The organism is Enterococcus avium ATCC 14025 (genome assembly GCF_000406965.1).
Classification (GTDB): Bacteria; Bacillota; Bacilli; order Lactobacillales; family Enterococcaceae; genus Enterococcus_A; species Enterococcus_A avium.
On sequence record NZ_KE136366.1, the window covers coordinates 5001 to 55124 of the forward strand.

Genomic DNA, 50124 nt, shown 5'->3' on the forward strand with positions numbered 1-50124 from the left:
CCCCTTGTGAGATTAGGACGTCGCCACGCATATTATTCCGGCATAGCTCAGTTGGTAGTAGCGCATGACTGTTAATCATGATGTCGTAGGTTCGAGTCCTACTGCCGGAGTTCTAGACAATCTCTTGTAGATTGTCTTTTTTTTTGTGCACTTGGCATGGGACGACAATTTAGGTGGTGAAAGTCCGATGTGGGGAAACAACACATCGTCCAGCAACTATAAAAGTGCAAATGCAAGAGGTATTTCTTCTCTAAAAGTACACACTGTTAATATAAATTGAATTACCCTATGCAGACTCGTATATATGGTGTTGTGAGAAGTGGAGCTGTGACAAAGTCTTGTCATAGCTTTTTTCCGAATAAACGGTGTTCCAGAAGTAGTTTTTTCGGAAATTCCTTCTTATTTCTTGAAGTTGACCACTTCTGTTACAACCTCATCTATTCGATTGTGAGCAAAGTATTTAGATGATTGGTAAAATCGTGCTATGCTCTAACTGAGGTGATGAGAATTATGTATATAAATATAGCGGATGATTTGGTAGAACGTCTTAAAAAGTATCAAGATAGTCGAATTGTTTTAGATTTGGATGACGGTGTGGGTCAGTATTCTAAATCTGGAAGTTGTGCATTGAATATTAGTTTTCGATTATTGATTTTGGATAAGGAACAGGATCATTCAGATTATAACTTAGACATTGAAAGTAATATTGGCAGTATTGCGATCAAAGAACATTCCAAGTTATACTTAGAAGATGAGATGACATTAACTTTCGATCCAAGGATGTCCTTAATCAAATTGAAGGGTCCTAGTGGTATGATTGATGGAAATGTACAAATGATTGATTTACGTGAAAATAAGGAGTGAGCTCATTGAGCTCACTCCTTATTTAGTTGGTCTTTCGAGGTCTAATGTACCCGCGATATGGCTGTATGTAGCGCCAGCTAGACGAGCAAGTGGATCAAAAGTCAATGGATCAATGTATTCGTTCTCTGGATCAAACAAGTTTTCTTCAAAGTGATAGTTTAAGACCTCTAGGATAAACAGGTCGCTAATAATAGTATCATTATGATCCTTAACAGGGATATGTTGGTGTAAACGAACTTCAAATCGAATCGGAGCATCTAAGATCGCCGGTACTGTGACTTCTTGACTATCCACTAAAGTGAGAGACGTTTTTGCCAACTCACTTTCGTCAGCAGGTAATGAAGCAGAGGTTTGATTCATTTCTGCTAAAACTTTGTCGTTTACCAGATGAATGACTCCTTCTTTTTGTTGAAGCAGATTACGCGCGGTGTCTTTGATCTTTTGATTATTACGGTTAATCGAAAGGCTGACTAACGGCAGATCTTTAGCGACAACATTGAAGTAGCTAAAAGGAGCAGCGTTCACGATGTTTGTTTCTTGATTGATTGTCGTGATCCATGCGATTGGACGGGGAATGATACTCCCTGTTAAAAATTTGTAATGTTGTTTGGTCGTCAGTTCTTTAGCTGAATAGAAGAGCATAGTATTCTCCTTATTGACGTTTTTTATTGGCATCAGATGTGTCGAATGGCCGAACGTACTCTTCGATTTCTTTTCGTTTTGACTGTAAATGAGGCGGTAAGGAAAGAATCTCCCCTGCGTGCTCATAGGTTTCATCCTGCAAGAAGCCTGGCCCATCCGTTGCTAACTCAAACAAAACATGCGGTGCTGCTAAGAAATATTCTGATTGGAAATAGAAACGATCGACAAAACCAGAATTTGGGAATTCTAAGGCGTTGATTTTCTCGATCCAATCCCGCAAAGCGTCATCATCAGCAACGCGTAAAGCTAAATGGTGTACATTGCCGTAGCCTTCTTGTGCTGGAATCATGTCTGGCTGGTCATCGACAATGATGGTTGCTCCATTGCCGCCTTCGCCTACCTCAAATTGATGCATGCTACCTTCAGCAGCTGTTTCCTTAAAGCCTAAAAGATTTTCTAAAACTAATTTTAAATGGTCAAATTTTGCCACAGTTACAATCGTAGGTCCTAATCCGAAAATTGCGTGTTCAGCAGGAACGTTTGAATTTTTCCATGGTGTTCCGCCAGCAACACCTTGATTCTTTTCATCGGACACTAATTGGAATAATTGATCATCGTAATCATGAAATTCAAGGTATTTTTTGCCAAAACGCTCCTTAATCTCTCCATGAGCGACAGCTAAATCTGTAAAGCGTTGTGCCCAATACTCCAATGAAGCATCGGTTGGAACACGAAAGCCCGTACGTGAAATGCTGTTGGTTCCTTTTGTTCCTTTGGGAATCCGTGGGAAGTCAAAGAATGTCATATCTGTTCCAGGAGCACCAGTGTCATCGGTAAAGTATAAATGATAGGTTTCAATATCGTCTTGATTGACGGTTTTTTTAATCATACGTAAGCCTAAAATATCCGTGAAGAAGCGATAATTTTTTTCGGCACTGGAAGTTATAGCTGTAACGTGGTGTAATCCGCGAATTTGTGTATCCATAATAAATTCCTCCTAATTCCTTACTAAAAGTAAGTATAAGTGTTGTCCATTTTTTTAGCAAGAATATTGCCTTAGGTTGATATTTGTCAGAGGAATCAGTAGGATGGAAGCAGGAGGTAGAGGATGAAAAAGATTGTATTGTTTGATTTAGATGGAACATTGACGGATTCAAGTGAAGGAATCATAAATAGTGTGTGTTATATGTTGAAAAAAAAGGGCTTAGCTATTCCTGATGAGGCGACGTTACATAGTTTTATCGGACCGCCTTTAACGGATACATTAAAACAGCTATATGATTTGAAGGAAGCAGAAGCAGATAAAGCGGTGCAGATTTATCGCGAATACTATGCAGAACAGGGAATCAAGCAATTATCTGTCTATGATGGTATCGAAGAGGTACTTGCTTCACTAGCTCCGGATTACTATTTAGCTATAGCGACATCAAAGCCGGAGTTTTATGCCGAGCAGATTATTGCAAATACTGGCTTATCTAAGTATTTTTCAGGAATTTTCGGCGCGGATCTAGCCGGTATACGGTCAAATAAAACGGATGTGATTGCCTATGCGTTAGCTCAATTGGAAGAAACTCCCGCTGTAATGATCGGTGACCGAAAATTTGATATCATTGGTGCCAAAGCCAATCAGATCAAGAGCATTGGCGTGCTCTATGGTTTTGGAGAGCGCAATGAAATGATTGAAGCACAAGCAGATCGAATTGTTGCAACCGTTGATGAATTATCTGTCGCCATAAGACAGAGCTTCTAAAAATAAAAAAAACCCTCATTTGAGGGTTTTTAAAGGCTCTTCTATCGACTTAGTACCAGCCGTTTGCTTGCCAGAATGCTTGAGCGCCTTCCCATGAACCATAGCGAGAAGTCACGTATTGGTCGGCTACACGTTCTTGGTTTGCTGCAGAGTAGTCACCATTTAAGTATGAAGCTGATAATTGGTAACGTCCAATGTATTGGCCGTTTGTCGCAGTGTATGAACCGCTAGATTCACGTTGTGCAATCCATTCTTTCGCTGCATTTGTGCTAGCTGGTGTTGAAGCTTCAGCAGCAGGAGCAGCGGCTTGTTGTACAGGAGCAGCTGTTTGTGTAGTTTCTTGAACGGGAGCTTGCGCTGTTTGAGCAGGAGCTGCTTGTTCTTGAACTGGTGTTACTGTTGTATTGCCTTTAGCGTCTGTATCGATCGTTAAGTTTTGACCTTCAAAAATCATGTCAATATTAGAAATTTTGTTTTCTTTAGCAATTGAATCAACCAAGCTGTTATCGCCAGCAAATTTGATTGAGATTTTTGATAAGGTATCACCAGCTTGAACTGTGTAGTTTTCTGCTGCATGTGCTTCGTTTGTCCCTAGTGCAAATACTGCGCCAGCTGTTAGTAAAGTCGTAAGTACAAGAGTTTTTCCAAATTTCATTATGTAAATTCCTCCAAAAAAGTTTTTAAATGTAAATCAGTCATTTCGATTACGAGTGATACTTTACCATCGTTTCAGATTGCGTGGGTTATAAACCAGTGACAATACGTTACAGTGTAATGTATTAATGTGACAATAAATAACCGAACGTGTGTTTTTGAAATACTTAATCTCTTTTAAGAATAATTAAAAACAGTGTACTGATAAGGTTTTTGGCAGGTTTTTTTCATGTCTTATTTTGAAAGCGCTGCTTAAAGTTGCAATGTTGAAATTTTGTTGTAAAAAATCAGAAAATTCTATACGAAAAAATCATGGAAATCGTCAGAAATTTTCTTAAGAAAAGGTAAACCAAGCTAGATTGAGGTGGAAAATGAAAATCACAATGAAAGAGGTGGCTCGCTTAGCAGGGGTTTCAGTGACGACAGTGTCTCAGATTCTCAATCAAAAGGGCGGCCGCTTTAGCGAAGCGACGAGACAAAGGGTATTAAAGGTGATTGCAGAGCAAGACTATTCCCCAAATTATTTTGCTTCCAATATTATCGCGAAAAAATCGAAGACGATCGGCGTGATTGTTCCGGATTTTTCGGAACAGTTTGCTTCGGCGATTGTCCGAAAAATCAGAGAGCAATTGGAAAAGCAGGGCTATTATCTGATTATCTGTGAATCAGATAATGATTTTTTTAAGGAACAGGAATTATTGAATCAACTAGCAAGAATTGCAGTCGAAGGAATTTTTCTGTTCACGCCAAATGATTACCAGGGAAAGAAAATCATCGAACGTGGACGTTTTCAAGAGATTCCGGTCGTTTTTGCTGATCGCGGTTTGAATGAAGGGTTTTATGGGACCATCAAGCTGGATGAATATTCTGGTGTTTATCGTGCAATCGAATGGCTGATCACAGAAGGTCATGAAAAAATTGCTTTTATTATGGATAATGCTGAGCACTATCATCTGACAGAACGTTTTGATGCTTATTGCCAGGCGTTGAAGGATCATGATCTATTAATAGAAGAAAAATACATTAAGCAGATGCCTTTGACGATAGCTGGAGGGTATCAAGGAACGATTGATTTGTTAAAAGAGACGGACGTTCGTGCGATTTTTTGCTGTGACGATATGCTGGCGATCGGCTGTTACCAAGCGCTATATGATAGCGGGAAGAAGATGAATCAGGACATCACGATTATTAGCTTTGATGGCGGTGAAGTCACACAAATCCTTCGTCCTCAAATAAAAAGCGTTCGTCAGCCATACGAAGAATTAGGCAAGGCCTACGCCGAAAAAATCCAAATGGCGATTGACCAGCCCGATCGAAGGATGGACGATCGGCTTTTTCAGGTCACTTTCGAAACAACATAATAAGTTCGAAGTAGGAAGAAAAACTTATATCCCGCATGGTTTTCGGGATGTGAAATTATTTTAAAATTATTTCATAGCAAAAATTATATTGAAAATGTTCGCTAAAAATATTTTTAACTTAGTATATATGCTGCTTCATAAAAAAGTCATAATTTATCGGCCAAAAGCCATTATTTTTCTGATAAAATATGATGGTAATAAAGTTATAGTATTTCTTAGCCAGCAGGGGTAGTTGGCGTGAATGCATCAATTTTAAGCGAGAAAAGTGAGGGTATATTTTGAGAGGTATTAGGGAGGATTTTTTTCAAGAGAAAACGAAAAAAATCATTATTATCAGTTTGGTGGTTTTACTTGTAGTTGTTAGTTTTTATTCATTTAAGAGTGTTCATTATGCGGATCGGTTGTTACCGAAAACGAAGGTAAACAGTATCAATGTTGGCGGATTAACGCTTGAGCAGGCGAATAAAAAAATAAATGCTGAATTAACAGAGGCGCCCTTTGAAATTCACCTGGGCAGTACCATATGGAAGCAATTTAAACGAAGTGAATTGGGCTGGCAAACAGATCATCTGGAGGAGCTTAGCAAAATCAAGCAAAATCAAAAACCATTTGCTTGGGGAATTACCAGCTTGTTTGGCAGCCAATACGATTTGCCGAATATATACGATCAATCCAAAGTAGATCAATTGATAGATAGTTTGGGTACAGTGCTCCTTCAAACAAACGCTGCGCGTGTGCCGACAAAAAATGCTACGATTGAATGGCAAGAGGATCATTTTGTGATTGTCCCAGAAAAGCAAGGAGATACCTTTGATGTCGAAGCGGTCAAAACTGCTTTAAAGAAGTATCTGGAAAATGGTGAGGATTCACTAGATACGGAGGATTATTACGCCCAGCCAGTTCTGACTAAAGAAGATAGTACATTAAAAAAATTAAAGACTAAAATGAATCAATTAGCCAAGCTAAAGGCAGTCTATACGATTGGCGGAAAGCAGCTAACGATTCCTCCCCAAGAACTTAGCAGCTGGTTAACTACCAATGAAAAAGCGGAAGTGCTTTTGAAACAGGATCAGGTGACGGCTTTTGTGACGAAGTTGAATGAAGAAAACAATACGAAAGAAAATCCGACATCCTTTAACAGTACTTTACGAGGAACCGTTTCTGTTCCTGCAGGTCTTTATAACTGGACGATCGATATTCCTTCAGAGGTGAAGGAATTAAGTGCTCAGATTCTAAAAGGTGAGAACTTTAATCGTGTACCAAAAGTAGTAAGTGATGTAGAAAATATTCAGACAAGCATTGGCAATACTTATGTAGAGGTGGATCTGCAAAATCAGCACATGTGGTATTACAAAGAAGGAAAGCTGCAATTTGAAACGGATATCGTCAGTGGAAAACCGTCAACGCCGACTCCTCCTGGATTAAACTATGTTCGAAGCAAGTCAATGGATCAGGTGCTGAGAGGTTTGAATGACGACGGCTCTAAATATGCTAGTCCTGTCCGGTATTGGATGCCAATCGACGATACAGGTGTTGGTATCCATGATTCCGATTGGCAGTACGCCTATGGCGGAGATTTGTGGCTGTATCGCGGCTCTCATGGCTGTATCAATACGCCTCCGGCCAAAATGGCTGAGCTGTATCCTATGCTTGATGAGGGAACACCAGTCTTAGTTTTTTAAGAAAAAATCAGATATAAGTGAACGTGCTAACCTGCGGGTTGGCACGTTTTTTATGCTCTAATTGCGTCAACTGGTATTAGATTTTCATACCAATTATTGAAAAGTTTATTTGAATATAGTATGAAAGAAAAATTCTACTAGCATATTTTATCTTACGAAAACTTGATAAAACAGCATTTTAAGCCAACAGTAAAATTACTAAAAGATTTATTGTTGACAAAGGTAAAAAAACCACCTTACCATTGGGTTGTGGTTATAACCAGTTTAAAAGAAGGAGAAGCCCATGGAAAATTCTTTTAAAAACAAAGCTTTGTATCATCAACTTGTAGATTTATTGAAGAAGCGGATGGAAAGCGGCATGATTCCTCATGATAAGCTGCCATCTGAGCGGGAATTAACAGCTCAGTACGGAGTTAGTCGGACGACGGTTCGTTTAGCTTTGCAAGAGCTGGAAAACACGGGGTACATTTATCGGCGTCATGGAAAAGGGACATTTGTCTCTGATATCAAAACAGCTGCTGCAGATTTAGCTGGTGCCTACAGCTTTACCGAACAAATGAAAAGCCTCGGCAGACATCCTGAGACGCGAATTTTATCCTTTGAAAAAATGGAAGCCGATAAATTTATCGCACAACGACTCAATCTTCCTTTAGGAGAAGCAGTTTTCAAATTGAGTCGGCTGCGGATCGCGGATCGAGAGCCTTTAATGATTGAAGATAGCTATCTGCCTGTCAAATTCTTCTTGTCATTAGATGATCAGCTATTAAGAAGCAAGCCCTTGTACGATCTTTTTTCAGAAGATTTTAAGCAAACGGTCCGTTTAGCAGATGAAGAGCTTTATGCCAGCATCGCTTCAAAGGATGACGCGAAACAGCTGATGATCCCTGAAGGAGCACCAGTCCTGCATTTAGTCCGTCAGACCTACAATATGAAAAATGAAATCATTGAATTTACTTTGAGCGTTGCTCGCGCGGATCAATTTCATTATCAGATTCGTCATATTCGAAATAGTTAGGAGAATTAAAGCATGTTTACAATAGAAAAAGAAAAATTGGAACAAATGGGAGCGGAGATCACGACGCGTGAGATTCGCCAACAGCCGGAACTTTGGAAAGAAACGATTGACCTTTATCAGTCAGCCCAAGGGGAATTAGAAAATTTTCTTACAGAAGTCCAAAAACAAGCAAAGGGTCAGCGTACACGCGTAATTTTCACCGGTGCGGGAACCTCCCAATATGTAGGCGACACGCTGGTTCCTTATTTGCGCAAACACGGCGATCGTCAAGCCTTCAGCTTTGAAAGTATCGGAACCACTGACATCGTGGCGGAGCCTGAAGAATATTTAATCAAAGAGGAACCGACCTTACTGGTATCCTTTGCCAGAAGCGGAAACAGTCCTGAAAGCTTGGCAGCAGTTGAAATCGCAAATCAAGTCGTGGATACGATCCATCATTTATCAATCACCTGTGCAAAAGAGGGAAAATTGGCGCAAATCAGCCAAGCCGATTCCAAGAGCTTTTTATTCTTAATGCCTGTTCGTTCGAATGATGACGGTTTTGCCATGACTGGCAGCTTCTCCTGTATGACACTAGGCGCGTTGCTGACATTTGATCAAACAGCACTAGAGGAAAAGCAAAACTATGTAGAAACATTGAACGCTTTAGGAAACGAAGTGATCGCCCGTGAGCATGACATCGAAGAAATTGTCGCACTTGATTTTGAACGAATTGTTTATGTCGGTTCCGGCAGTTTAGCAGGCTTGACCAGAGAAGCACAATTAAAAATCCTAGAACTGACTGCTGGAAAAATCGCGACAGTCTTTGATTCATCGATGGGCTTCCGTCATGGTCCGAAATCATTTATCAATGAAAAGACCCTCATGTTCGGTTTTGTCAATAATGATCCATACACGCGGGATTACGATTTAGATATCTTAGAAGAAGTTCACGAAGATGAAATCGCTTCCGGTGTCTTTGCTATCACTCAACCCGGAAAACGGAATTTCTCTGGGGATACGTTCGAGTTTGCAACTGGGACTTCTTTACTTCCAGATGCCTATTTAGCACTAGGCTATGTCATGGTAGCACAAACTGTCGCGCTTTTAACATCGGTGAAAGTTGCGAATACACCTGACACGCCTTCACCAACGGGAACAGTCAATCGAGTGGTAAAAGGCGTAACGATTCATGACTATAAATAGGAATTAACTGGGAGGAAGAAACATGCTTACATTAACAACAGGTAAAAAAGCGGCGATGGACCGTTTATCAACAAAGGATGGCATTATCAGTGCCTTAGCAATTGATCAACGTGGGGCGTTAAAAAAAATGATGAAAGCGTTAAATGTCGAACCAACGGATAAGCATATTGAGCATTTTAAAGAATTGGTATCGAGCGAGCTGACACCATATGCGTCTTCGATCTTATTGGACCCTGAATACGGTCTGCCTGCAGCAAAAGTACGTCATGCAGATGCAGGTCTATTGCTGGCATATGAAAAAACAGGCTATGATGCAACCACACCAGGACGTTTACCTGATCTATTAGCGGATTGGTCGGTTTTACGACTAAAAGAACAAGGTGCCGATGCTATCAAGTTTTTACTTTATTATGATGTGGATGAAGATCCTGCGATCAATCATCAAAAGCATGTCTTTGTCGAACGGTTAGGCAGTGAATGTGCAGAAGAAGATTTGCCATTTTACTTAGAATTGGTTTCTTATGATGCGCAAATTTCAGATGCTGGTTCATTTGACTATGCCAAAGTGAAACCGCACAAGGTCAATGATATGATGAAGGAATTCTCAAAACCGCAATACAAAGTGGATGTTCTAAAAGTGGAGGTCCCAGTGAATATGAATTTCGTTGAAGGCTTTGGTACTGGTGAAATCGCTTATACAAAAGAAGAAGCGGCAAACTATTTCTTAGAACAAAGCCAAGCAACGGATTTACCATTTATTTTCTTAAGCGCAGGTGTTTCAACGGAGCTATTCCAACAAACATTGGTATTTGCTAAAGAAGCTGGCTCCACCTTCAATGGTGTGCTCTGTGGGCGTGCCACCTGGAAAAATGGTGTAAAGCCGTTTATTGAATCAGGTGAAGCTGCTGCTCGTGACTGGCTGCAAAGCGAAGGTCGTGAAAATATCGAAAGCTTGAACAACGTGTTAAAACAAACGGCAAGCTCATGGCATGACAAAGTTCAAGTCGTAGAAGAAGCAGCGGTGAACTAGGAGGCGAGCTCGTGATAGTAACAGTAACGATGAACCCGTCCATTGATATTTCTTATCCACTGGAGAAACTGAAGCTAGACACGGTCAATCGAACCGATCAGGTGAGTAAAACAGCTGGCGGAAAAGGACTTAATGTCACGCGTGTCATTCATGATTTGAAGGGCGATGTTTTAGCAACGGGTGTTTTAGGCGGTTTTCATGGCGCTTATATCTCGGAAGAATTAAAGAAAGCAGGTATCAAGCAGGCATTTACAGAAATCCAAGAGGAAAGTCGAGATTCAATTGCGATCTTGCATGAAGGAAATCAGACGGAAATATTAGAAGCTGGTCCGACAGTTTCAGAAGCGGAACAGCAGGCTTTTTTGGAAAATTTTCAGGAGTTGGTTAAAGAAGCCGAGATTGTCACCATTTCAGGCAGTCTGGCTAAAGGGCTCCCATTGAATTTTTATCAAAGGCTCGTTCAATTAGCGGAAGAACAAGTGGTAAAAGTCCTTGTGGATACCTCTGGTGAAAGCCTGAGGCAGGTGTTAACCGGTGAGCATAAACCCTTTCTGATTAAGCCAAACCTTGAAGAGCTAGAAGCTTTATTGGGTCAGCCGTTTTCAATTGATGATCTAGAAGCGCTTCAGCGTGCTTTAGCTCAGCCTTTATTTACTGGTGTTGAGTGGATTGTTGTGTCACTAGGCAAAGATGGGGCGCTTGCAAAATATCGTGATTCTTTCTATCGAGTAACGATTCCAACGATTAAAACAGTTAATCCAGTGGGGTCAGGTGATGCTACTATAGCTGGGTTTGCCTATGGCTTATCACAAAAAATGAGCGTAACAGAACTGCTGAAGCTTTGTATGGCAGCCGGTATGGCCAATGCTCAAGAAGTGCGAACAGGTCATGTCAATCTAGCGAATGTGGACATGCATTTTGAAGAGATCAACGTAAGAAAGGCTTCGCGAACTCGCTCAGCTTTTGAGCAATAAGACCAAAATATTTCTAAATTGCCAAGAAACACAGTGATCGAAGAGAACTGATGTTGATTGGTACCTACTTGGTGCTTCTCAAATTTCGAAATATTTTTGCTTATTGCCGAAAAAGCTAGTTCGTGAAGCCGGACATGGATATGCCTGCTGTAAAACGATTTATTCATGTGAAAATTTTATACTTTCTTCATAGTAAAAAGATCGAGCAATAAGCTCGATCTAGTCAGGATTAATTGTTTTTTGAGACCAGTTCAATTTTGTAAAAATTCCATTTTTTATAGGATTCAACATATTCCAGCATTTGCTGTGTATCCCTTCGTTTGGTCACACGGACTTGGAGAACAGTTGGTTCATCAGCAGAAATCTCCAGCAGCTTTGCTGCATCTGAAGGAGTCGGGAACTTGATTTCATTTGTTTCGGTAAAGTCTTCTTCGTTCATATGGATATTATAATCTAGCTTAAAGCGTTGATAGATGGAATTGTAATAGCTCAGTTCTTGATAATTAGGATTCACATATTGTTCCGGCAAGTAGGTCTGTTGATAGATATACGGAGTTTCTTCGGCTTTGCGCAAGCGTTTGATGCAGTAATAAAATGCTGTATCAGGCAATTCGAGCTTACTTAAATAAACGGGATCATTTCCTCGTGTGATTGATAAGACTTGTACTTGATCATTACTTATAGGAAACAACTCAATATCGGAAAATTCGACTATTTTTCCTTTACGGGCGCGCGAGACGAAAGAACCACGGCCTTGATGTCGAACAATGAATCCATCCTTGACTAAATCATTCAACGCGCGAATGACGGTGATTGAGCTGACACTGAACATTTCTGCCAACTCGGCTTCCGTATAAAATTTGTCGCCATTTTCGAATTTGCCAGAAATGATTTGCTGTTTTAGTTCATCTTTTATGATTTGGTATTTTGGGATGACCATAGGAACCTCCAAACAATGAATAGGAATTAAAAGTTTCATTAGAATTTTTTGATTTTGTGGTTATGGCTTGATTTTAACACATTCCACTAAAATAAGGAGAGTTGACTTTCAGTATCGGATAATTTAATATATTAATATATTAAAAACGCTTTCATTTAAGGAGGGAGCTTTTGAAAACATTTGAGATTAAAGAAGATTTTCTTTTAAACGGCGAGCCCTTTAAGATCATGTCAGGAGCAATACATTATTTTCGGATTGACCCAGCGGATTGGTATCACTCACTGTATAACCTGAAAGCTTTAGGCTTCAATACCGTTGAAACATATATACCATGGAATTTGCATGAACCAAAAAAAGGTGAGTTCCATTTTGATGGAATACTAGATTTGGAACGCTTTTTATCAATTGCAAAGGAACTCGAGTTATATGCGATCGTAAGACCATCACCATACATTTGTGCAGAATGGGAGTTTGGTGGATTCCCCGCTTGGCTACTAAACGAAGACACACGCATCCGAACAAATGAAATCGGTTATTTAAAACATGTGGCTGATTATTATGATGTCCTCATAAAGAAACTGGTTCCTCATCAGTTGTCAAATGGCGGAAATATTTTGATGATCCAAATCGAGAATGAATATGGTTCATATGGAGAAGAAAAAGACTATTTACGTTCGGTTCGAGATTTGATGATAAACAGAGGAATCACGGTTCCGTTTTTCACTTCAGATGGGCCTTGGCGTGCGACACTTAGAGCAGGCAGCATGATAGAAGAAGATATTTTAGTTACGGGCAATTTTGGTTCAAAGGCCGAAGAGAATTTTGCATCCATGCAGAGTTTCTTCGATGAACACGGAAAAAAGTGGCCCCTGATGTGCATGGAATTTTGGGATGGCTGGTTCAATCGCTGGAAGGAACCTGTTGTTCAACGAGATGCCGAGGAGTTGGCGGAAGCAGTTAAGGAAGTCTTAATTAGAGGCAGTATCAATCTATATATGTTTCATGGGGGAACGAATTTTGGTTTTATGAATGGCTGCTCCGCACGAGGAGTCATTGATTTGCCGCAAATTACTTCTTATGATTACGGGGCTCCGCTAAATGAGCAGGGCAATCCAACCGAAAAATATTTCGCAATTCAAAAAATGATTCATGATACGTTTCCTGAGATTCAACAAATGGAACCGTTGACAAAGAACACAATGGAAGTAAAAGGAATTCCTTTAAGAAATAAAGTCAGCTTGTTTTCAACTTTAGACACGATCAGTCAACCGGTGAAAACGACATATCCAGAGACGATGGAAATGCTAGGACAAAATACTGGCTACATTCTGTATCGCACATCGATTAAAAAGGACGCGGAAGAAGAAAGACTGAGAGTCATTGATGGTCGCGATCGTAGTCAGCTATTTCTAAATCAAAAATTACAAGCGACACAGTATCAGACGCAAATCGGCGAGGATATCATTGTTCCGATGACTGAAGAAACCAATCAATTAGACATTTTGATTGAAAATATGGGTCGGGTGAATTACGGACACAAATTATTTGCTGATACACAAAATAAGGGGATTCGAACAGGAGTCATGGCTGATCTGCATTTCCTCACTGATTGGTCGCAGTATTGCTTGCCGCTGGATTCTTGTGAGGCAGTTGATTATTCAAGAGAATGGCAGCCAGAGCAGCCAAGTTTTTATCGCTATGAAGTAGTGCTTGATGAAGTGGAAGACAGCTTTATCGATCTGTCGAATTTTGGAAAAGGTGTCGTTTTTGTCAACCAAGTAAATATCGGACGATTTTGGGAAGTTGGCCCAACACTATCGCTTTATATTCCTAAGGGATTACTTAAAGAAGGCAACAATGAAATCGTGATTTTTGAAACAGAAGGAACCTTTCAACCAGAGATTCAATTGGTAAAAAAACCATTATATAAAGAAATGAAAGAGGGATAACAATGAGTATTATTGGAGTAAGAATTGACGGACGTTTGATTCACGGACAGGTAGCAAACTTATGGACAACAAAACTGAATATTACGCGGATCATGGTGGTAGATGATGAAGTGGCACAAAATGATATTGAAAAAAGCGGACTGAAGCTGGCTACTCCAGCAGGCGTGAAGCTAAGCGTGCTGCCGATTGAAAAAGCCGCTAACAATATCTTAGCAGGGAAATATGATTCTCAACGTCTATTGATCATTGCCCGCAAACCCGATCGTTTATTGAAGCTAGTTGAGTTAGGTGTTCCAATTGAAGAAATCAATGTCGGAAATATGTCGCAAACAGATGAAACGCGTTCAATTACTAAATCAATCAATGTTGTCGATCAGGATGTAGAAGTATTCAACCAATTACATGCTAAAGGCGTTCGATTGATCGCACAAATGGTACCAAGTGATAAAGCAGAAGACTTCATGAATCTATTAGCGAAATAGGAGGATAAATAAATGGATATCTTATGGTGGCAGATCTTATTATTAACATTATATGCAGGGTATCAAATTTTAGATGAATTACAAATTTATTCATCACTGAGTGCACCAGTCTTTGCCGGATTATTTGCCGGCCTAGTAATGGGCGATTTAAAAGCAGGACTTATTATTGGCGGCAGTATGCAATTGACCGTACTAGGTGTCGGTACATTTGGAGGCGCATCAAAAATTGACGCTAACTCCGGAACGATTCTAGCAACAGCTTTTTCAGTAGCATTGGGAATGAATCCAGAGCAAGCGATCGCTGCAATTGCGGTACCAGTTGCCAGCTTGATGATTCAATTAGATATTTTGGCTCGTTTTGCCAATACGTATTTCGCTCATCGGATTGATAAATTAGTCGAAGATATGAATTATAAAGGCATTGAACGCAACTTCTTGATGGGGGCCATTCCATGGTCATTTTCTCGCATGATTCCAGTCTTTCTAGCGCTGGCATTTGGTGGAGGCTTAGTCGAAAAGGTTGTTGCTGTCTTGAATGGTGATTTGAAATGGTTAGGTGACGGTCTATCTGTAGCCGGAGCAGTTTTACCAGCTGTCGGGTTTGCGATTTTATTACGTTACTTGCCGGTGAAAAAACACTTTCCTTACTTGATCCTAGGATTCACGTTAACAGCGTTACTAGGAACAGTCTTTACGAATATGCAGGTTTTAGGCACTGGTGTTGCGGGTGTTGTGAAGAATTTCGAAGGCATTTTCAATTCACTTCCTATGTTAGCCATCGCATTGATCGGATTTGCTTTAGCTGCGATCAGTTATAAGAATGGACAGATGATTCCAAATTCCCCAGCACCGAAAGAAGTTGCTTCCAATGATTTAGATGAAGGAGAGATTGAAGATGACGAAATCTAATTATAAGTTGACGAAGGAAGATTTTAAGCAGATCAATCGCAGAAGCTTGTTTACCTTCCAATTAGGCTGGAACTATGAACGGATGCAAGGATCAGGCTACCTTTATACAATCTTACCGCAATTACGTAAGATTTATGGCGATGACACGCCGGAATTAAAAGAAATTATGAAGACTCATACACAATTTTTTAATACGTCAAACTTCTTCAATACAATCGTGACTGGGATTGACTTGGCGATTGAAGAAAAAGAAGGGATTGGCGGAAAAGACACTGTATCAGGGATGAAGGCTGGGTTAATGGGTCCCTTTGCGGCAATTGGGGATTCGATCTTCGCCGCATTGATTCCAACGATTTTTGGGGCCTTGGCAGCGAATATGGCGATCAATGGAAATCCAACTGGTATCTTCATTTGGATCATCGCACAAATCGCGGTAATGATCTTCCGTTGGAAACAACTGGAATTCGCTTATCGTGAAGGAATCTCTTTAGTTACAACGATGCAGCATCGCTTAACTGCTTTGACAGACGCGGCAACTTTGCTTGGTGTCTTCATGGTTGGGGCGTTAGTTGCCACCATGATCAATGTAAAATTCTCTTGGGCACCGAGCATTGGTGATGTGACGTTGAATATGCAGAACAATCTTGATATGATCTTACCGCGCTTATTACCAGCAGGAATCGTTGCAGCGATTTATTGGATGCTAGGTAAAAAGAACATGACTTCAACCAAGGCGATCTTTATCGTATTAGTTGTCTGTGTGGCATTATCAGCATTAGGTGTGATTTCTAAATAAGTTAGGCTGATTCCAATGAATAATGAGGAGCGAACCAATGGGAAAACAATTAGTTTTAGTGAGTCATGGACTCTTTTGTGAGGAATTGAAAAAGAGTACGGAAATGATTATGGGACCGCAAGAAAGCATCCATACAGTCAGTTTACTTCCCGCAGAGTCAGCGGAAGATTTTCGCGCAAAATTTGAAGCAGTTATTGCGGATTTAGATGATTTTGTCGTGCTGGCTGATTTGATGGGCGGGACACCTTGTAATGTAGTCTCGCGGATGATTTTAGAAGGGCAATCGATCGAACTATACGCAGGAATGAATATGCCGATGGTGATTGATTTCATCAATAGTGAATTGATCGGTACAGAGCTTGCATTAGTCGAATCTGCGACAAGTAATATTTGCCACGTGAATGAACGGATCATCGGTGACGATGATGACGAGGACGAGTAAAATCTCATAGAAGATGATATAGAGGCGTCGTTTATTTGTGAGTAGGAGCTGGTTTGAAAGTCTAAAAGACTTTCGAACCAGCTCCTTTTTCTGTTCTGCTATTATGGTATGATTGAGGAGAAAAGAAAGAATGGGAGATTAGAGTGGATTTCAACGAGAAACTAAAGCAATTACGTCAAAATAAGCAATGGACGCAGGAAGAATTAGCAGAGAGACTATTTATCTCACGAACAGCAGTTTCCAAATGGGAGTCAGGTCGCGGGTTTCCCAGTATTGATTCCTTAAAAGCTATTTCGCAGGTTTTTGATATTTCTATTGATGAGTTGCTATCCAATAGTGAATTGCTGTCAATTGCAGAAAATGAGCAGCAACAGCAGCGGAAAAACTTTCAACATTTGCTTTTAGGTATTTCAGATTGCATGGTCGGCTTATTAATTGTTCTGCCGATTTTTGGTCAAGCACAAGGGAACCATATTGCGTTTGTCTCTTTATGGCAACTTTCGCAGGAAACAATTATCTTCAAGCTTATTATTTTTTCATTCGTTATTTTAACAATGCTGTTCGGCATTTTTGAACTCGCTTTTTCTAGGCGAGAACAACGAATTATTGGATCGGTTTCTTTGATTTTATCGTTGTTCGGCGTACTGCTTTTCATCATGACTAGACATCCATACCCGGCAACGTATGTATTAATGCTTTTGGCAGTGAAGGGGATTTCCCTATTAAATAGCCGTTGATACGCATCGTCACATCAAGGTGACGGTGCGCTTCTTTTTGTTTCTGGCAGTCTCTGATACGTTTTATTTGGATAGCTTCCAAATAATTGTTAGGAGAGGATTAGTCAAATGAAAATAGCAAAGAAGCAATTAGAAACAGCCATAGGATTATTGATCGTCTTTATTTTATACACGATTTCTTTATCCTTGTTCGATGTACAGAAAATAGGTCCGCAGCATTCGGAGGTGGGCTTTTCTACAATTAATCAATACGTATTTCAGAAGATAGGTACTAGTGAATTTTGGTATCAAGTGACGGAAATCTTAGGGATTTTTCCATTGATAATCGTGGGGTATTTTGCTTTACGAGGATTTTTCCAATTGTATACCCGCAAGAAGCTCTTACTAGTGGACAAGGAAATTCTTGCGCTAGGATTTCTTTATGCTGGAGTCGCCGCTTGCTATGTTCTTTTTGAAAAAGTCATCATCAATTATCGACCGATTTTAGTGGATGGACAGCTAGAGGCATCCTATCCGTCAAGTCATACTTTTCTGGCGATTACAGTCTTACTGTCAGCTTTTTATGTATTAAGAAAGGAAACAGGAACGGGAAAAGCAATCATCGCCTATGTGAGCCTGGTGGTCATGATTGCGCTGGTTATCGGACGTTTTTTGTCTGGAGCCCATTGGGGAACCGATATTTTTGGTGGAATTTTATTAGGTCTGACACTTGCCAGCTGCTACCTTGCAGGAATTGAAAGTAGTTCTAAACAAAAAAAAAGAACGTTGAAAACTCAACGTTCTTAGAAGAGCCACCTGTCGGGCTTGAACCGACGACCTCTTCCTTACCATGGAAACGCTCTACCAGCTGAGCTAAGGCGGCATAGTTATTTAACACAAGATATAGAATAGCGAAAACAAGCTTATTTGTCAACTGGTTAAACAGAAAAAAATGCGGCATTAGCTGCTGTGAATTCTTTATTTATAAACGAGTCGTCGCTTACGAGCCTGCGACGACTTGTTTATATAGTTTAGAGACGATATCATTATATCCCTTTGGTTGAGTCCAGACATTTGAGAGCAGAATAATGCCATTTTGACCATCTTTTGAAAAATCAACAAGGGCTTCAAAACGTGCCTTAACTCCTCGTGAATGGTAGTTATTTGTCATGTTATAGATTCCGCTGGCGTATTTTTCACCTGGATACGATTGCCATAATGCAGCACGTTCTTGTGTTGTTAAAAATTTGTCCTGATAAAGATCTTGAAAATAGCTGTACAAATCCTCCCCCGACATAAACACATTGCCTGTTCCTAATTCATCTGCGTAAGAAGATACGGTCGTAGGAGCGTAAACAGGGCCGGAGGAACTTTCTGAGTATGAAAGAGCCTGCTGATTGTTCGTTTCTGAATAGAAGCTTGTTTCTTTCAGCTTCATTGGTTTTCTTAAAAGTTTATCAAATAGTGTGCTGTAGTCGGTATGATAGACTTGCTCCAAAATTCCAGCTAACAAAACATAATTGACCGGTTGATAGGAGTAACTAGAATTCGCAGCCACAGTCGTTTGACGAATTGTCTCTGAAAGTATTTTTTGTGGATCAGTAGTGTTCAAGGCGGCAATTTTCTTTTCGTCGATACGTAACCCAGAACTCATATTCAGCATATCTTTGATAGAGATTTTCTCACTATTAGAAATTTGCGGATAAAAGGTGCTGAGCTTTTCCTCTAGGGAAATTTTACCAGATTTAACCGCCTGCATGATCAAATAGGCAGTTTGTCCCTTTTGAACGGAGCCGATGCAATATTGTGTATGAATCGTATTGTGGATTCTTCTAGCTTGATCTTTCCAGCCATAAGCTTTATTCAAAATCACCTGTCCATGCTGAAAAACTAAAACAGTACCGCTAAAATTTTTTTCTACCAATAACTGCTCAATACCAGCGGACGTAGCATTTTTTGGTTCGATTGGTTGCTGATTGGTCAAATCAGTAGTTGTTTTCGTTGCAGGTGTGCTGCTTTTTTTCGTTGCGTGATGCTCAGGATAGCTGTGTTCAGCATACATTCCGCTGAATGCTAGGAGTATTAAAAAAAGCGGAAAAACAAGTGTTAATTTATTTTTCTTTCTTTTTTGGTGCTTGTGTTTTGACATAATAAATCCTCTAATTCTATTTGAAATCGTTCCATTTTTATTTCGATAAAAATTTTCAGCAGTTCCATCTAATTTTTGAAAATTAGGATTGCATCATGAAATAAAAATTGATATTATAGTAAAGTATTCTTCCGGCATAGCTCAGTTGGTAGTAGCGCATGACTGTTAATCATGATGTCGTAGGTTCGAGTCCTACTGCCGGAGTTTTAGAGATGATCTTTTGATCGTCTCTATTTTTTTACACCTAAAAAGTGAATTTTATATGAATAAAAAGCTTAAATATGAGTGAAATATTGAGAAAAGCATGACCTTTTTTTAAAACGAAGTCACTCTCTTTGAACCTAATAACAATCCTCGTTATACTAATAGCGAGGAGGGATTCGATGGAAAAACGCGATGCCTATTTTGACAACGCAAAACTTTTCTTGATGATCTTAGTTGTGTTTGGTCACTTTCTACAGCCGTTTGCAAATGATCATCCTCTATATAATGATTTGTACTATTTTATCTTTACCTTCCACATGCCCGCGTTCATCCTGATCTCAGGTTTTTTCGCGAAAAGTGGACCAAAACCCTTGATGATTTTAGTAAAAAAATTGTTGCTTCCCTACATTTTCTTTCAGTTGTTGTACTCCGGCTATTACACGTTGATTGGTCTGCAGGATTCCTTCAGTCTTGATCTGGGAATTCCGCAATGGTCATTATGGTTTTTATTGAGCTTGTTTTGCTGGAACGTGCTTTTGCATTTGACGCATAAATTTTCAGTAAGACAGGTTTTGATCGCTAGTATACTGATTGCACTGCTCGTGGGGTATTTTCCAATTTTTGATCGTTTTTTAGCGGTTCAACGAACATTGACGTTCTTCCCTTATTTCATGTTAGGCTACGTGATTCCGAAGAATTGGGTCGAAAAGCTGAAGACATATCCGAAAAAATGGATGGCCTTACTGCTATTTAGCGGATTGTTTCTATTTATACAGGGAAACGATTTGATCAATAAGTATTGGGTCTTTGGTTCAAAGCCCTATGAAGACTATCTCAATCAACCGTTACTAGGCGGACCTCAACGTTTGATCTTTTTTATAGCTGGGTTAATCGGAATCGTTGCTTTCTTGATGATTGTCCCCAAAGAACGGCACTTTTTCTCCAATTGGGGAAAAAATACGTTGACGGTGTATTTGCTTCATGGTTTTTTAGTGAAAGGCTTGAGAGCCCTTGAGCTTGATTTCGAGATCAGCTCTGTGGAAGTTCTTTTATTGTTTATCGGGAGTATGTTGCTAACGGTGATGCTATCAAGCAAGCGACTGGGTCAATGGATCGAAAAAGGAAAAGCAGTTTTGCAGCCTAGTTTGTAAACTAATTGTCTCTTTGCCTCATTAAGCGTAAAATGAGGGGCAAGGAGGCGTTTTTATGGCAAAAATTACAAATGAACGAACCCAAGCTTTTCGAAAAGCTTTTGAACAAAATTCTAAACAAATCGCATTGCAACGAGGCGTAGTAAAAAATGGTATTCGGGCCTCTGCGGAAAATATTCAGACACATGTGGAAAATACGCCGGTCTTCTCCATTGATCTGGCTACAGGAAAAGTCGCAAACCAAAAACAATCTGGACGCTGCTGGATGTTTGCGGCATTAAATACGTTTCGGCACAAACTGTTGACGACCTTTCAGCTGAAGGACTTTGAGCTTTCACAAAACTATACCTTCTTTTGGGATAAATACGAGAAGGCAAATTACTTCTATGAAAATATATTGAATACAGCAGATCAGCCTGTAACGAGCCGCGAGGTGGCCTTTTTGCTGCAAACACCGCAGCAAGATGGTGGGCAATGGGATATGATTGTGTCTCTTTTCCAGAAATATGGAGTCGTACCGAAAAGTGTGATGCCGGAAAGCAGCAACAGTTCAAACTCTCGCGATCTAAATAATTATTTAAATAAATTATTACGCAAACACGCGGTTCTGCTCCGTCAGATGATCTTGGAAGAGGCGACAGAAGAAGAGATTCAAGCAAACCGTGAAGCGATGCTGCAGGAAGTCTATAATCTTTTGGCGATCTCATTGGGGACACCGCCAACAGTGTTTGATTTTGAATATCGTGATGAAGAAAAAAATTATCATTTGGATCAAGGACTGACTCCACAAAGCTTCTATGATAAATATGTTGATGTAGATTTAGATGAGTATATCAGTATTATCAATGCGCCGACTGAAGACAAGCCTTTCATGAAATCCTATACGGTGGATATGTTAGGAAATGTAGTGGATGGTAAACAGGTAAAATACTTGAATCTTGAGATGGAGGATTTCAAGGCATTGGCGGTTAAGCAATTAGAGCAAGGCGAATCTGTCTGGTTTGGCTGCGATGTTGGTCAATCCTCAACCCGCGACAGCGGAATCATGGCCTTAGATGCCTATGATGTCGAAGATTTATTTGACGTTGATTTGACCATGACGAAGGCTGAGCGATTAGACTATGGCGAAAGCTTGATGACCCACGCGATGGTTTTGACCGGTGTCGACTTGATTGATGGTCAGGCGAAAAAATGGAAAGTCGAAAACAGCTGGGGAGAAAAAGTTGGCGAAAAGGGCTTTTTTGTAATGAGTGACGAATGGATGGATGAATACACCTATCAGATCGTTGTTCGCAAAGAATTTTTAACACCAGAACAATTAGCTGCCTTCGAGGCAGAACCAACAGTTCTAGCACCTTGGGACCCAATGGGTGCGTTGGCATAAAAGAAAAAAATCTGAGACAGTGTGGCTGTTTCAGATTTTTTTTGAAACGCCATTTTTACGAACAAAAGCGTTTTCTTGCTGATTATGCTATACTTTTAGCAAAAAGGATGTTGATTCAACTTTTGCAAAAGGCTTAATGAGGGGATTTTATTAAGAGAAGTCGCTTGCGAAATGGATAATTTAGTTGAATGGGAGATGCATTCGGAAAATGAAAAAGGAGGTTGGTTGAATGCCTAAACATTTAGCCGTTCGGCATGCTGAAAATATGCGGGAATTGGGTGGTTATAAGACAAAAGATGGACGGAGGATCGCTCATCAAAAATTGATTCGTTCTGCAGGTATCAATCATATTGATGCGCAGGATAAACACTATTTAAGTAAATACGGGATTAAAAAAGTCGTCGATTTTCGTTCAATTGAAGAGCGAGATTCTCAGCCGGATCAGGAAATACCTGAAGCGAAAAATATTTTCTTGCCAATTTTTCCAATAGAGGAAACTAAGACAGCTTCGGCCTCGCCTAGGAAAATGATGCGTCGGATGCAAAACGGAGAGGATGCGCATCAACAAATGGTCGAGGTATACAAACACTTTGTGACAGATGACCATGTGCGAGGACAGTATCGTAAATTTTTTGATTTAGTCTTGGAGAATTCAAGTGAGAAGGAGAGTCTGCTCTTTCATTGTACGGCAGGAAAAGACCGTACGGGTTTTGCGGCAATCCTGTTATTAAGCAGTCTAGATGTCAATCAAACAACCATCACAAAGGATTATCTAGCAACGAATCGTTATTTAAAGAAGGCTGTCGAAGAAATGTACCAAAAAGCGGAGAAAGCAGGTGTGCCCGCGGATTCGTTGAACGGCATTGAGGATATGATGAAGGCTAAAAAGGAATATCTGCAAACAAGCTTCAAATTAATCAAAGAGCAATATGGAACAATGAATAACTTTATTCGTGATGGAATCGGTGTAACGAAACAAGAAATCAAAGACCTGAAGAAAATTTATTTGTTGTAAGGAGCTGACGAGATGGATGAACTGCTAAACTATTTACAATTACAATCGAAAGCTGTACCGATCGGCGGCGGAGATACCAATCAGGCCTATCGTGTAACAGATGGAGAACGGGATTATTTTCTAAAATACCATCCTCAGATGTCAGCGGACTTTTTTCAAGCTGAGGTTGGCGGGTTGGAAGAATTGAGCAACTTTGTACGCGTTCCAAAAGTTTTTCGACATGGAACTTTTATGGAAGGGGCTTTTATTCTGATGGAATGGATCGAACCTGGTGAAGGGGATCAAAAAGATTTAGCCCATGCATTGAGTAAAATTCATCGAGTAAAAGCCGATTATTTTGGTTATAAAAAAAATAATTTTATCGGCGTCCTTCCGCAAATCAATACATTTACCAGAGACTGGTGGGACTTCTATTTTACCTATCGTTTGGAGATCCAAATTGAAATTGCCAAGGGAAGAAATCATTGGACAACGAAGCGAGAACAAAATTATCAGTTATTTAAAGAGTGGGTGTATCAAAAATGGGGTACAATGTCTTTTGAACCAACTTTATTGCACGGTGATTTTTGGAGCGGCAACACGTTTTTTGATACGCAAGGACAGCCTGTATTTATTGATCCGGTAGTGTCATATGGCCATCGGGAAGTGGATCTGGCCATGTCGCAGCTTTTTGGCGGATTTCGTCGAGAGTTCATCGACAGCTATCAAGAAATTCTACCGATGCGTGCCGGTTGGGAAGAACGACTGACGATCTATCAGCTCTATTATCTGCTTGTTCATCTGAATACCTTTGGCGAGAGTTATGGGGATGCGGTAGATCGTGTCTTAGCTTTAGGAGGAAAGTAATTGGGAAAAAGATACACCTTGAATCATGAGGTCGCCTACTATGAGTGCGATATCAATCAAAATATGACGTTTCCGGCTTTATTAAGCGTTGCTATCAAGGCGTCTTCTGATCAAAGCGATCAATTGGAACGGGGCACTGAATACATTAATACGCTAGGGATTACTTGGGTGATTACTCAAACGGAGGTAACAATTGATCGATTGCCAAAAGTCGGCGAGCAGATCACGGTCGTGACTGAGCCAACCGAATTTAATCGTTATTTCTGTTACCGCAGCTTTTGGGTTTATGATTCAGAGGAAACAGAATTGCTGAAGATTGATATGTCCTTTGTTTTGATGGATGTTGAAAATCGGAAAATGAGCAGTGTGGATGCTAAATTAATGGCACCTTACGAGTCACCGCAGGTTAAAAAGATTCGTCGCTGGCCTAAGATCGAAAAAGTTGAGGGTGAACACCATCAGTTATATCACGTACGTTACTACGATCTTGACAGCAATCATCATGTCAACAATGCCATGTATTTCAATTGGTTGATCGATGTCTTAGGCTATGATTTTATGACACAGCATGAACCGACCTATGTGAATGTAAAATTTGATAAAGAGGTATTATACGGGAACGATATCGAAAGCTTTTATGAAATTGTTGAGGCAGAAGAAGTCAAAACCCGACATGAAATTCGTCTTGGCGATCAACTGGCCTGCGAAGCAAATATTTTATGGCAAAAAAGAAGCTGAATCGAGAGTATTTTCGATCCAGCTTCTTTTTGTCGTGTTGCTTAGCAAATTATTCTTCCATAAATCGCTTCAATTCTTCTTTTGAGAGCTTGGCGTTCAACGCGATCAATAATTTTAACCGGGCCTTTTGACTGTTAATCCCGTTACAGAAGATCACCCCATGCTGAGCTAATTCTACGCCGCCGCCATGATAATCATAGACAGGTTCAGCAATCCCGTTGAAGCAGCGAGAGACTAGAACGATCGGCAGGCCTTTTTCCAGTAAATGATAAAAAGGCGGTAAGGTTTGCGGCGGTAAATTTCCCGCACCCAATGCTTCTACTACGAGACCATCCACAGAAATGGCTTGGTCAAGTATCTTAAAGAACTCGCCCTCCATCCCGGCAAAAACTTTTACAATCGGAATCATCGCATCAAAACTGTCGATATCATAACGAGTTGCCTTGGGAAGTTCTTGTTTGAAAAGAATCTTTGATTTTGTTACTAATCCGATCGGTCCTAGCGTCGGCGTCCTAAATGTGGCGACATTTGTTGTATGGGTCTTTGTCACATAGCGGGCACTGTGGACTTCATCATTCATGACCACTAGCACGCCTTTATTGATGGCACTTTCTGAAGCCGCTACACGGATCGCACATTCAAAATTATAGAGGCCATCACTGCCTAATTCATTGATTGAACGCATCGCGCCGGTGAGAATAATCGGCATTAAATCACCGATGGTTATTTCTAGAAAATAAGCAGTCTCTTCTAATGTATCCGTTCCATGTGTGATAACGACGCTATCAATGCCTTCTTGTTTGGCCGCTTTAATCCGTTCCTTGAGCTGGAACATTGTTTCAACTGTTATATGTGGAGAAGGCAGATTAGAAAAGTCTTCTACGATTAATTCGATATCAGCAGGCAAACGTAATTCTTGCCCCGCCGCCAGTAAAGGATTTTTCTTATCAGGGCGTACAGCACCGTCAGCATCCTGACTCATTGAGATCGTTCCACCTGTATGTAAAATCAAAATCCGTTTCATCTTCATTACTCCATTCGTTATTCGCGCATTGCAATCATTTTTTTGCTATGTTTATTGTATACTATGAAGCAAGGGGAGGCTAGGATACTATGATTCGAATTGGATTAACTTCTTTTAATGAACACAGCAGTCTGACGGGTAAGAAGACCTCTTCTTTGTATGAGTACGCTGGTTACTTACCATTGGTAGAATTAGATACGAATTATTATGGGATTACCAGAAAAAGTTCCGTTGAAAACTGGCTCACACAGGTTCCGGAGGATTTTCGTTTTGTGGTGAAGCTATATGGCGGATTCACAGGACAGGCGAAATGGCAAGATAGTTATCCTTCTATGACTGCGATGCAGGAGCATTTTTTAGACACCTTGCAGCCGATGATCGAAAGTGGAAAGTTATTTTGCTTTTTAGCGCAATTTCCGGCACAATTTAAGTGTACCAAAGAAAACGTCGCTTATTTAGAGACCTTACGGGAACTATTCAATGATTTGCCTGTGGCGATCGAATTGCGAGACTACAGCTGGTATGGCAAAGAGTTTGTTGAAAAGACCCATCAGTTAATGAGAACCTTGAACTTTAGTTTGGTCATGGTTGATGAACCACAGCTACCTGACACTGTACCGTTGGATACGACGGTAACCAATCCGAATTTCAGCTTGTTCCGTTTCCATGGCAGAAATCAGGCCTATTGGAATGATCGTACGGGGGATTGGCGGAAGAAACGTACGCTTTATCGTTACAATGAAGCCGAGCTGAAGATATTAGGAGAAAAAATCCAGCAAGTAGCCAAGGAAACAAAAGAAGTTGGTGTTATCTTCAATAATAACTCCGGTGGGGATGCGGCCGATAATGCTATGCAACTGAAAAAGCGTTTAGGTTTGGATTACGAAGGATTAAATCCGAGCCAAATCGATCTATTTTAAAATGAGGGAGAACCATGATAAAAGCCATTTTTTTTGATATTGACGGGACGTTGATCACAAGTGATTCAAAAGTATTGGACAGCACCAGAGAAGCGATTCGCCTGGCGCAAAAACAGGGGATTTTCTGCGGAGTCGCGACCGGACGAGGGCCTGTGAGGATCGAGGAACGAATTGAACAGCTGCCTTTGGACGTCTTTGTGATGTACAATGGGCAACTGGTGTACACGCGAGAAAAGGATATTTACCAGCGTCCATTTTCTGCTGAGACATTGCAGCGAATCGTGGACTTTGCCGATGACGAACATCGGCAAATCATTTTTGGCGGACGTCGAAGAATGGATGGCAGCCATTTAATGAAATGGTCCCAAAATTCTTTATTAAAAAAAATCGCCAGCTGGATGCCTAAATGGTTTCCTGTTAGACCGACGAGAAGATTGTTGCAATCCTTCAGTCCAAATCGTCAAAAGGGGCGGTACAAAAAGCTCTCAATTTTACAGGAACCGATTTATCAATGTGTGCTTTTCAGTGCAGAAAATGAAGCACAACGATTGCAAGAATTACTGCCAGATTGTTCGTTTCAGCGGTCTAATCCTTACTCGGTTGACATCGTTCCCAAGAATGGCTCGAAGTATCACGGCATCTTGGAGTTTACGAAAGCAGCTGGGATTACGCCTGAAGAGGTAATGGTTTTTGGTGATCACTATAACGATATTGAAATGATCAAAAAAGTCGGTATCGGAGTAGCGATGGGGAATGGACTGGATGAGGTCAAAGAGCAAGCGGATTATGTTACCGCAACGAATGAGAATGATGGCATTTATCAAGCAATGAAGTATTTCAATATCATTTAAAGAGGGATAAGTATGTCAAAAGAACCATATCAAATGGCTAAAGAATTTCATGAAACCTTTGCGCCAGCGCCACCTAATTTACCAAAAGCATTTTCTAAAGAACGAGGGAGCTTCCGCGCAGGATTTAAAGCTGAAGAGATCGTCGAATTCTTGTATGGTGTTGCAGAAGGTGATGAAGCGGAGTTTTCGGATTTAGTTGAGAAGCTTCACGAAAGTGTTGAACAGGCAAAAGAAAAGGTTTTAACCAAGGGGGAAAAGGTCGAAGATGCTTTAACGGCCGAAGTGGATGCCCTGACCGATTTGCTTTATTTTACGTATGGCTCATTTGCGCTGATCGGTGTTGATCCTCAGCCAATTTTTGAGATCGTCCATCGGGCGAATATGGGGAAACTCTTTCCTGATGGGAAGCCGCGGTATCATCCAGTGACTAATAAAGTGATGAAGCCGGAGGATTGGCAGCAAAACTACGCACCTGAACCATTGATCAAAGAAGAAATAGACAGACAAAAAGGAAAAGCCGAAAAGTAACGGCTTTTCCTTTTTTAATCAAAAAATGTGTAATAAAGTGAACGTACAGCTAAGCGTTCTTGCTCACTGCGAATGGCGAAGATAATACTGCGTTCATCGGCGCCTTGAGAGATCATCCGCAAATTGACATTTTTACGGGCTAGAGCAGCGGTGCTGTCAGAAGTTGTTCCTGGCCGCTCGCGCATGCCTTCACCAACAAGGGCGACTACGGACAGTCCATGCTCGATCGATAGCTGATCCGGTTGGATTTTCTCTTCGATCTGCTTCATTAATTCTGCTTCAATATCACGAGTCAACTGGCGTTCTCTCAGGATGATCGAGATATCATCAATTCCTGAAGGCATATGCTCAAAGCAAATGTTCAGATCTTCAAGAATTTGCAAAATACGTCGAACGATACCGACTTCTCGGTTTAACAAATATTTGCCAACCGTTATTCCGCAGAAGCCGCCATCACTGGCAACTCCCACCACTTCATTCCGGCTAACATTCTCAAAGGATTTCTTGATTAACGTTCCTTGGCATTCGGGGTTATTAGTGTTTTTAATAATCACAGGAATCTGTGCTTTAAAGGCCGGCATCAGGGCTTCGTCGTGAAAAACGGTAAAGCCGGCATACGTCAACTCACGAATCTCACGATAAGTAGCATATTCAATCAGTTCAGGATCATGGATATATTTGGGACTGGCCGCGAAAATACCATCCACATCCGTGAAGTTCTCGTACAGGTCGACCTTTAAACCTGCTGCAACGATCGAACCGGTAATATCCGATCCGCCTCGAGAAAAGGTACAAAGGTGGCCATCAGTTGTGTAGCCAAAGAATCCTGGGATAATTAGGATATCTTCAGACTCGCGCCATTGATAGATTTTTTCATAGGATTCCTCTAGAATCCGGGCGTTTTGCGGTTCATTGGAGACTGTGATTCCTAACTCTTTTGGATTGATGTAGCGAGCACGGACACCATTTTTTTGGAAACATGCTGCGACTAATTGGGCATTTAAATTCTCTCCACTGGCTAAAAAGCTGTCTAAGGCATAAGGATCGGCTTCATCAAAGTTTTCCTGCAGCTGCCTTAATTCAGCACTAAAAGTATTCTCAATATCGTCATCGACCTGAAATTCTGCCGCGATCTCGGTATAACGCGCGACGATTTCACGGATCAATTCGTCAGTATCGTGTTTGTAAACAACAGCATTATAAAATTGAATCAATAAGTCGGTGACTTTTTTGTCTTTATTGGTTCGCTTTCCTGGAGCAGAAACCACCACGAAACGACGGCCGGAGTCGCCTGTCACGATCGATAAGACTTTTTTTAGTTGTTCAGCTGAAGCTACGGAGCTCCCGCCAAATTTGATCACTTTCACTTTAATCACCTCTTATTTTAATGTGGCTTTAATATTATCTGAAAAGTTGCACAATTTCAAGGGGATTCGACGCTTTCTCGAATAGAAAATTTGATAAAATTACACTTTTCTTAAATTTATTGCAATTGAAGCAGTCAGCAAAAAATGCTAGTATGAGGAGTGACTGTGCGATAAACATTTCTAAAGGGATTTCAAAACTAGCTAGTGAAGAGAAAAGTCTTTTGTGTTATAATCTACGTTAGATGTTTTCGCCAAAAAACTGATAATAATGAACCATTAAATAAACTGAATCTGGATAGTTGAAAGGAAAATCATACATGGGAAGTAATGTAATCATAGGGATCGTTATCGGCTTAGTCATTTTGGCTGCCGTTTTATACTTGATTGGTTATCTGATGAAGAAAAAAAATCAAGAACGCTTAAAAGAACTTGATAAAAGGAAAGAAGCGTTATTCGATCTTCCTGTCGTGGAAGAGGTCGATGAAGTGAAAAAAATGCATCTTGTCGGCCAAAGTCAAAATACTTTCCGTGAATGGAATCAAAAGTGGACAGATGTTTCGACGAAATCTTTTGCTGAGCTTGAAAGTCAAATCTTTGAAGTTGAAAGCCAAAATGAGACCTTCCGTTTTATGAAGGGAAAATCGGCGATCGAAAGCGCAGAGCGCACGATGACTGAGATGGAAGAAGAAGTTGAAGGAATTCGTACAGGATTGAAGGAATTACGCGAGACTGAAGAACGTAATTCATTAGCCGTTCAGCAAGCGTTAGATGTTTTTGAAGAATTGAAAAAGGATCTGAAGGAAAAGAAAGACAGCTTTGGACCTGCTTTACCTGAGATTCAAAAACAGGTAAAAAATGTGGAAATCGAATTTACGCAATTCGTTACTTTGAATACTTCAGGCGATCCGATCGAAGCCCGAGAAGTATTGGATGATGCAGAGAAGCATACGTACGAAGTACAAGAAACGATGCAAAAGGTTCCTGCTATTTATGAAGATTTAGAAAAAACTTTCCCAGGCCAGATCGATGAACTAGAAAAAACTTATAAGAAAATGATGGCTGACAATTTTGTTTTACCAGAGGATGATTTCGAAGAACGTCTGGATAAAGTGAAGAAGCATGTTGAACGTTCATTAGAGGATTTAGAGAAAATCGAGTTAGGTACTGTGGAAACAGCCAATAAAGAAACGGCTGAATTGATCGATGATCTGTATGTCGTATTAGAAAAAGAATTTGAAGCGAAAAAATATGTTTTAACTAACCGTAAAACAATCGGTGAATATATTACTCACGCTGCTCGGAATAACCACCAATTGATGGTCGAGTTGGACCACACTTCTCAGAGCTACGCATTGAACAACAATGAGTTGGGACGTGCCCGCGGTTTCCAAACAGAGATTGAAGAACTGGAACGTCGCAACCGCAATATGGAACCACAGATTGACAAACATGAATTAGCCTTTTCCGAAGTTCAAGTGTTCTATAAGGATGCCTTCAAAGTCTTGGATGATATTGAAACGAAACAAGTTGAGATTGATGATGACTTACACGATTTGCGTAAAGGTGAAAAGGAAGCTTCTGAGAAAATCGAGAAGTATGAATTCCGTTTACGCAATCTAAAACGCTATGTAGAACAACAACGTTTACCTGGCTTGCCTGGGGATTACTTAGAATTCTTCTTCGTAGCGACGGATCGTGTGGAAGAGTTAAGCAAATCATTAAACAAGATTCGGATCAATATGCAGGATATTAATAAGCTTGTGAGTCTTTGCGATGAGGACATGGAATTGTTGGATCAAAAGACCTACGACTTAGTGGATGCTGCAGCGTTGACGGAGCAAATGATGCAATATGCGAATCGTTACCGTCATACTCATCCTGAAATCAAGAGTGCGATTGAGAACAGTTTGGAACTATTTAACAGAGAATATCGTTACCAAGATGCCTTGGATGAGATTGGCACTGCGCTAGAACGAGTTGAACCTGGTGCTTTTAAACGGATTGAAGATTTCTATTTTAACAACCGAGATTTAGTCTAAGCTGAGCGATTTGCTCAGCTTTTTTACTTTATTTCGGAGAAATGAAGATCGACGTTATTGGCAACTGTTAAGGAAGAGGTTATGAAACTCTTCTTATTTGTAAGGATTACTTGAAGTGTTATGACATTCTCGCTATAATAGGAAAGAATTTTTGAAGGAAGGTCGAAGAATGATTTATTTTGATAATAGTGCGACGACGGCAATTTATCCATCCGCACTTGATACATATGTAAAAACGAGTCAACGGATTATGGGGAATCCCTCTAGTCTGCATGACTTAGGTACACAGGCGAATCGTTTGCTGCAGCAAGCGCGAAAACAAACAGCAGACTTGCTGAATGTGAAAACCAATGAAGTCTTTTTTACCAGCGGCGGCACGGAAGGGGATAACTGGGTACTGAAAGGTACAGCGATTGCTAAGCGAGAATACGGCGATCATCTCATTATTTCCAGTGTTGAGCATCCGGCTGTCAGTCGAACAGCCGAACAACTAAAAGAACTTGGATGTGAAGTTAGTATCGCACCAGTTGATCAAAATGGTTTTGTAAAAGTCGAGCAGTTGGCTAAGCTGATTCGTCCTGAAACGATTTTAGTTTCGGTTATGGGAGTCAACAATGAGATGGGAGCAATTCAACCGATCGAAGCGATTAGCAAAGTGTTGGAAGACCACCCCACGATTCATTTCCATGTGGATGCCGTACAGGCGATTGGTAAAGTTGAGCAGGAAAAATGGCTGACACCACGGGTTGATTTTGCTACTTTTTCTGCCCATAAATTTCACGGTCCTCGTGGAGTTGGTTTTATCTATTGGAAGGAAGGCAAGAAGCTGGCACCGTTGTTAAATGGCGGCGGACAAGAAAGTGGGCAGCGGGCAACGACTGAAAATCTTCCTGCTATTGTGGCGATGAGTCGGGCTTTGCGCCTACACCTTGAGAAAAAGGCAGAACGACCAAACCACACAGCAGTCATTCGTCAATACTTAAAGGAAGCGTTAGCTAGCTATGAGAAGGTAACGATTTTCTCTGGCGATGAGGATTTTGCGCCGCATATTTTAACGTTTGGAATTAAAGGGATTCGCGGGGAAGTGTTGGTTCACGCCTTGGAGGAAAAACAAATTTTCGTGTCAACGACGAGTGCTTGTTCAAGTCGTAAAAAGGTCGATAGCTCGACATTACATGCCATGGGGGTTCCCCATGACATTGCCACGACGGCAATCCGAGTTAGTTTAGATGAAGCCAATACCATGGCCGAAGCAGAGCAATTCATGGTGATATTCAACCATCTTTACGACAAGTTTTCGAAGATCAATTAAGACCGCTTCATGTAAATAGTGATTATGGATGCCAGTTGAAGCATTAAAAGACAAAGAAGGTCAAGAACTGACATTATAAATAAGGAGAATGATCGTGCAATATACTGAAATTATGGTGCGCTACGGAGAGTTATCAACCAAGGGAAAGAACCGTCGCAGTTTTATCATGCGACTCGCACAAAATGTCCGTGGGGCGTTGGCGGAATTTCCTGATTTGAAAATTCATGCTGATCGTGACCGAATGCATATTTTATTAAATGGTGAAGACAGCCGTTTGGTTTTACCTAAATTAGAAAAGGTTTTTGGGATTCAAACCTTCTCGCCAAGTATTCGCGTAGAAAAAACACTTGATGATTTGAAGCAAATGACGCAGCAAATCATGCAAGAGATTTATACGGGAAAAGAAACCTTTAAGATTACTGCTAAGCGTAGTGACCATCACTTTGAATTGGATAGTCATGGTATCCAGCAATATCTAGGAGATGCAGTAATGGATGTTTGTCCCGATATCAAAGCCCAGATGAAGCGTCCGGATATTAATTTGCGGGTAGAAATTCGCCGTGATGGGGCTTATCTTTCTTACGAAACGATCAAAGGAGCTGGTGGATTGCCAGTTGGGACCAGTGGTCGTGGAATGTTAATGCTGTCTGGCGGGATCGATTCCCCAGTTGCTGGTTACTTAGCGATGAAACGCGGAGTGGAGATTGAGGCTGTTCATTTTGCCAGCCCGCCTTATACTAGTGAGCAGGCGCTGCAAAAGGCCAAGGATCTGACAGAAAAATTAACGCCATATGTTGGCGGAATCCAATTTATCGAAGTTCCTTTTACTGAAATTCAAGAAGAAATCAAAGCCCATAGCCCACAAGGATATTGGATGACATTAACACGTCGGATGATGCTGCGATTAACAGATGCGATTCGCGAGATGCGTCATGGATTAGTCATTATCAATGGGGAATCACTGGGCCAAGTAGCCTCACAAACATTGCATAGTATGGTAGCCATCAATGAAGTGACGACTACACCAATTATTCGACCAGTCGTGACAATGGATAAAACTGAAATCATTGAACTAGCAGAAAAGATTGATACCTTTGAGTTGGCCATTCAGCCGTTTGAAGATTGCTGTACAATCTTTGCGCCACCTCAACCTAAGACACGACCAAAACTGGAGAAAGTTTTGGAACTGGAGGAACGCTTCGATATTGAAGGGTTGATGGCCCGCTGTTTAGCTGGATTGAAGATTGAAGAGATCATGCCTGCTCGAACAGAGAAAAACGAAGAGTTCGCAGATTTTTTATAATAAATTTGAGCAAGAAAGTGTACTTTCTTGCTCTTTTTTTTGTAAAAGATTGTTATTGTTTTTTCTACATGTTAAAATCGTTTATGTGAAGTAATTAACAAACAAGAGCTCATAGACTAATATACGGCGAGAGAATCGACCTAATTTTTTGCTAAAAAAATGATTACACTAAAACGAACAAGGATGTCAGTTCAGCTTTTCGCAGTATTATAGCTCATAAGAAATAGAAAGCTATGCTCAAAACAAGCAAAAGAACTGTTTAGCAGAATGATATACGGCGAGAGAATCAGCCTAATTTTTTGAAAAAAAATTATTACATTAAAACGAACAAGGATGTCAGTTCAGCTTTTCGCAGTATCTATAGCTTAGAAGAAGTAGAAAGCTATTGTCCAAGTAAGCAAAAGAACTGTTTAGCAGAATGATATACGGCGAGAGAATCAGCCTAATTTTTTGAAAAAAAATTATTACATTAAAACGAACAAGGATGTCAGTTCAGCTTTTCGCAGTATCTATAGCTCAGAAGAAATAAAAAGCTATGTTCAAAACGAGCAAAAGAAACTGTTTAGCAGAATGATATACGGCGAGAGAATCAACTTAATTTTTGCAAAAAAATTAATACATTAAAACGAACAAGGATGTCAGTTCAGCTTTTCGCAGTATCTATAGCTCAGAAGAAATAAAAAGCTATGTTCAAAACGAGCAAAAGAAACTGTTTAGCAGAATGATATACGGCGAGAGAATCAGCCTAATTTTTTGAAAAAAAATTATTACATTAAAACGAACAAGGAGAAAAAACATGGAGCGAATCATTCAAAAACCCCAACTATCGAAAGCGACAACTAAAAGACTGTCTTTGTATTTACGTTGTTTGAAAGGATTGGAGAAAAATGGTGTTACTCGCATCAAATCTTCCGAGCTCAGCAAAATGACTCAGGTAGGATCTGCGACGATTCGACGTGACTTTTCCCATTTTGGAGAGCTTGGCCGCAGTGGTTACGGCTACGATGTCAACGACTTGATTAAGGTTTTTAGCGACATGCTGGAAACGAAGGAAGAAAAACGGATCGCATTGATTGGCTGCGGGAACTTAGGCCAAGCGCTGCTAAATAATAATTTTCGTCGCAATGAAAATTTGAATATTGTTTGTGCATTCGATAACGATCCTGAAAAGGTTGGCAAAGAGCTGTGTGGCTACCTTATTCATTCGATTGATGAGATGGATGAGGTGTTGGCGGAAGAAAAAATTACTGTTGCTATCTCTACGGTTCCCAGTCAAAATGCTCAAGCAGCAATTGACCAAGTGGTTGCAAATGGAGTCACAGCCATTTTAAATTTTGCGCCAGATCCTTTAAAAGTGCCGGATAATGTCCATGTCCATTATATTGATTTAACCTCGGAGTTACAGACGTTGATCTATTTTGATGGTCAGTAGGACTTTACAAGTTTCCGAGTTCATTGTAGAATGAGTCAGACGATGATCAAGAGGAGTATATGAGGATTAAAGTTCTAGAGAGAAGATGCACGGCTGAAACATCTTTACTTTGACTCATAGAAGGTAGCTTGGGAGTTTTGCGATCTGAAAGAAGTAAGAACGCACGGTACATGTCCGTTACACATGTTCGAGCGGCAGAGTCTTTTTCTGCAATTTAGGTGGTACCGCGTAATTTACGTCCTAGAACACAGTTGTGTTCTAGGATTTTTTTTCGTTAGTTCTGCTTTTCGCAATTTATTATGAAGGCACATCCTAGTTAAAAAGGTTCTGACGAAACATGAAACGGAACTGTTTAGCGGATTCGTATACGCACAAAAAAGAGTACCTGTTGCTTTGACTAAAGAAGCTGTACCAGCAATCAATCTTTTAAAATAGGAGGAATTTAAATGACTGAAAATTTACCAACAAAATTCAATCCGCAAGAAGTAGAAGCGGGTCGTTACCAGAAATGGTTAGACCAAGATTTATTCAAGCCATCAGAAGATCAGCAAGCAAAACCTTATTCGATTGTTATTCCGCCCCCAAATGTAACTGGGAAGTTGCATCTAGGTCATGCGTGGGATACGACGTTGCAAGATATGATCATTCGTCAGAAACGGATGCAAGGCTTTGATACGCTGTGGCTGCCTGGGATGGACCATGCGGGTATCGCGACGCAAGCAAAAGTTGAAGAAAAATTACGAGAACAAGGTATTTCCCGTTATGATCTTGGTCGTGAAAAATTTGTTGATCAGGTTTGGGAATGGAAAGAAGAGTACGCAGGACATATTCGTGAGCAATGGGCGAAGTTAGGCTTATCCCTGGATTATAGCCGTGAACGTTTTACTCTTGATGATGGCTTATCCGATGCAGTGCGTAAGGTTTTTGTTTCGTTATACGAGAAGGATTTAATCTATCGTGGCGAATACATCATCAATTGGGACCCGCAAGCGAAAACGGCTTTGTCTGACATTGAAGTTATCCATAAAGACTTAGAGGGTGCCTTCTATCATGTTTCTTATCCGTTAAGTGATGGCAGCGGTGTGTTGGAAATTGCGACGACTCGTCCTGAAACGATGTTAGGAGATACAGCGATTGCTGTCCATCCAGAAGATGAACGCTACCAAGACTTGGTTGGTAAGACAGTAATTTTACCATTAGTCGATAAAGAAATTCCAATCATTGCGGACAGTTATGTTGATCGTGAGTTTGGAACAGGGGCAGTGAAAATTACTCCTGCTCATGACCCGAATGACTTTGAAGTGGGTAATCGTCATGATTTGCCGCGAGTAAACGTGATGAATCCGGATGGCAGCATGAATGAGCTGGCCGGCAAGTATGCGGGCATGGATCGTTTCGAAGCACGTAAAGCAATCGTTGCTGATTTGAAAGAAATCGGTCGTTTGATCAAAGTCGAAAAAATGGTTCACAGCGTTGGGCACTCAGAACGTACGGGTGTTGTTGTTGAACCACGTTTATCAACTCAATGGTTCGTTAAGATGGGGCCTTTAGCTGACCAAGCGGTAAAAAATCAAAGTACCGATAATGCGGTGGACTTTTTCCCGCCTCGTTTTAACAATACCTTTATGACTTGGATGGAAAATGTCCACGATTGGGTAATCTCTCGTCAATTATGGTGGGGTCATCGTATTCCTGCTTGGTATCATAAAGAAACCGGCGAAATGTATGTTGGCATGGAAGCTCCTGCGGATAGCGAAAATTGGGAACAAGATCCGGATGTATTAGATACTTGGTTCAGTTCAGCCTTATGGCCGTTTTCTACGATGGGCTGGCCGGACGAAGCAAGTGAAGATTACAAACGCTACTTCCCAACCAGTACCTTGGTGACCGGTTACGATATTATTTTCTTCTGGGTAAGCCGGATGATTTTCCAAAGCTTGGAATTCACGGATGAACGTCCATTTAAAAATGTGTTGATCCACGGTTTGATTCGTGATGAACAAGGCCGTAAGATGAGTAAATCTTTAGGCAACGGGATCGATCCAATGGACGTGATTGAAAAATATGGTGCTGACGCATTGCGTTGGTTCTTATCAACAGGTTCAGCGCCAGGTCAAGATGTTCGCTTCAGTTATGAAAAAATGGATGCAGCTTGGAACTTTATCAATAAAATCTGGAATGCTTCTCGTTTCGTAATTATGAACGTTGAAGGCTTTACCGCTGAAGATATTGATTTCTCTGGTGAGAAAACTGTGGCGGATCGTTGGATTTTAACTCGTTTGAATGAAACGATTGAAAAAGTAACCAGCCTGTTTGATCAATTTGAATTTGGTGAAGCTGGACGTCAATTGTATAACTTCATGTGGGATGACTTCTGTGACTGGTATATCGAGATGAGTAAAGAAATTCTTTACGGAGAAGATGAAGAAGCAAAACAAACGACGAAGAGCATTTTGGTTTACGTTTTAGATCAAACCTTACGTCTATTACATCCAATTATGCCTTTTGTAACAGAAGAAATTTGGGCGAAGATTCCACATACTGGCGAGTCATTAGTTGTTGCGGACTATCCAGTGGTTCATCCAGAATACAATGACAAAACAGCCGCAAAAGGTATGGAATTTTTGAAGGAATTGATTCGTTCAGTTCGAAACATTCGGGCGGAAGTGAATACACCACTTTCAAAACCAATTACTTTACTGATCAAAACGAATGATCAAAAAATCGATGAATTCTTAATTGAGAACACCAGCTATATCGAACGCTTCTGTAATCCAGAAGAATTGGTGATTGCAAGCGACATTACAGCACCTGACTTGGCGATGTCAGCCGTATTGACTGGCGCAGAAATTTACTTGCCATTAGCCGGTTTGATCAATATCGAAGAAGAGATCAAACGACTTGAAAAAGAATTGGCAAAATGGAACGGTGAAGTCAAACGTGTCCAAGGTAAATTAGCCAATGAACGCTTCGTGGCGAATGCACCTGAAAACGTGGTTGCTGAAGAACGAGCAAAAGAAAAAGATTATTTAGAAAAACAAGCAGCGGTTCAAGAACGGATTGAAAGTCTGCGGACGATTTCTTAATTGATTGATGAGTGTGACCTGTAATTTGGGTCGCGCTCATTTTTTATCTGATAATCTCATAACTAAATTTATAAATTGGTGGATTTCCTCAGCACTTATCCATCTTTCTTCAGGAAACTTTGCTATACTAGAGGCATGCAAAAAAAGAGATAAACGAGGCGAATACTATTGATGATAGAAGAAGCGATTGCTTGGATTCATAGTCGTAAAAAATTTGGCTCACGCCCAGGTTTAGAACGCATCCAAGCGTTATTAGATAAAGTAGATAATCCAGAAAAAAAGGTGCCTGTGATTCATATTGCCGGAACGAATGGTAAAGGTTCAACGGTTGCCTACTTACGCAGTATCTTAATTGAGGCGGGGGTTACTGTCGGCAGCTTTACTTCCCCTTACATTGAAGAATTTAACGAACGAATCGCCATTGACGCCCAGCCAATTCCAGACAATCAGCTGATTGTCTATGTCGAAAAATATCAGCCAATCGTCGCTGAGCTTGATCGAGACCCAGCAATTAGCGGGATTACGGAATTTGAGATTTTGACAGCAATCATGCTGGATTATTTCGCGACAGAACAAGTGGACGTTGCCATCGTTGAAGTTGGCTTAGGCGGCTTGCTGGATTCAACCAATGTCGTGAAACCGATTTTGACGGCTATTACAACGATCGGATACGATCATATGGATGTTTTGGGAGATACCTTAAACGAGATCGCCGGACAAAAAGCCGGAATCATCAAAAAAAATGTACCCGTAGTAACAGGAAAAATTACGAAAGGTCCGTTGATCGAAATTGTGGAAAAGGCAGCGAATGAGACAGCAAAAATGTATCGCTACGGCGAAGAATACCAAGTGGATTATTTGCGACCTGATGCCACTTGGGGCGAGCTGTTCAATTTTACCGATCAAGCTGGCAAGCTTACATCACTGAAGGTACCATTATTGGGGCGTCATCAAGTAGAAAATGCCGGAGTAGCGATTGAGCTGTATCATCTCTATTGTGAACAAAAGGGTCTGCCATTTGAAGAGAAGACCATTCAAAAAGGGTTGATGAAGGCACAATGGCCGGCTCGAATGGAAAAGGTCAGTGACGAACCCTTGATCGTCATGGATGGGGCGCACAACGGACATGCAATCAAACGCTTAGTCGAAAATGTAAAACGCGAATTTCGCGATTATAATATCAATATTCTCTTTTCAGCGTTGGAGACAAAGGATGTTGACCAGATGCTTGCATTGCTTTCAGAAATTCCTAATGCTCACATTTATCTGACCACATTTGAATATCCTAAAGCGTTGGATCTTAGTCGCTTTGACCATCTGGATAGCCGCTTTGAGGTGGTTTCATTATGGCAATTCGGCTTAGGAGAATTATTAGAGGATATGGGTGCAGATGATTTACTATTGATTACGGGCTCATTGTACTTCGTTTCTGAAGTACGTCAATTATTATTAAATTTAGGAGGTACGAATGAAAAAAGTTAAGGGAATCATTTTCGACATGGACGGCTTATTGTTTGATACGGAGTCGATTTACTGCGAAGCCAATTTGGTGGTAGCTGAGAAATACGGTCTGCCTTTTACGAAAGAGATTTATGCACGTTTTATCGGTATCTCAGATGAAGAGGTGTGGGCAGAGCTGCATAAAATGTATGCTGATCATGGCGAGGAGACGGTGCAAAAATTTATCGATGAAAGCTGGGGAATGGCTCATGATCGTTTCAAAACCGGTGAGGTCGATTTGAAACCAGGTGTCCATGAATTGCTCGCTTATTTAGAGGAAAAAGAAATTCCGCGGGTAGTGGCGTCTAGTAATGTGCGACCGATTATTGAAATTTTACTGGAGCATGCAGGAATTCGTGACAAATTTTCGGACATTATTTCAGCTGAGGACGTGAAATTTGCCAAACCTGATCCAGAAATTTTTGTAATCGCGTCGAATCGCTTAGGACTTGCGCCTGAAGATTGCTTAGTGTTTGAGGATTCGAAAAATGGGATCTTAGCCGCAGAAGGAGCGGAGGTGCCAGTAGTGATGGTACCGGATATTCTTCCGCCAACCACTGAATTAAAAGAAAAAACAGAAGCGGTTTTCTCCACCTTGCATGAGGTAATCGACTTTTTAGAAGCATAAAATTAACTCCTTTGCGTACTTTAAAGAAAAGTAGCAAAGGAGTTTTTTATGGAAAAAAGTTTGTTATTACAAGAGCTGCCTGAAAGTTCATGGCCGCGGGAGCGTTTGCTTAGAGAAGGTGAGAAGCATTTATCGGATCAGGAACTACTAGCGATTATCTTGCGCAATGGATCGCGTCAGCAAAATGTGATGGAATTAGCGGGTAGTATTTTGCGTGAATACCCAGCACTCTATGATCTAAAGCATGCAACGCTGCAGGAGCTGCAGCAATTTAAGGGAATTGGCAAGACGCGAGCAATTGAATTAAAGGCGATGATGGAATTTGGTTATCGAATCAATCGCGCATTACAGCCAAAGATGGGGAAGGTTCAATCTAGTCTTTCTTTAGGTCAACAGTTGATCACAGAACTAAAGGATTACCATCAAGAGCATTTAGTCGCCTTCTTTTTGAATACGAAAAATGAAATTATTTCGCAGAAGACGATCTTCATTGGCTCGCTGAATCAGAGTATCGCCCATCCCCGGGAAATTTTTCGCGAGGCGGTGCGAATTAGTGCAGCACGGGTGGTATTAGGTCATAATCACCCCTCGGGAAATCCCACGCCGTCACATAATGATTTGGCTTTTACTGAACGTGTTCAGGAGTGCGGAGCGATGATGGGAATCGAGTTATTAGACCACATTATTGTTGGTGAAACCAAATATTTCAGTTTGCGTGAAGAAAAGTACTTAAAGTAGCAATTGAAAACCCTTGCGCATAGAATAAGTAGAATGTTAAACTATTATTGTAATTTTGTTTGAGATACGAGTTGGTATACAGATGTTTCCCTTTTCGTAGGCCGGCAATGTTACACATACTTAATTAAGTGCTTAGGCACGAGGAGGATTTTATTCATGGAAAACGGAACAGTAAAATGGTTTAACGCAGAAAAAGGTTTTGGCTTCATCACTCGTGAAGATGGCAGCGATGTATTCGTACATTTCTCAGCTATCCAAGGCGACGGTTTTAAAACATTAGAAGAAGGACAAGCAGTAACTTTCGATGTTGAAGAAAGCGATCGCGGACCTCAAGCAGCTAACGTAACTAAGCAATAATACGACAAAGCCTTAGAGAAAAAATCTCTAAGGCTTTTTATTTTGGTTCTGATTTGCTTGGTTTCTTTCATATATTTTGCATATGAGAAGCAGTAACGATTTAATTTTCCGTCGAAAATTGGAAGAAGCGATCCTCTTCTAAATTTTCGACATGATTGGCATTATTAACTGCTAATGCGGCTTTACCGATACAGTATTGCCAGAAAAAATCAAAGAAGAGGCTGGTACTTTTTTCAGGCTTAATGGTATTAAATATGTCTCTAGTGACTTGCTTAGTTAATTGAATCGTATCAGAATCCTGTAGAAAAAAGCGATAGAATTCATCTGGGTAATCGGTGGCATAATTGGTTATCGCTTTTGAGAGAGCTTGTAGTGTCTTTGGTTCCTGATCTTCCAGAAAATCGGCATATTTCAATAAAACGCGGGTAGTTAAAACCGACTTTAGCTCCGCCAGATTCGCAAACTCACGATAGATTGGCTGGGTTGAACAAGCGATATGTTGTGCGATATTACGAGCATGAAATTTTTTGAAGCCTTCATTGATAATCAATTGATAAGCACCATCTATAATCTGGCTTCGTTGCACGCGTTGAGTTCTTACCATAATTAATCTTCCTTTATTTTGGATTGAAGAAGCTATAAAATAACACGTGTTAATTTATAGCTTTTTCTAACTAACTTTCATTGTGCAAATAAAGCAGCTGATTGTCAATTGATTTTTGATAATTTCAAGAAAATAATACTTTTTTTTGCATAAAAACTGAGAATTATTTTTTATCGGTTAGAAAATGATAGTAAGCTCAAGAATAAAAAAACATCCATCTAGGAAATCAGATGGATGTTTTTGTTTAATTATCAGGGGTCATGATCATCGGTAGAATCATTGGATGGCGCTCTGTTTGATCAAATAGGAACGGTTGCAAGGCAGCTACCATCGCATTTTTCAATTTAGCTTCAGTACAGCCAGCCTCATTTAAGGCCTCTCGTAATGCATGGAACAAAATCCGTTGTCCTTCATTAATCATTTCGCCAGATTCACGCATGTATACAAATCCGCGAGACAAAATATCTGGACCAGCTAGGATTTCTTTTTTCTCAATATCAACAGTTGCGACAGAAAGAACTAAGCCTTCTTCTGAAAGAATGCGACGATCGCGTAAGACCACGTTGCCGATGTCGCCGATACCGCTGCCGTCTACATAGACATCACTAGCATTGAAATGACCAGCTCGCCGTGCGCTGTCTGCAGTCAATGCAAGCATATCGCCATTTTCCATGATAAAGCAATTTTCTTCAGGAACGCCAGTATCTTGTGCTAATCCTGTATGGATTTTCAACATTCGGAATTCACCGTGGATGGGAACAAAATATTTTGGCTTCATCAGGCGCAGCATCAGTTTTTGTTCCTGCTGACTACCGTGACCTGAAGTATGAATGTTATTGACTTTTCCATGAATGACTTCAGCGCCTGCTTCTGAAAGCAGATTGATCAAATGGTTGACGCTGGTTGTGTTTCCAGGAATAGGCGAGCTTGAGAAGATCACTGTATCATCCGGTTGAATTTGGATTTGACGGTGCGTACCATTAGCGATTCGTGAAAGAGCCGCCATTGGTTCACCTTGCGATCCAGTACATAAAATCATCAATTCGTTTGCTGGCAAATTGTTTATTTCATGTGCATCCACGAATGTACCATCAGGAACTGTGATGTAGCCTAATTTTTGTCCGTTGACGATCGCGTTTTCCATACTGCGTCCGAAGACGGCTATTTTACGCCCTGTTGCCACAGCGGCTGAAGCAGCTTGCTGCAAACGGGAAATATTGGAAGCGAAGGTAGCGAAAATAATTCGTCCTTCAATTTTTTCCATAATGCGCAAAATGGACTGTCCAATTGTCTGCTCAGATTTCGTAAATGTTGGCACTTCGGCATTGGTGCTGTCAGAAAGCAAGCACAATACGCCTTCTTCTCCAAGCTTAGCCATTCGATGCAGGTTCGCAGGTTGACCGACTGGTGTAAAGTCGAATTTAAAATCTCCTGTTTCTACGATATTTCCTGACGGTGTTTTAACTACAACACCTAATGGATCAGGGATACTATGAGTCGTACGGAAAAAGCTCACAGACGTTTTGCGGAAACGAATCACAGAATCCTCGTCGATCTCATGTAATTCTGCATCACGCAATAAACCATGCTCGTCCAATTTATTCTTGATTAAAGCCAAAGCTAACGCCCCTGCGTAAATAGGAATGTTTGCTTGTTTCAATAAATACGGTACGCCGCCGATATGATCTTCGTGTCCGTGTGTAATTACTAATGCTTTAACCTTATTGAGGTTTTGGATTACATAACTAAAATCGGGAATGACATAATCAATTCCTAGTAAATCATCTTCAGGAAATTTTATTCCAGCATCAATAATGATGATTTCATCTTGGAATTGAACCCCATACATATTTTTTCCGATTTCGCCCAATCCACCAATGGCAAAGACACCAGTTTCATTGTTTTTTAGCGAAAGTTTCATATTAGAACTCCATTAACTTGAAGTCAGCATTCTCTTTTTCATATTCTAAATGATTGCCTTCTAAAAGTTGAATGTATTCCACGTTATATGGGGTATTTTCGCGTAATAAATTGTGAACGATTTCTTCGTTGTCTGCTTCTACATACAATGAGTGAGTTTGTTCGCGTTTTGGGTTCCGTTCTTTGGTTTCTTGATAATAAACTTTGTAAATCATGAATCTATCTCCTTTATTTGCTTTATAGCAATTTTTTCCACGACAAAATGAGGGGCGGCTGCCACCTATTTTTTTATGCTCGACGCTTTAGCTTATTTAAAGCGCTGAGAAGAAGCCTCGTCTTTGCTTCTTGCTTGAAAAAACAATTTCACCGTTCTTTGGGTTGTTCTTACAACAATTACCTGTAGTTTATCACAGAATAAATAAGAAGTATAGAAACTAGGAAGGGAAATGAGGATTCCTTAGAAATTTTCAGAAAGTCTAAAAAAGTAAAAGTAGAAAAACAATTTTTCATGCAGGCAGAAGTATTTTTTTTATGCTATATTGGAGACATTACGGTATAGAAAGAGGCGAGAAAAATGAAGTTAATGTTGCGCTATACCTTGCGTTACAAAAAGCTATTATTATTTGATTTTATCAGTGTTTTTGGGTTTATCCTGATCGAGTTAGGACTGCCGACGATTTTGGCAATGATGATTGATAAGGGAATTGGAAATAACGATTTTAACTACGTACAGAAGATGGGGATCCTAATGATTGCGATCACTGTAGTTGGAATTGTCATGAGTATTTCGCTGCGTTACTTCAGTTCTCAGATCACCTCTAGAATGGTCGCTGCGATTCGCGATGATCTGTTCGAAAAGATCCAAAGCTTTTCCCATTCAGAATATGAACAGATTGGTGTACCCTCATTGATTACACGCACAACCAATGATGCCTATCAAATTATGCTGTTCATGCAGAATATTTTGACTACAGGTTTTATGACACCCATGATGTTTGGCATGAGCTTGTATTTGATTATACGAACGAGTCCAGGTTTAGGGATATACGTGTTGTTGGCGTTGCCGATACTATTATTGGCAGTCATCCTGATCGCAAAATATTCGGAACCATTGTCAACGAAGCAGCAAAAGAACCTAGATAATATTAACGGCATTCTACGGGAAAACCTTTCAGGCTTACGTGTGATTCGGGCGTTTGTCAATGAAAAATTCGAAGAAACGCGTTTTCGCTTAGTGAATGATGCCTATACGAATAGTTCAAAAAGCCTGTTTCATTTAATGGCAGTAGCACAGCCAGGATTTTTCTTCCTATTTAATATCGTGATGGTCTTGATCATCTGGAACGGGACTGTGCAAATCAGCGATGGTGCCTTGGCAGTTGGAACGTTAATCGCTTTTATCGAATATATTTTTCACGCGTTATTCTCCTTCATGCTGTTTGCTACAGTGTTCATGATGTATCCGCGAGCGAATGTTTCAGCAGAACGGATTCAAGAGGTTTTTGATATGGAACCAATTATCAAAGACAATCCTGAAAAAACAGCAGAACCAACAGAAAGAGGTTCATTGGAATTTCGTAATGTAACATTTGCTTATCCAGGTCACTCAGAAAGTCCGGTGATACGCAATGTCAGCTTTACGGCAAAAGCAGGTGAAACGGTGGCTTTTATCGGCAGTACCGGTTCAGGAAAATCGACATTGATTCAATTGATTCCGCGTTTTTACGATGTGACGGAGGGTCAGGTATTAGTCAACGGACAAGATGTACGTGATTATCAATTGAAAGATTTACGGGAAAAAATCGGTTATATCCCACAAAAGGCCCAATTATTTACTGGAACGATTGAAGATAATTTGCGTTACGGAAAAAAGAATGCCACGCAGGCTGAGATGGAGCAGGCAGCTGAAATTGCACAAGCTGCGGAATTTATCTCGCAGAAACCAAAGGGCTATCAAGAAGAATTAGCAGAAGGCGGGAGTAATTTCTCTGGCGGACAAAAGCAACGCTTGGCGATCGCGCGAGCGGTGATTCGCCGCCCTGAAATTTATATCTTTGATGACAGCTTTTCTGCATTAGATTATCAGACAGATGCAAAACTTCGTGCTCGATTGAAAAAGGAGACAACTGAATCTGTGGTCTTGATCGTTGCTCAGCGAGTGGGAACGATCATGCATGCGGACAAAATTGTCGTGTTGAACGAAGGAGATGTTGTGGGGATCGGAACACATCGGGAATTGTTAGAGAAATGTCCGATCTATTATGACATCGCCGCATCACAATTATCAAAGGAGGAATTAGCATGAGAAACAGCATTTCTTCTTTAAAACGGTTGATGCATTATATCAATCCATACAAAAAGTCTTTCATTATTGTGCTGATCCTTGCGGTAGCGACCTTAATTTTGGGGACGTGGATGCCGTATCTAACTGGACTGCCGACAACGGAGGTCAGCAAAAATATCGCACAGGGTGAATCTATTAATTTTGATTATGTCTTTAAGTGGCTGATCGTGATCGTGATTGTCGGTATCGTTTATTGCGGAACACAGCTAGGAACGGGTTGGCTGATGGCCAATGTCGTACAGTCAGCGATGCGCGATTTGCGGGAGGATATTGAGGCTAAGATCAATCGTTTGCCGGTTTCTTATTTTGACCGCAATCAGCAAGGAAATATTTTGTCGCGAGTAACTAATGACGTGGATGCTGTCAGCAACGCCATGCAGCAGGCGATCATTAAATCAATTAATGCGGTGTTGGGTATCTTATTAGCAGTTGCTATGATGTTTTATATCAATCCGATGATGGCTTTGATTTCGATGATTATGATTCCATTATCCCTCGTCATCACTCGAAAAATCGTTCAGGTTTCGCAAAAGGATTTTCAAGGAATGCAGAATTCTTTGGGAGAAATGAATGGTTACGTCCAAGAAAATATGACCGGTTTCAGTGTCTTAAAACTATATGGACGGGAAAAAGAAACCTTGGCAGGGTTTAGTAAAGTCAATCATGAGCTTCGTCGCTTTGGTTTCCGAGCTTCCTTTGTTTCCAGCTTGATGCAGCCACTGGTGCAATTGACGGCGTATGCGACATATATTGCGATGGCGATACTAGGAAGCTGGAACGTTATTCATGGGGTAATCTTAGTTGGTCAGCTGCAAGCCTTTATTCAATATATATGGCAAGTCAGCCAGCCGATGGGAGAAATCACTCAGCTGTCTTCAATGATCCAAAGTGCTTCGGCTTCAGCTAAACGGGTTTTTGAAATTTTGGATGAACCAGAAGAAGAATTGAATGACCACGATCTGCCGTTGCCAGAACCAGTACAAGGAAATGTGGTCTTTGATCATGTTCAATTCAGTTATGATCCGAAGAAACCATTGATCGAGGATTTGAGCTTTGAAGTAAAAGCTGGAGAAACGGTAGCGATTGTAGGTCCAACCGGTGCTGGTAAAACAACCTTGATTAACCTGTTGATGCGTTTTTATGACATCAATAGTGGAAGAATTCTCATTGATGGGGTAAACACTCAAGAAATGAATCGCTCGGATGTTCGCTCCTTATTCGGAATGGTGCTTCAGGATGCTTGGCTGTACGAAGGAACGATTGGAGATAATATTCGTTTTGGACGTTTAGAGGCGACGGATTATGAGGTCGTTGATGCCGCGAAGACTGCCAATGTAGATCATTTTATTCGGACGATGCCTAGTGGGTATGAAATGGAGATCAATTCTGAGGGAGACAATGTTTCTCTTGGGCAGAAGCAATTACTGACGATTGCGCGAGCGATTATTTCTGATCCTAAAATCTTGATTTTGGATGAGGCGACTAGTTCTGTCGATACTCGGTTAGAAGGTCTGATTCAAAAAGCAATGGACCGTGTCATGGAGGGGCGGACAAGTTTTGTGATTGCCCACCGGTTATCGACGATTCGCGATGCGGATCATATTCTAGTCATGAAAAATGGACAGATTATCGAACATGGCACGCATACCGAATTATTAGCACAAGGCGGATTCTACGAGCAGCTGTATAACAGCCAGTTTATGGAGGAAGCAGAATAGAACGTTTAGAGGTCGATTCATAAGCGTTCAGCATTATGAGTGTCGTTTATTCGTAAAAAGGAGCTGAGCTGAAAGTTTAAAAGACTTTTGGCTCAGCTTTTTTTCCTAATTAAATTTTTGCTGCAAAAGGATTTTCTAGGTTCTCAAACGTAAACTAGAAAGGAAGAATTTCACAATAAATGCTATACTTATTTGGGGAACGACTTGTATCGAAATAATAAAAAACAGAGTTGAGCGAGGGAAAAACTATGGAAAATTTTATTGCAGACAGTGCAGATGTTTACGGTGATGTAACATTAGGCGAGGGGTCCACAATTTGGTTTCAAAGTGTTTTGAGAGGTGACAGCAATACGATTTCGATTGGCAAAATGACGAATGTCCAAGATGGGACGGTTGTTCATGTGGATCATGATGCACCAACAGTGATTGAGGATTATGTAACGATTGGTCATACCTGCATTATTCATGGCTGTACGATTCACTCAGGGGCGCTGATCGGCATGGGGGCAACTGTGTTGAATCATGCAGAAATCGGCGAAAATAGTTTGATTGGGGCGGGGTCCTTAGTAACAGAAGGAACCGTTATTCCAGCCAACTCGTTGGCTTTCGGATCGCCAGCACGGGTGATTCGTCAATTGACGCCGGAAGAAATTGAAAAAAATCGAAGGAATGCGCAACACTATTTTGAATTGGGACAGGCTTATTCAAAGAATACAATCTCTCGAATTCAGGGAGTCACTCATGAAGGAAACTAGTTTCTTATTACTTCAAGCGCAATTACGAGCATTGTTTCCAGATGATGGCTTAAATCAATTGGCTATCTATGAAGATCAAGCGGAACATTTTTTGATTTTTTCTAGTCGGGGACTACATGTGTTGGAAGAAGATCAATTAACCAAGGAACCGCGAAATGTTTATTATCCCGTAGATAGTTTAAAACCATTTGCAATTCGTCAACAGGCTGGAATCTTTGAATTGATCATAGAAACTGTGGGCGGTAGATCCTTTGTCTTGGCCTTTCCAGATCAAGCAGATGCTCATCAAGCCATGCAGACGCTCATTGAACTGCTGGCTTAAAGACGAATTAGTGTAATTTTTTCCTGTATCCCAGTATAATCTTACTAAAAGGAAGTGATGAAATGGACGGAAGTAAATTTGATCAAGAGCCGGTGAATGAAGAAGAATTATTGTCCCAAGGGTATCGCAAATATCACGGTGACGGTATCGACATTTACTACAATAAGGATATTTGCGCACACATTGGAAATTGTGTACGGGGAAATCCGGAAATTTTTGAGGTGGGCCGTAGACCGTGGATTATTCCCGATAACGGCAGCGTAGAAAATGCCAGCTATGTCGTAGATACCTGTCCAAGCGGTGCGCTGAAATACGTCAGTAAAAATTAAAAACTGCCAAGTTGTCAGTTCATGGACGAGTTTAGAGAAATAACTATATTACGAAGATCAGACCAATTTTTCTATAGGAAAAATTAATCCATTTATTATGAGTAAGGATTTCAGTTCCTCTTTTCGCAGGATTACAGCTGAATCAAGAAAGATCCAAAACAGCCAGTCA

General features: G+C 40.6%; 47 protein-coding genes, 3 tRNA genes, 1 rRNA gene and 1 other annotated feature (1 of these 52 cut by a window edge). Of the genes, 40 read left to right on the top strand and 11 right to left on the bottom strand.

What is annotated here, in order from left to right; genetic code table 11:
• The 3 genes from rrf to OMU_RS17460 form a co-directional block, all read left to right on the top strand.
• Window positions 1-29: ribosomal RNA gene (gene rrf / locus OMU_RS17450) — 5S ribosomal RNA — on the top strand (it extends 87 nt beyond the left edge of the window).
• Between the two features lie 7 nt (window positions 30-36).
• A tRNA-Asn gene (locus OMU_RS17455) sits at window positions 37-110 on the top strand.
• Window positions 111-510: 400 nt separating this feature from the next.
• Complete coding sequence (locus OMU_RS17460; protein WP_016181182.1) at window positions 511-864, top strand: iron-sulfur cluster biosynthesis family protein; 354 nt, start codon at window positions 511-513, stop codon at window positions 862-864.
• A gap of 18 nt (window positions 865-882) precedes the next feature.
• Here OMU_RS17460 and OMU_RS17465 read toward each other — a convergent pair whose 3' ends face one another.
• Both OMU_RS17465 and OMU_RS17470 read right to left on the bottom strand, forming a co-directional pair.
• Window positions 883-1506 (bottom strand): flavin reductase family protein, encoded by a 624-nt coding sequence (locus tag OMU_RS17465; RefSeq protein WP_016181183.1) that lies wholly within the window; start codon window positions 1504-1506, stop codon window positions 883-885.
• Between the two features lie 10 nt (window positions 1507-1516).
• Window positions 1517-2491: a ring-cleaving dioxygenase gene (locus tag OMU_RS17470; RefSeq protein WP_016181184.1), complete on the bottom strand. Its 975-nt coding sequence runs from the start codon at window positions 2489-2491 to the stop codon at window positions 1517-1519.
• 123 nt (window positions 2492-2614) lie between these two features.
• On the opposite strand from OMU_RS17470, the gene OMU_RS17475 reads away from it, so the two are divergent.
• Window positions 2615-3256, top strand: a complete 642-nt coding sequence (locus tag OMU_RS17475; RefSeq protein WP_016181185.1) for an HAD family hydrolase — start codon at window positions 2615-2617, stop codon at window positions 3254-3256.
• A gap of 49 nt (window positions 3257-3305) precedes the next feature.
• Here OMU_RS17475 and apf read toward each other — a convergent pair whose 3' ends face one another.
• Window positions 3306-3911, bottom strand: a complete 606-nt coding sequence (gene apf, locus OMU_RS17480) for an aggregation-promoting factor (protein ID WP_016181186.1) — start codon at window positions 3909-3911, stop codon at window positions 3306-3308.
• Between the two features lie 370 nt (window positions 3912-4281).
• Between apf and OMU_RS17485 the strand changes: the two genes are divergently transcribed.
• The 6 genes from OMU_RS17485 to OMU_RS17510 all read left to right on the top strand — a co-directional run bounded on the left by OMU_RS17485 (window position 4282) and on the right by OMU_RS17510 (window position 11157).
• On the top strand, window positions 4282-5271 hold the full coding sequence (locus OMU_RS17485; protein WP_016181187.1) for a LacI family DNA-binding transcriptional regulator: 990 nt from the start codon (window positions 4282-4284) through the stop codon (window positions 5269-5271).
• 278 nt (window positions 5272-5549) lie between these two features.
• Window positions 5550-6953 carry a L,D-transpeptidase family protein gene (locus tag OMU_RS17490; protein WP_016181188.1) on the top strand — a complete coding sequence of 468 codons (1404 nt, stop codon included), beginning with the start codon at window positions 5550-5552 and terminating at the stop codon, window positions 6951-6953.
• A 283-nt stretch (window positions 6954-7236) separates the two neighbouring features.
• Complete coding sequence (locus tag OMU_RS17495) at window positions 7237-7968, top strand: GntR family transcriptional regulator (RefSeq protein ID WP_016181189.1); 732 nt, start codon at window positions 7237-7239, stop codon at window positions 7966-7968.
• A 12-nt stretch (window positions 7969-7980) separates the two neighbouring features.
• Window positions 7981-9153, top strand: coding sequence for an AgaS family sugar isomerase (locus OMU_RS17500; protein WP_016181190.1), 1173 nt, complete (start codon window positions 7981-7983; stop codon window positions 9151-9153).
• 22 nt (window positions 9154-9175) lie between these two features.
• Window positions 9176-10183 carry a tagatose-bisphosphate aldolase gene (lacD, locus tag OMU_RS17505; protein ID WP_016181191.1) on the top strand — a complete coding sequence of 336 codons (1008 nt, stop codon included), beginning with the start codon at window positions 9176-9178 and terminating at the stop codon, window positions 10181-10183.
• 11 nt (window positions 10184-10194) lie between these two features.
• Entirely contained in the window at window positions 10195-11157 is a 963-nt protein-coding gene (locus tag OMU_RS17510; protein WP_016181192.1) for a hexose kinase, read from the top strand.
• A 229-nt stretch (window positions 11158-11386) separates the two neighbouring features.
• Here OMU_RS17510 and OMU_RS17515 read toward each other — a convergent pair whose 3' ends face one another.
• The gene (locus tag OMU_RS17515) at window positions 11387-12097 is read right to left on the bottom strand and encodes a GntR family transcriptional regulator (protein WP_016181193.1); all 711 of its coding nucleotides are present in this window, start codon (window positions 12095-12097) and stop codon (window positions 11387-11389) included.
• Window positions 12098-12267: 170 nt separating this feature from the next.
• On the opposite strand from OMU_RS17515, the gene OMU_RS17520 reads away from it, so the two are divergent.
• The 7 genes from OMU_RS17520 (at window position 12268) to OMU_RS17550 (ending at window position 18198) form a co-directional block, all read left to right on the top strand.
• On the top strand, window positions 12268-14046 hold the full coding sequence (locus OMU_RS17520; RefSeq protein ID WP_016181194.1) for a glycoside hydrolase family 35 protein: 1779 nt from the start codon (window positions 12268-12270) through the stop codon (window positions 14044-14046).
• A 2-nt stretch (window positions 14047-14048) separates the two neighbouring features.
• Complete coding sequence (locus OMU_RS17525; protein WP_016181195.1) at window positions 14049-14528, top strand: PTS sugar transporter subunit IIB; 480 nt, start codon at window positions 14049-14051, stop codon at window positions 14526-14528.
• Between the two features lie 12 nt (window positions 14529-14540).
• Complete coding sequence (locus OMU_RS17530; RefSeq protein ID WP_016181196.1) at window positions 14541-15437, top strand: PTS mannose/fructose/sorbose/N-acetylgalactosamine transporter subunit IIC; 897 nt, start codon at window positions 14541-14543, stop codon at window positions 15435-15437.
• Window positions 15424-16233 carry a PTS system mannose/fructose/sorbose family transporter subunit IID gene (locus tag OMU_RS17535; protein WP_016181197.1) on the top strand — a complete coding sequence of 270 codons (810 nt, stop codon included), beginning with the start codon at window positions 15424-15426 and terminating at the stop codon, window positions 16231-16233. The genes OMU_RS17530 and OMU_RS17535 overlap by 14 nt, the downstream gene beginning before the upstream one ends.
• A 37-nt stretch (window positions 16234-16270) precedes the next feature.
• Entirely contained in the window at window positions 16271-16675 is a 405-nt protein-coding gene (locus OMU_RS17540; protein WP_016181198.1) for a PTS sugar transporter subunit IIA, read from the top strand.
• A gap of 143 nt (window positions 16676-16818) precedes the next feature.
• Window positions 16819-17412, top strand: a complete 594-nt coding sequence (locus OMU_RS17545) for a helix-turn-helix domain-containing protein (RefSeq protein ID WP_016181199.1) — start codon at window positions 16819-16821, stop codon at window positions 17410-17412.
• Between the two features lie 108 nt (window positions 17413-17520).
• Complete coding sequence (locus OMU_RS17550) at window positions 17521-18198, top strand: phosphatase PAP2 family protein (RefSeq protein WP_016181200.1); 678 nt, start codon at window positions 17521-17523, stop codon at window positions 18196-18198.
• A 3-nt stretch (window positions 18199-18201) separates the two neighbouring features.
• On the opposite strand, the gene OMU_RS17555 is transcribed toward OMU_RS17550, so the two are convergent.
• Window positions 18202-18274, bottom strand: a tRNA-Thr gene (locus OMU_RS17555).
• Between the two features lie 117 nt (window positions 18275-18391).
• A complete protein-coding gene (locus tag OMU_RS17560; protein WP_016181201.1) occupies window positions 18392-19540 on the bottom strand; it encodes a serine hydrolase domain-containing protein in 1149 nt (382 codons plus the stop codon).
• A 130-nt stretch (window positions 19541-19670) separates the two neighbouring features.
• On the opposite strand from OMU_RS17560, the gene OMU_RS17565 reads away from it, so the two are divergent.
• The 6 genes from OMU_RS17565 to OMU_RS17590 all read left to right on the top strand — a co-directional run bounded on the left by OMU_RS17565 (window position 19671) and on the right by OMU_RS17590 (window position 24878).
• A tRNA-Asn gene (locus tag OMU_RS17565) sits at window positions 19671-19744 on the top strand.
• Window positions 19745-19923: 179 nt separating this feature from the next.
• Window positions 19924-20895: an acyltransferase family protein gene (locus OMU_RS17570; protein WP_016181202.1), complete on the top strand. Its 972-nt coding sequence runs from the start codon at window positions 19924-19926 to the stop codon at window positions 20893-20895.
• A 55-nt stretch (window positions 20896-20950) separates the two neighbouring features.
• A complete protein-coding gene (locus OMU_RS17575; protein ID WP_016181203.1) occupies window positions 20951-22279 on the top strand; it encodes a C1 family peptidase in 1329 nt (442 codons plus the stop codon).
• A 229-nt stretch (window positions 22280-22508) separates the two neighbouring features.
• Window positions 22509-23294 (top strand): tyrosine-protein phosphatase, encoded by a 786-nt coding sequence (locus OMU_RS17580; protein WP_016181204.1) that lies wholly within the window; start codon window positions 22509-22511, stop codon window positions 23292-23294.
• A 12-nt stretch (window positions 23295-23306) separates the two neighbouring features.
• On the top strand, window positions 23307-24140 hold the full coding sequence (locus OMU_RS17585; RefSeq protein ID WP_016181205.1) for a fructosamine kinase family protein: 834 nt from the start codon (window positions 23307-23309) through the stop codon (window positions 24138-24140).
• Window positions 24141-24878, top strand: coding sequence for an acyl-[acyl-carrier-protein] thioesterase (locus tag OMU_RS17590; RefSeq protein WP_016181206.1), 738 nt, complete (start codon window positions 24141-24143; stop codon window positions 24876-24878).
• Between the two features lie 49 nt (window positions 24879-24927).
• On the opposite strand, the gene OMU_RS17595 is transcribed toward OMU_RS17590, so the two are convergent.
• Complete coding sequence (locus OMU_RS17595; protein ID WP_016181207.1) at window positions 24928-25902, bottom strand: asparaginase; 975 nt, start codon at window positions 25900-25902, stop codon at window positions 24928-24930.
• Between the two features lie 89 nt (window positions 25903-25991).
• On the opposite strand from OMU_RS17595, the gene OMU_RS17600 reads away from it, so the two are divergent.
• Genes OMU_RS17600 through OMU_RS17610 form a run of 3 tightly spaced genes read left to right on the top strand, consistent with a single transcriptional unit; the run spans window position 25992 to window position 28201 of the window.
• Window positions 25992-26822, top strand: coding sequence for a DUF72 domain-containing protein (locus OMU_RS17600; RefSeq protein WP_016181208.1), 831 nt, complete (start codon window positions 25992-25994; stop codon window positions 26820-26822).
• Between the two features lie 14 nt (window positions 26823-26836).
• On the top strand, window positions 26837-27673 hold the full coding sequence (locus tag OMU_RS17605) for a Cof-type HAD-IIB family hydrolase (protein WP_016181209.1): 837 nt from the start codon (window positions 26837-26839) through the stop codon (window positions 27671-27673).
• 12 nt (window positions 27674-27685) lie between these two features.
• Window positions 27686-28201 (top strand): pyrophosphohydrolase domain-containing protein, encoded by a 516-nt coding sequence (locus OMU_RS17610; protein ID WP_016181210.1) that lies wholly within the window; start codon window positions 27686-27688, stop codon window positions 28199-28201.
• Between the two features lie 14 nt (window positions 28202-28215).
• On the opposite strand, the gene OMU_RS17615 is transcribed toward OMU_RS17610, so the two are convergent.
• Entirely contained in the window at window positions 28216-29568 is a 1353-nt protein-coding gene (locus tag OMU_RS17615; RefSeq protein ID WP_016181211.1) for an aspartate kinase, read from the bottom strand.
• Window positions 29569-29885: 317 nt separating this feature from the next.
• Here OMU_RS17615 and OMU_RS17620 point away from each other — a divergent pair, with 317 nt between their 5' ends.
• The 9 genes from OMU_RS17620 (at window position 29886) to OMU_RS17660 (ending at window position 41963) form a co-directional block, all read left to right on the top strand.
• Entirely contained in the window at window positions 29886-31607 is a 1722-nt protein-coding gene (locus tag OMU_RS17620; protein WP_016181212.1) for a septation ring formation regulator EzrA, read from the top strand.
• Between the two features lie 169 nt (window positions 31608-31776).
• Window positions 31777-32919: a cysteine desulfurase family protein gene (locus OMU_RS17625; protein ID WP_016181213.1), complete on the top strand. Its 1143-nt coding sequence runs from the start codon at window positions 31777-31779 to the stop codon at window positions 32917-32919.
• A 94-nt stretch (window positions 32920-33013) separates the two neighbouring features.
• A complete protein-coding gene (gene thiI / locus OMU_RS17630) occupies window positions 33014-34222 on the top strand; it encodes a tRNA uracil 4-sulfurtransferase ThiI (RefSeq protein ID WP_016181214.1) in 1209 nt (402 codons plus the stop codon).
• 796 nt (window positions 34223-35018) lie between these two features.
• A complete protein-coding gene (locus OMU_RS17635) occupies window positions 35019-35654 on the top strand; it encodes a redox-sensing transcriptional repressor Rex (protein WP_016181215.1) in 636 nt (211 codons plus the stop codon).
• A 33-nt stretch (window positions 35655-35687) separates the two neighbouring features.
• Window positions 35688-35900: a binding site (T-box leader), on the top strand.
• Between the two features lie 200 nt (window positions 35901-36100).
• Window positions 36101-38740 carry a valine--tRNA ligase gene (locus OMU_RS17640; RefSeq protein WP_016181216.1) on the top strand — a complete coding sequence of 880 codons (2640 nt, stop codon included), beginning with the start codon at window positions 36101-36103 and terminating at the stop codon, window positions 38738-38740.
• 171 nt (window positions 38741-38911) lie between these two features.
• A complete protein-coding gene (locus OMU_RS17645) occupies window positions 38912-40222 on the top strand; it encodes a bifunctional folylpolyglutamate synthase/dihydrofolate synthase (RefSeq protein ID WP_016181217.1) in 1311 nt (436 codons plus the stop codon).
• A complete protein-coding gene (locus OMU_RS17650; RefSeq protein WP_016181218.1) occupies window positions 40209-40868 on the top strand; it encodes an HAD family hydrolase in 660 nt (219 codons plus the stop codon). Before OMU_RS17645 ends, OMU_RS17650 begins: the two co-directional genes overlap by 14 nt.
• Before the next feature lie 48 nt (window positions 40869-40916).
• Window positions 40917-41606 carry a RadC family protein gene (gene radC, locus OMU_RS17655; RefSeq protein WP_016181219.1) on the top strand — a complete coding sequence of 230 codons (690 nt, stop codon included), beginning with the start codon at window positions 40917-40919 and terminating at the stop codon, window positions 41604-41606.
• A 156-nt stretch (window positions 41607-41762) separates the two neighbouring features.
• Entirely contained in the window at window positions 41763-41963 is a 201-nt protein-coding gene (locus OMU_RS17660) for a cold-shock protein (protein ID WP_016181220.1), read from the top strand.
• Between the two features lie 100 nt (window positions 41964-42063).
• On the opposite strand, the gene OMU_RS17665 is transcribed toward OMU_RS17660, so the two are convergent.
• The 3 genes from OMU_RS17665 to OMU_RS17675 all read right to left on the bottom strand — a co-directional run bounded on the left by OMU_RS17665 (window position 42064) and on the right by OMU_RS17675 (window position 44702).
• The gene (locus OMU_RS17665; protein WP_016181221.1) at window positions 42064-42567 is read right to left on the bottom strand and encodes a TetR/AcrR family transcriptional regulator; all 504 of its coding nucleotides are present in this window, start codon (window positions 42565-42567) and stop codon (window positions 42064-42066) included.
• 244 nt (window positions 42568-42811) lie between these two features.
• Window positions 42812-44488: a ribonuclease J1 gene (gene rnjA, locus OMU_RS17670; protein ID WP_016181222.1), complete on the bottom strand. Its 1677-nt coding sequence runs from the start codon at window positions 44486-44488 to the stop codon at window positions 42812-42814.
• Between the two features lies 1 nt (window position 44489).
• Window positions 44490-44702 carry a DNA-directed RNA polymerase subunit epsilon gene (locus OMU_RS17675; RefSeq protein WP_016181223.1) on the bottom strand — a complete coding sequence of 71 codons (213 nt, stop codon included), beginning with the start codon at window positions 44700-44702 and terminating at the stop codon, window positions 44490-44492.
• A 359-nt stretch (window positions 44703-45061) separates the two neighbouring features.
• Here OMU_RS17675 and OMU_RS17680 point away from each other — a divergent pair, with 359 nt between their 5' ends.
• The 5 genes from OMU_RS17680 (at window position 45062) to OMU_RS17700 (ending at window position 49955) form a co-directional block, all read left to right on the top strand.
• A complete protein-coding gene (locus OMU_RS17680; protein ID WP_016181224.1) occupies window positions 45062-46792 on the top strand; it encodes an ABC transporter ATP-binding protein in 1731 nt (576 codons plus the stop codon).
• Window positions 46789-48549: an ABC transporter ATP-binding protein gene (locus tag OMU_RS17685; protein ID WP_016181225.1), complete on the top strand. Its 1761-nt coding sequence runs from the start codon at window positions 46789-46791 to the stop codon at window positions 48547-48549. The genes OMU_RS17680 and OMU_RS17685 overlap by 4 nt, the downstream gene beginning before the upstream one ends.
• 248 nt (window positions 48550-48797) lie before the next feature.
• Entirely contained in the window at window positions 48798-49304 is a 507-nt protein-coding gene (locus OMU_RS17690) for a gamma carbonic anhydrase family protein (protein WP_016181226.1), read from the top strand.
• Window positions 49291-49626: a hypothetical protein gene (locus OMU_RS17695; protein ID WP_016181227.1), complete on the top strand. Its 336-nt coding sequence runs from the start codon at window positions 49291-49293 to the stop codon at window positions 49624-49626. The genes OMU_RS17690 and OMU_RS17695 overlap by 14 nt, the downstream gene beginning before the upstream one ends.
• A gap of 62 nt (window positions 49627-49688) precedes the next feature.
• Window positions 49689-49955 carry a (4Fe-4S)-binding protein gene (locus OMU_RS17700; protein ID WP_016181228.1) on the top strand — a complete coding sequence of 89 codons (267 nt, stop codon included), beginning with the start codon at window positions 49689-49691 and terminating at the stop codon, window positions 49953-49955.
• Window positions 49956-50124 lie beyond the last annotated feature (169 nt).

Excerpts from the sequence above, each read along its gene's own strand:
- OMU_RS17700 (WP_016181228.1), top strand. The coding sequence starts at position 49,689 with ATGGACGGAAGTAAATTTGATCAAGAGCCGGTGAATGAAGAAGAATTA.
- rnjA (WP_016181222.1), bottom strand. The coding sequence starts at position 44,488 with ATGAAACTTTCGCTAAAAAACAATGAAACTGGTGTCTTTGCCATTGGT.
- OMU_RS17550 (WP_016181200.1), top strand. The coding sequence starts at position 17,521 with ATGAAAATAGCAAAGAAGCAATTAGAAACAGCCATAGGATTATTGATC.
- OMU_RS17485 (WP_016181187.1), top strand. The coding sequence starts at position 4,282 with ATGAAAATCACAATGAAAGAGGTGGCTCGCTTAGCAGGGGTTTCAGTG.
- OMU_RS17515 (WP_016181193.1), bottom strand. The coding sequence starts at position 12,097 with ATGGTCATCCCAAAATACCAAATCATAAAAGATGAACTAAAACAGCAA.
- lacD (WP_016181191.1), top strand. The coding sequence starts at position 9,176 with ATGCTTACATTAACAACAGGTAAAAAAGCGGCGATGGACCGTTTATCA.
- OMU_RS17680 (WP_016181224.1), top strand. The coding sequence starts at position 45,062 with ATGAAGTTAATGTTGCGCTATACCTTGCGTTACAAAAAGCTATTATTA.
- OMU_RS17675 (WP_016181223.1), bottom strand. The coding sequence starts at position 44,702 with ATGATTTACAAAGTTTATTATCAAGAAACCAAAGAACGGAACCCAAAA.
- OMU_RS17610 (WP_016181210.1), top strand. The coding sequence starts at position 27,686 with ATGTCAAAAGAACCATATCAAATGGCTAAAGAATTTCATGAAACCTTT.
- OMU_RS17500 (WP_016181190.1), top strand. The coding sequence starts at position 7,981 with ATGTTTACAATAGAAAAAGAAAAATTGGAACAAATGGGAGCGGAGATC.
- OMU_RS17605 (WP_016181209.1), top strand. The coding sequence starts at position 26,837 with ATGATAAAAGCCATTTTTTTTGATATTGACGGGACGTTGATCACAAGT.
- OMU_RS17575 (WP_016181203.1), top strand. The coding sequence starts at position 20,951 with ATGGCAAAAATTACAAATGAACGAACCCAAGCTTTTCGAAAAGCTTTT.
- apf (WP_016181186.1), bottom strand. The coding sequence starts at position 3,911 with ATGAAATTTGGAAAAACTCTTGTACTTACGACTTTACTAACAGCTGGC.
- OMU_RS17560 (WP_016181201.1), bottom strand. The coding sequence starts at position 19,540 with ATGTCAAAACACAAGCACCAAAAAAGAAAGAAAAATAAATTAACACTT.
- OMU_RS17620 (WP_016181212.1), top strand. The coding sequence starts at position 29,886 with ATGGGAAGTAATGTAATCATAGGGATCGTTATCGGCTTAGTCATTTTG.
- OMU_RS17465 (WP_016181183.1), bottom strand. The coding sequence starts at position 1,506 with ATGCTCTTCTATTCAGCTAAAGAACTGACGACCAAACAACATTACAAA.
- OMU_RS17470 (WP_016181184.1), bottom strand. The coding sequence starts at position 2,491 with ATGGATACACAAATTCGCGGATTACACCACGTTACAGCTATAACTTCC.
- OMU_RS17540 (WP_016181198.1), top strand. The coding sequence starts at position 16,271 with ATGGGAAAACAATTAGTTTTAGTGAGTCATGGACTCTTTTGTGAGGAA.
- OMU_RS17665 (WP_016181221.1), bottom strand. The coding sequence starts at position 42,567 with ATGGTAAGAACTCAACGCGTGCAACGAAGCCAGATTATAGATGGTGCT.
- OMU_RS17595 (WP_016181207.1), bottom strand. The coding sequence starts at position 25,902 with ATGAAACGGATTTTGATTTTACATACAGGTGGAACGATCTCAATGAGT.
- OMU_RS17635 (WP_016181215.1), top strand. The coding sequence starts at position 35,019 with ATGGAGCGAATCATTCAAAAACCCCAACTATCGAAAGCGACAACTAAA.
- OMU_RS17475 (WP_016181185.1), top strand. The coding sequence starts at position 2,615 with ATGAAAAAGATTGTATTGTTTGATTTAGATGGAACATTGACGGATTCA.
- OMU_RS17495 (WP_016181189.1), top strand. The coding sequence starts at position 7,237 with ATGGAAAATTCTTTTAAAAACAAAGCTTTGTATCATCAACTTGTAGAT.
- radC (WP_016181219.1), top strand. The coding sequence starts at position 40,917 with ATGGAAAAAAGTTTGTTATTACAAGAGCTGCCTGAAAGTTCATGGCCG.
- OMU_RS17570 (WP_016181202.1), top strand. The coding sequence starts at position 19,924 with ATGGAAAAACGCGATGCCTATTTTGACAACGCAAAACTTTTCTTGATG.
- OMU_RS17530 (WP_016181196.1), top strand. The coding sequence starts at position 14,541 with ATGGATATCTTATGGTGGCAGATCTTATTATTAACATTATATGCAGGG.
- OMU_RS17600 (WP_016181208.1), top strand. The coding sequence starts at position 25,992 with ATGATTCGAATTGGATTAACTTCTTTTAATGAACACAGCAGTCTGACG.
- OMU_RS17640 (WP_016181216.1), top strand. The coding sequence starts at position 36,101 with ATGACTGAAAATTTACCAACAAAATTCAATCCGCAAGAAGTAGAAGCG.
- OMU_RS17660 (WP_016181220.1), top strand. The coding sequence starts at position 41,763 with ATGGAAAACGGAACAGTAAAATGGTTTAACGCAGAAAAAGGTTTTGGC.
- OMU_RS17645 (WP_016181217.1), top strand. The coding sequence starts at position 38,912 with ATGATAGAAGAAGCGATTGCTTGGATTCATAGTCGTAAAAAATTTGGC.
- OMU_RS17685 (WP_016181225.1), top strand. The coding sequence starts at position 46,789 with ATGAGAAACAGCATTTCTTCTTTAAAACGGTTGATGCATTATATCAAT.
- OMU_RS17585 (WP_016181205.1), top strand. The coding sequence starts at position 23,307 with ATGGATGAACTGCTAAACTATTTACAATTACAATCGAAAGCTGTACCG.
- OMU_RS17580 (WP_016181204.1), top strand. The coding sequence starts at position 22,509 with ATGCCTAAACATTTAGCCGTTCGGCATGCTGAAAATATGCGGGAATTG.
- OMU_RS17695 (WP_016181227.1), top strand. The coding sequence starts at position 49,291 with ATGAAGGAAACTAGTTTCTTATTACTTCAAGCGCAATTACGAGCATTG.
- OMU_RS17690 (WP_016181226.1), top strand. The coding sequence starts at position 48,798 with ATGGAAAATTTTATTGCAGACAGTGCAGATGTTTACGGTGATGTAACA.
- OMU_RS17625 (WP_016181213.1), top strand. The coding sequence starts at position 31,777 with ATGATTTATTTTGATAATAGTGCGACGACGGCAATTTATCCATCCGCA.
- OMU_RS17535 (WP_016181197.1), top strand. The coding sequence starts at position 15,424 with ATGACGAAATCTAATTATAAGTTGACGAAGGAAGATTTTAAGCAGATC.
- OMU_RS17650 (WP_016181218.1), top strand. The coding sequence starts at position 40,209 with ATGAAAAAAGTTAAGGGAATCATTTTCGACATGGACGGCTTATTGTTT.
- OMU_RS17460 (WP_016181182.1), top strand. The coding sequence starts at position 511 with ATGTATATAAATATAGCGGATGATTTGGTAGAACGTCTTAAAAAGTAT.
- OMU_RS17525 (WP_016181195.1), top strand. The coding sequence starts at position 14,049 with ATGAGTATTATTGGAGTAAGAATTGACGGACGTTTGATTCACGGACAG.